Source organism: Collinsella sp. TF11-5AC, assembly GCF_003436775.1.
Lineage (GTDB): Bacteria > Actinomycetota > Coriobacteriia > Coriobacteriales > Coriobacteriaceae > Collinsella.
On sequence record NZ_QSQO01000002.1, the window covers coordinates 115,814 to 173,484 of the forward strand.

General features: G+C 57.9%; 45 protein-coding genes (2 of these 45 running past the window's edge). 34 read left to right on the forward strand and 11 right to left on the reverse strand.

Annotated features, from left to right (window positions below; all coding sequences use genetic code 11):
• On the reverse strand, positions 1–282 hold the start of the coding sequence (gene vsr, locus DXD16_RS10440) for a DNA mismatch endonuclease Vsr (protein ID WP_233502574.1). 705 nt of this gene lie to the left of the window's left edge; the window shows 282 of its 987 coding nt (coding positions 1–282); it begins with the start codon at positions 280–282; its stop codon lies beyond the left edge, outside the window.
• Between the two features lie 140 nt (positions 283–422).
• Between vsr and DXD16_RS01840 the strand changes: the two genes are divergently transcribed.
• From DXD16_RS01840 to DXD16_RS01855, 4 genes are all read left to right on the forward strand, one after another.
• On the forward strand, positions 423–1,208 hold the full coding sequence (locus DXD16_RS01840) for an ABC transporter ATP-binding protein (RefSeq protein ID WP_089572375.1): 786 nt from the start codon (positions 423–425) through the stop codon (positions 1,206–1,208).
• Positions 1,198–3,399 carry an ABC transporter permease gene (locus tag DXD16_RS01845; RefSeq protein WP_117654941.1) on the forward strand — a complete coding sequence of 734 codons (2,202 nt, stop codon included), beginning with the start codon at positions 1,198–1,200 and terminating at the stop codon, positions 3,397–3,399. The genes DXD16_RS01840 and DXD16_RS01845 overlap by 11 nt, the downstream gene beginning before the upstream one ends.
• A 462-nt stretch (positions 3,400–3,861) precedes the next feature.
• Entirely contained in the window at positions 3,862–5,595 is a 1,734-nt protein-coding gene (locus tag DXD16_RS01850) for a LuxR C-terminal-related transcriptional regulator (RefSeq protein ID WP_199408049.1), read from the forward strand.
• 124 nt (positions 5,596–5,719) lie between these two features.
• Entirely contained in the window at positions 5,720–7,633 is a 1,914-nt protein-coding gene (locus DXD16_RS01855) for an ATP-binding cassette domain-containing protein (RefSeq protein ID WP_117654942.1), read from the forward strand.
• A 675-nt stretch (positions 7,634–8,308) separates the two neighbouring features.
• Here DXD16_RS01855 and DXD16_RS01860 read toward each other — a convergent pair.
• On the reverse strand, positions 8,309–9,274 hold the full coding sequence (locus DXD16_RS01860; RefSeq protein WP_117654943.1) for a response regulator transcription factor: 966 nt from the start codon (positions 9,272–9,274) through the stop codon (positions 8,309–8,311).
• A gap of 329 nt (positions 9,275–9,603) precedes the next feature.
• On the opposite strand from DXD16_RS01860, the gene ptcA reads away from it, so the two are divergent.
• The 4 genes from ptcA to DXD16_RS01880 all read left to right on the forward strand — a co-directional run bounded on the left by ptcA (position 9,604) and on the right by DXD16_RS01880 (position 15,805).
• A complete protein-coding gene (gene ptcA, locus DXD16_RS01865) occupies positions 9,604–10,677 on the forward strand; it encodes a putrescine carbamoyltransferase (RefSeq protein WP_117654944.1) in 1,074 nt (357 codons plus the stop codon).
• 133 nt (positions 10,678–10,810) lie between these two features.
• Positions 10,811–12,250, forward strand: coding sequence for an APC family permease (locus DXD16_RS01870; protein ID WP_117654945.1), 1,440 nt, complete (start codon positions 10,811–10,813; stop codon positions 12,248–12,250).
• A gap of 368 nt (positions 12,251–12,618) precedes the next feature.
• Positions 12,619–13,824, forward strand: a complete 1,206-nt coding sequence (locus tag DXD16_RS01875) for an agmatine deiminase family protein (protein ID WP_022094159.1) — start codon at positions 12,619–12,621, stop codon at positions 13,822–13,824.
• Positions 13,825–14,395: 571 nt separating this feature from the next.
• Positions 14,396–15,805 carry an APC family permease gene (locus tag DXD16_RS01880; protein ID WP_117654946.1) on the forward strand — a complete coding sequence of 470 codons (1,410 nt, stop codon included), beginning with the start codon at positions 14,396–14,398 and terminating at the stop codon, positions 15,803–15,805.
• 36 nt (positions 15,806–15,841) lie between these two features.
• Here the strand turns inward: DXD16_RS01880 and DXD16_RS01885 are convergent, their stop codons facing one another.
• On the reverse strand, positions 15,842–16,033 hold the full coding sequence (locus DXD16_RS01885; protein WP_117640166.1) for a hypothetical protein: 192 nt from the start codon (positions 16,031–16,033) through the stop codon (positions 15,842–15,844).
• Between the two features lie 128 nt (positions 16,034–16,161).
• On the opposite strand from DXD16_RS01885, the gene DXD16_RS01890 reads away from it, so the two are divergent.
• The 4 genes from DXD16_RS01890 (at position 16,162) to DXD16_RS01905 (ending at position 21,992) form a co-directional block, all read left to right on the forward strand.
• Positions 16,162–17,154, forward strand: coding sequence for a helix-turn-helix transcriptional regulator (locus DXD16_RS01890; protein ID WP_117654947.1), 993 nt, complete (start codon positions 16,162–16,164; stop codon positions 17,152–17,154).
• A gap of 315 nt (positions 17,155–17,469) precedes the next feature.
• Positions 17,470–19,098 carry an amidohydrolase gene (locus DXD16_RS01895; RefSeq protein ID WP_158551498.1) on the forward strand — a complete coding sequence of 543 codons (1,629 nt, stop codon included), beginning with the start codon at positions 17,470–17,472 and terminating at the stop codon, positions 19,096–19,098.
• Between the two features lie 96 nt (positions 19,099–19,194).
• Positions 19,195–20,571 (forward strand): MATE family efflux transporter, encoded by a 1,377-nt coding sequence (locus DXD16_RS01900; protein WP_089572364.1) that lies wholly within the window; start codon positions 19,195–19,197, stop codon positions 20,569–20,571.
• Positions 20,572–20,822: 251 nt separating this feature from the next.
• A complete protein-coding gene (locus tag DXD16_RS01905; RefSeq protein WP_199408051.1) occupies positions 20,823–21,992 on the forward strand; it encodes an ATP-binding protein in 1,170 nt (389 codons plus the stop codon).
• A gap of 359 nt (positions 21,993–22,351) precedes the next feature.
• Here DXD16_RS01905 and DXD16_RS01910 read toward each other — a convergent pair whose 3' ends face one another.
• On the reverse strand, positions 22,352–23,002 hold the full coding sequence (locus DXD16_RS01910; protein WP_089572363.1) for a GNAT family N-acetyltransferase: 651 nt from the start codon (positions 23,000–23,002) through the stop codon (positions 22,352–22,354).
• A gap of 350 nt (positions 23,003–23,352) precedes the next feature.
• On the opposite strand from DXD16_RS01910, the gene DXD16_RS01915 reads away from it, so the two are divergent.
• Positions 23,353–24,384 carry a 3-deoxy-7-phosphoheptulonate synthase gene (locus tag DXD16_RS01915; protein WP_089572362.1) on the forward strand — a complete coding sequence of 344 codons (1,032 nt, stop codon included), beginning with the start codon at positions 23,353–23,355 and terminating at the stop codon, positions 24,382–24,384.
• Between the two features lie 555 nt (positions 24,385–24,939).
• Here the strand turns inward: DXD16_RS01915 and DXD16_RS01920 are convergent.
• Genes DXD16_RS01920 through DXD16_RS01930 form a run of 3 tightly spaced genes read right to left on the reverse strand, consistent with a single transcriptional unit; the run spans position 24,940 to position 29,608 of the window.
• A complete protein-coding gene (locus tag DXD16_RS01920) occupies positions 24,940–26,796 on the reverse strand; it encodes an ABC transporter ATP-binding protein (protein WP_117654949.1) in 1,857 nt (618 codons plus the stop codon).
• Positions 26,796–29,162, reverse strand: coding sequence for an ABC transporter ATP-binding protein (locus DXD16_RS01925; protein WP_117654950.1), 2,367 nt, complete (start codon positions 29,160–29,162; stop codon positions 26,796–26,798). Before DXD16_RS01925 ends, DXD16_RS01920 begins: the two co-directional genes overlap by 1 nt.
• Positions 29,159–29,608 carry a MarR family winged helix-turn-helix transcriptional regulator gene (locus DXD16_RS01930; RefSeq protein ID WP_089572358.1) on the reverse strand — a complete coding sequence of 150 codons (450 nt, stop codon included), beginning with the start codon at positions 29,606–29,608 and terminating at the stop codon, positions 29,159–29,161. The genes DXD16_RS01925 and DXD16_RS01930 overlap by 4 nt, the downstream gene beginning before the upstream one ends.
• 249 nt (positions 29,609–29,857) lie before the next feature.
• Between DXD16_RS01930 and DXD16_RS01935 the strand changes: the two genes are divergently transcribed.
• From DXD16_RS01935 to yihA, 13 genes are all read left to right on the forward strand, one after another.
• Positions 29,858–30,607 carry an SDR family NAD(P)-dependent oxidoreductase gene (locus tag DXD16_RS01935; protein WP_117654951.1) on the forward strand — a complete coding sequence of 250 codons (750 nt, stop codon included), beginning with the start codon at positions 29,858–29,860 and terminating at the stop codon, positions 30,605–30,607.
• A 108-nt stretch (positions 30,608–30,715) separates the two neighbouring features.
• Positions 30,716–31,735 carry a 2-keto-3-deoxygluconate permease gene (locus tag DXD16_RS01940; RefSeq protein ID WP_233502576.1) on the forward strand — a complete coding sequence of 340 codons (1,020 nt, stop codon included), beginning with the start codon at positions 30,716–30,718 and terminating at the stop codon, positions 31,733–31,735.
• 466 nt (positions 31,736–32,201) lie between these two features.
• Entirely contained in the window at positions 32,202–34,253 is a 2,052-nt protein-coding gene (gene pflB / locus DXD16_RS01945; RefSeq protein WP_117583522.1) for a formate C-acetyltransferase, read from the forward strand.
• A gap of 85 nt (positions 34,254–34,338) precedes the next feature.
• A complete protein-coding gene (gene grcA3 / locus DXD16_RS01950) occupies positions 34,339–34,590 on the forward strand; it encodes an autonomous glycyl radical cofactor GrcA3 (protein ID WP_117583521.1) in 252 nt (83 codons plus the stop codon).
• A gap of 301 nt (positions 34,591–34,891) precedes the next feature.
• Entirely contained in the window at positions 34,892–35,902 is a 1,011-nt protein-coding gene (locus DXD16_RS01955; protein WP_022094949.1) for a LacI family DNA-binding transcriptional regulator, read from the forward strand.
• 183 nt (positions 35,903–36,085) lie between these two features.
• Entirely contained in the window at positions 36,086–37,468 is a 1,383-nt protein-coding gene (locus DXD16_RS01960) for a family 43 glycosylhydrolase (protein WP_035137642.1), read from the forward strand.
• Between the two features lie 45 nt (positions 37,469–37,513).
• Positions 37,514–38,965: a PTS transporter subunit EIIC gene (locus tag DXD16_RS01965; protein WP_052044095.1), complete on the forward strand. Its 1,452-nt coding sequence runs from the start codon at positions 37,514–37,516 to the stop codon at positions 38,963–38,965.
• Between the two features lie 101 nt (positions 38,966–39,066).
• Positions 39,067–40,509: a glycoside hydrolase family 32 protein gene (locus DXD16_RS01970; RefSeq protein ID WP_117654953.1), complete on the forward strand. Its 1,443-nt coding sequence runs from the start codon at positions 39,067–39,069 to the stop codon at positions 40,507–40,509.
• A 276-nt stretch (positions 40,510–40,785) separates the two neighbouring features.
• Complete coding sequence (locus tag DXD16_RS01975; RefSeq protein ID WP_233502578.1) at positions 40,786–41,640, forward strand: DegV family protein; 855 nt, start codon at positions 40,786–40,788, stop codon at positions 41,638–41,640.
• 186 nt (positions 41,641–41,826) lie between these two features.
• The gene (pflA, locus tag DXD16_RS01980) at positions 41,827–42,645 is read left to right on the forward strand and encodes a pyruvate formate-lyase-activating protein (RefSeq protein ID WP_117654955.1); all 819 of its coding nucleotides are present in this window, start codon (positions 41,827–41,829) and stop codon (positions 42,643–42,645) included.
• A gap of 50 nt (positions 42,646–42,695) precedes the next feature.
• Positions 42,696–42,917 carry a hypothetical protein gene (locus tag DXD16_RS01985; RefSeq protein WP_117648281.1) on the forward strand — a complete coding sequence of 74 codons (222 nt, stop codon included), beginning with the start codon at positions 42,696–42,698 and terminating at the stop codon, positions 42,915–42,917.
• Positions 42,918–42,995: 78 nt separating this feature from the next.
• Positions 42,996–43,736 (forward strand): 5'-methylthioadenosine/S-adenosylhomocysteine nucleosidase, encoded by a 741-nt coding sequence (gene mtnN / locus DXD16_RS01990; RefSeq protein WP_117654956.1) that lies wholly within the window; start codon positions 42,996–42,998, stop codon positions 43,734–43,736.
• 38 nt (positions 43,737–43,774) lie between these two features.
• Positions 43,775–44,365 carry a ribosome biogenesis GTP-binding protein YihA/YsxC gene (gene yihA, locus DXD16_RS01995; protein ID WP_089572350.1) on the forward strand — a complete coding sequence of 197 codons (591 nt, stop codon included), beginning with the start codon at positions 43,775–43,777 and terminating at the stop codon, positions 44,363–44,365.
• A gap of 258 nt (positions 44,366–44,623) precedes the next feature.
• On the opposite strand, the gene thrB is transcribed toward yihA, so the two are convergent.
• Positions 44,624–45,505 (reverse strand): homoserine kinase, encoded by an 882-nt coding sequence (gene thrB / locus DXD16_RS02000; RefSeq protein WP_117654957.1) that lies wholly within the window; start codon positions 45,503–45,505, stop codon positions 44,624–44,626.
• A gap of 203 nt (positions 45,506–45,708) precedes the next feature.
• Positions 45,709–47,226 (reverse strand): threonine synthase, encoded by a 1,518-nt coding sequence (gene thrC, locus DXD16_RS02005; RefSeq protein WP_117654958.1) that lies wholly within the window; start codon positions 47,224–47,226, stop codon positions 45,709–45,711.
• A gap of 103 nt (positions 47,227–47,329) precedes the next feature.
• Here thrC and DXD16_RS02010 point away from each other — a divergent pair, with 103 nt between their 5' ends.
• The 6 genes from DXD16_RS02010 to DXD16_RS02035 all read left to right on the forward strand — a co-directional run bounded on the left by DXD16_RS02010 (position 47,330) and on the right by DXD16_RS02035 (position 54,309).
• Positions 47,330–48,718 carry an aspartate kinase gene (locus DXD16_RS02010; RefSeq protein ID WP_117654959.1) on the forward strand — a complete coding sequence of 463 codons (1,389 nt, stop codon included), beginning with the start codon at positions 47,330–47,332 and terminating at the stop codon, positions 48,716–48,718.
• Positions 48,719–48,892: 174 nt separating this feature from the next.
• Positions 48,893–49,918: an aspartate-semialdehyde dehydrogenase gene (locus tag DXD16_RS02015; protein ID WP_117640200.1), complete on the forward strand. Its 1,026-nt coding sequence runs from the start codon at positions 48,893–48,895 to the stop codon at positions 49,916–49,918.
• A gap of 696 nt (positions 49,919–50,614) precedes the next feature.
• Positions 50,615–51,193 carry a methylated-DNA--[protein]-cysteine S-methyltransferase gene (locus DXD16_RS02020; protein ID WP_231501615.1) on the forward strand — a complete coding sequence of 193 codons (579 nt, stop codon included), beginning with the start codon at positions 50,615–50,617 and terminating at the stop codon, positions 51,191–51,193.
• A gap of 228 nt (positions 51,194–51,421) precedes the next feature.
• Positions 51,422–52,105: a response regulator transcription factor gene (locus DXD16_RS02025; RefSeq protein WP_117648274.1), complete on the forward strand. Its 684-nt coding sequence runs from the start codon at positions 51,422–51,424 to the stop codon at positions 52,103–52,105.
• Between the two features lie 2 nt (positions 52,106–52,107).
• Positions 52,108–53,469, forward strand: coding sequence for a sensor histidine kinase KdpD (locus DXD16_RS02030; RefSeq protein ID WP_117654961.1), 1,362 nt, complete (start codon positions 52,108–52,110; stop codon positions 53,467–53,469).
• Positions 53,470–53,634: 165 nt separating this feature from the next.
• On the forward strand, positions 53,635–54,309 hold the full coding sequence (locus DXD16_RS02035; protein WP_117654962.1) for a TIGR00266 family protein: 675 nt from the start codon (positions 53,635–53,637) through the stop codon (positions 54,307–54,309).
• Positions 54,310–54,378: 69 nt separating this feature from the next.
• Here DXD16_RS02035 and DXD16_RS02040 read toward each other — a convergent pair whose 3' ends face one another.
• Positions 54,379–55,623 carry a chloride channel protein gene (locus tag DXD16_RS02040; RefSeq protein WP_117654963.1) on the reverse strand — a complete coding sequence of 415 codons (1,245 nt, stop codon included), beginning with the start codon at positions 55,621–55,623 and terminating at the stop codon, positions 54,379–54,381.
• 185 nt (positions 55,624–55,808) lie between these two features.
• On the reverse strand, positions 55,809–56,447 hold the full coding sequence (locus DXD16_RS02045) for a GyrI-like domain-containing protein (RefSeq protein ID WP_117654964.1): 639 nt from the start codon (positions 56,445–56,447) through the stop codon (positions 55,809–55,811).
• A 271-nt stretch (positions 56,448–56,718) separates the two neighbouring features.
• On the opposite strand from DXD16_RS02045, the gene DXD16_RS02050 reads away from it, so the two are divergent.
• Positions 56,719–57,420 carry an ABC transporter ATP-binding protein gene (locus tag DXD16_RS02050; RefSeq protein WP_117629924.1) on the forward strand — a complete coding sequence of 234 codons (702 nt, stop codon included), beginning with the start codon at positions 56,719–56,721 and terminating at the stop codon, positions 57,418–57,420.
• 5 nt (positions 57,421–57,425) lie between these two features.
• On the forward strand, positions 57,426–57,671 hold the 5' end (the start) of the coding sequence (locus tag DXD16_RS02055; protein WP_233502580.1) for an FtsX-like permease family protein. It continues 2,520 nt past the right edge of the window; the window shows 246 of its 2,766 coding nt (coding positions 1–246); the start codon lies at positions 57,426–57,428; its stop codon lies off the right edge, out of view.

Genomic DNA, 57,671 nt, shown 5'->3' on the forward strand with positions numbered 1-57,671 from the left:
ATCGGATTCATCGGCGAGCGAGCAGTAGTAACACTCCATGGAGAGATGAAAATCGGGGTAGTCATACTCAACGGTGTAGAAATCACGCAGGTTGGTGACTTTTACCTGTAGCTCTTCCATAAGCTCGCGGCGCACGGCGTCTTCGGGTGTCTCGCCGCGCAGAAGTTTGCCGCCCGGGAACTCCCATAGTCCCTGCATGTTGCCGTAGCCGCGCTGCACGGCAAGCAGCTCGTCAGATCCTTCCTTGCGAATGATCCCAGCGGCAACATGAACAGTCTTCAACAGGAGCCCTTCCTCAACATCAAAACGTTCCCTGCACTACCTTACACAACGGTAAGGCAAGCGTAAGCCATATCGATGGTAGCCGACTCGGCTCCTTGCGACTATAGATGCCGTAGACTAATCGCAAGAAAGGACTCGGTATGCAAACCACGCAAACGGCGACCCCGGTACTGGAGGTCGCGCATCTCGAAAAGGTATATGGAGCGCTGGGCAACGTGACCCGCGCGCTCAACGACGTCAGCTTTACCGTCAACCGCGGTGAGTTCGTTGGCATCATGGGCGCCTCGGGCTCGGGCAAGTCGACGCTGCTCAACTGCGTGTCGACCATCGATAGCGCCACGAGTGGCACCATCCGCATCAACGGCCAGGACGTGACGCGCATGAAGCAGGCCAAGCTTTCGCAGTTCCGCCGCGAGGAGCTCGGCTTTATCTTCCAGGACTCCAACCTGCTCGATACGCTCACGGCACGCGAGAACATCGCCCTGCCGCTCACCATTGCCCGCACAAACTCGGCAGAGATCTCGACCCGCGTGCAGGACGTGGCCGCGCGTCTGTCTATCAGTCAGGTGCTCGACAAGTATCCCTACCAGATGTCCGGCGGTCAGCAACAGCGCGTTGCCGCGGCTCGCGCACTCGTCACCGACCCCACCATGATCATGGCCGACGAGCCCACCGGCGCCCTCGATTCCAAGAGCGCTCGTCTGCTGCTCGAGAGCCTAGAGGCCCTCAACCGCCGCCTGCGCGCCACCGTGCTCATGGTTACGCACGACAGTTTTGCCGCCAGCTACACGAGCCGTGTGCTGTTTATTCGCGACGGCAAGATCTTCACCGAGCTGCGCCGCGGCGACACCGACCGCCGAGAGTTCTTCGACCGCATTATGGAGGTCGTTGCCATGATGGGCGGTGAGGGCTCCGATGCTCTGTAAACTCGCTTGGGGCAACGTCCGCCGCGCCGGGCGCGATTACCTCGTCTACTTGTTGACGCTCACCCTGGGTGTCACGGTCTTCTATGCCTTTAACACCATCTCGATGCAGGTCGACATCGCTGGCATCAAGGAGGAGGGACTGTCCGAGCTCATGGGCGGCATGCTCGGCTACCTCACGTACTTTTTGGCCGGCGTTATGGCCTTTTTGATGGTGTATGCCAACAACTTCATCATGAAGCGCCGCAAAAAGGAGTTTGGCCTGTACCAGGTGCTCGGCATGGGGCGCGGGCGCGTCGCCACGATCATGGCGCTCGAGACGGTGATCGTCTCGGTCGGCGCTTTTGTCGCCGGCATTGTGCTGGGTGTGGGACTCTCCCAGCTCATGACATTCTTTACGGCCTCGCTCTTTAAGACACAGATCGCCAATTTTCATTTCTTCTTCTCGGTGCATGCGTTCAACCTGACCCTTGCCTGCATGCTCGTGATGTTCGTACTCACGTTACTGCTGAACCTGCGCGCCGTGCGTCGTACCAAACTCATCGAGCTTATGGGTGCCGAGCGCCGCAACGAGAGCATCAAGACACGTAATCCCTGGATTGCGATTGCCATCTTTACCGCGGGCGTGCTACTTGTGGGCGTGGCCTATTACCGTCTGCTGCGCGACGGGTTCCCGCTCACCGCGTCGGGCGATAAGCTGCAGGGGGCCATGAATCAGTTCGGCATCACTACCGCTATGGTCACGGTGGGCACCTTTGCCCTGTTCTGGGGGCTTTCGGGCATGCTTATCAAGCTGCTGCAGAGCCTGCGCGGCGTGTACTGGCGCGGTCTCAATATGTTTACCGTGCGCCAGCTTGCGGCCAAGGTCAACACGGTGTGCTTTTCGATGGGCGTCATCGCGATGATTCTGTTTTTGGCCATTACCTCGGTGACCTGCGGTATGTCGATCGCCAACGTGATGAACGAGAATCTGGAGCGCTATAACCCTGTTGACGTGTCTCAGACGTATGTCTATTACACGCCCGAAACGCTCGACTACTACAAGGAGTATGTCAATCCGTCTGAGGCCGATCGCATGGTGCTGGCCGATGCAACGGTCGATTTGTACGCTGCATGGCATGGCGAGCGCAAGTCGGCGGACAACAACGATGAGACAGGCAAGAAGGTCAATATCGCCGATGTTGCCGGTGAGCATGTGCAGATCGATTCGTATCTGAGTTACCCGCTTGGCGGCTCGGGCCCCTCGGTGGTGGCGGGTGAGATGTGCAAGGCCATGGGAGAAAAGCTTCCCAAGGCGCTCGAGGGAAGCAACGCCGATGCGATGGGTCTGTATGTGACGCCGGCGAGCCAGTACAACAAACTGCGCCAGATGATGGGCGAGGAGCCGGTGAGCATTGGCCGCGACCAGTATCTGCTCACGTGTGATATGGGCGGTGAGCTGGGCGACCTGTACACCAAGTATATGGCTGGCGGCCATACCCTCACCTTGGACGGGCATGAGCTCAAGCCCGCAACCGATAAGTCGGACGAGGACACGGCGGCCATCGCCAACTCGGCGATGGGCAGCAATCCCGGTACCGTGGTCGTAGCCGATGAGCTGCTGTCCCAGCTTAATCTGCAGCCGTATTCCAGTAATCTGCTCGTTAATTACAAACAGGGTATGGATACGACCGAGGCAGACGAGAGCATTAAATACACCTTGCTCGATAATCTGCTCGTTGACGGCAAGGAGCCGGGGTCGTGGGGAGTCTTCATCACGCGTTCCGAGATGTACACGCAAGCAGCGCAGATGAACGGCATGATTAGCTATCTGGCCATCTACATTGGCTTTGTACTGGTCGTTGCGTGCGCGGCGATACTGTCGATCCAGCAGCTCTCCAATGTGGCCGACGGCAGCCGCAGCTATCGTGTGCTGGCACAGATTGGCTGTGACGACCGCCAGATTCGTCATTCGGTGATGGCGCAGCAAGCGGTATTCTTCCTGTTCCCGCTGGCAGTGGGCCTGGCGCACTCCTTTGTGGCGCTCAAGGTGATCATCGAGCTGGTGAGCATATTCGGAGATATGAGCATCGCCGGCACCGTGGGCCTCACCTGCGCGATTTTCCTGGCGGCCTATGGTGGCTACTTCCTGGTAACGTACCTCATGAGCGCCGGCATGGTACAAGCTGCCATCGCCACCCGCTACAGTGAGTAACAGACGGGCAAAACCGTCGCAAAATCAGAGCGAATAACCGCCGCGATGGGAGTCCAGCTCCCTTCGCGGCGGTATTTTGCGTATCTAGAGCATCTCAGATGCAAGTGAGTAGGCTTTTTTGGATCTGCCGAGCACATCGCGGCAAGTGCTCAATAAAATCGCAGGTCAGGGCTGTGGCGTTTTGAGGTGTGCTCGGCATCCCGCCAAAAGCCTACTCACTTGGTTTTTACCGCTAGAAGACCGCCGCGAGGGAAAGCAGCTCCCTCGCGGCGGTTGGCGTTTGCCCAGATAAAACCTGCCAAAACAAACCTGTCCCTTTTTAGCAGGTTATCGCTTCCAAAAGTGGAGGATCAGCGTGGTGCCTTTTGGTGGAGGGGGGATATTGATTAATTCGGGTAACATTTTTTTAACGCCGGGAACGATGTTAAAATACCCAAAATGCTATCTAGGAGCTTTGATTTTATGGCAACCGAGGCAGCTACCCTGCAAAACGTGACGCGCTCGTTCCTCTGGCATTCAATTATGTTGTTTATAGGGGCGGCTGGTCTGTATTGTGTGGCGCCAAGTATTTATACGGGCCTTTCTGGCACCGTTCTTATCGGTCTGCATCTGTTTTCGGGCTTCTGTGTGGGCCTCATCTCTCGCCCTGTGAGACCGGGTATTTCCAAAAGGCTTTTTGGACTTATGCTCGTAGACATTGCACTTCTTGTGATGTACACGATATCTCTTAATGTCTTTCATCAATTTCATGTTGTGGTTTCGGCGCTCGCGTTCATTTTGTTGTTACTAGCCCCCTTGCTTGTCGCTTGCTGTTCTTGGGTGCTTGGCGGTGAATTCGCAAACATACGTGCGGGATTAAAGGGGAAACATGTGGCCGATGGCTCTGCTCTCCACGGGTATCCTGAGCTCGCACTTTACAGCCCCGTTGTGCTCTTGATTGCTTTGCTTGTTGGCCTTCAGTTTCTTCTCGTCCCGTTGATGGACTCCATCGGTTCTTTCCTTTCCGTTAACGCCGAGATGGGGGTTGCTGCCTCGCTCGTCGAACCTCTTGCGTTTGGTAATGCCGCCGTTATTCTCGATACGGATTGTTTGTTTTCGCGCAATATAAACATCGGGGCTGTGCTCCTGAGCTTTGGTGGGCATCAAGAGATCGTATTGCTTCTGGTTACCGTTTTGGGCAGTATCCTTGCCAGGGCCATAACGCGATTTTTCCCCGACTTAACGAGCGCTTTTTCTGCGGCCGCCAAATTAGGAGGAAAACACTCTGCAGTTGCCGATATCCTTACGGCTTCGGGTTTTTCTCAAAGGGAGTCCGCGGTTTTCTCTATGAGGATAGAGGGAAAAACGTACGAGGAGATTGCTTCTGCCTTGGACATTTCCCCGTCTACTGCCCGTACCTATTTGTCGCGGGCCTTGACTAAAACCGGATATAAAAACATTTCAGAGGCGACGGCTGGACTTCTCTTGTCAAAGGATGCGTGGCATCTTGACGCAACAAAAGGCCATGATCACCGTTCAGAATCGCTGGGGTCCTCATCGTTCAATCAGAACTGCAGGATAGTCTTCGTCTGCTTCCTGTTTATGTATGCGTCTGGAATGGGCATCGAGGAAATCCTCGTATGCTTCGGCTTTGAGCATGATGCGATAATCCTATCGATAGCTATAGTGCTTGTGGCCCTGTGTTGCCGTGCGGCTATACGGTGGATGTCTAAAATGCACTTGTGCCTTTCGCCTGAACTCACCCTTTCTTCGGTGTCTGTGGGTGCTGGAGCAGCGTTCTGGGTTCACGATGTGGTAAGTCGACTGTACATTTTCTTTGAGTCCGTTGGGAGCGGTGAGGCCGTTGGCGGCCTTATGCCTGCCTTACGCGTGACTGCGTTCCTTGTCGTACTTATCCTTATGGCTAATTCGCTGCTATTCTTGCGTTCGAAAGATACGGTTCGGGTGGGTGATCGACGCGATACCGTGCGTGAGGCCTTCTTGAGGCTTGGTTTCACGCCGCTTTATGCCGATATCATGACATGCGTTTTTGATGGCAATAGAACCACCGAGATTTGCGCACATCTTAACGTTGCTCGGGGAACCGTCAAAGAGGCCAAGAGCAAGAGCTATGCCTTGCTTGGAGTTCACTCGGAGCGTGAACTTAGAGATAGGGTTTTTAGTCTTATGGCAGATGTTATAGAAAATAGCAGGTAGAAGCCTGTAGACAAATAAGATTATAAATCCATCCTACACGTCTACAGACAGTTCTGACGATGAAGGCGATACTTCCGGACAACGGGTCCGACGACTCGTGTGTTGCGAACCGGAGGTGCTTGCTGTGAAGACCTGTGATTGCCTCACATATGTACGGCTTAATTTAGAAGTTCTTGCGCGCAACCGGGGAATTATGTTGCTGACGGCGCTGCTCGCGCTCGTATTCTGCATCCCGGTATTTCTATCCGTTCCAACGGGAGCAGATTATCTATATGGTAGAGCTTCCATCGAAGACCAGAGAGCCCTTTTGGTCTCTCAAGTCTCTGACGGCGTTTATGACACTGCCCCACAGGAGCTCAACAGCATCATTGCCGACGAAAGGGCGTGCCTTGATCGGGCGCTTGAAAGCAAGGCGGACTCCAGAGAGTATTACGATGCGATTGCCGATTACGACAATCTATTGCTCAAGGAATACCGACTCGGTTATTTGAATGGTGTTGATTCGGAGTTATCGCTTGAAGCCCAAGAACGTCTTCCCCGAGCCATATCGATGCTGGCCCATCCGGAATCGTACGACTCAACAACAAAAATGCCCGGGATGATCCTTCTCGCATATTATTGCGGCGCTGTTCCTGCAATAGCGTGGCTTTTGGTCCCGGTCCTCGTCCTCTATATGTCGCTTGAGGGGGATGGAAAGCGGTTCTACGATCGAGCGTTGTTGTCAAAGTTAGAGATGAATGCATGCCGCGTTCTCGTCTCTGGTATTGCATCGATGCTGGTTTTGGTTCTGGCGTTGGCTCCCTGTTTTGTATTGGCAACGGTGTTTAACGGTGTAGGTCAGACAGAGTACCCAGTCGTATTCATTCAGTATGGTGACGTAGTCGAAAGAACTGTGTTAGTTCAGCTAGGGCTATTTGCCGTCTTTGAAGCTGTGCTGTCGATGATGTTTGCTTGCTTGGGCGTGTGCGTGCACGCCGGAAGCAGAAACAGGGCCATTTCGTCCATGGTGATCGCTCTTGTGGGGGGCATAAGCCAGCTTCCGTTTTATGCGAGCAAAGATGCTCCATGGCATGCGTTGCTGCCGTATATGGTGTCGAGCTATTCTGCCTCTTCGTTTGCGCTCGGCGGCGCATCTTACGCCAATGGAGCGGAGGTATCTCTCGTTCCTGAAGCCAGTGCATCGCACTGCCTCTTTGCCGTGATGGGCGCGTTTGCTGTTTGCGCGTTGGGGGTCATTTCGTTTTCGCGTCTAAAAAGCAAGAATCGCTGGGCCTGGAACCATATTCGCCCGGATAGTTTGGGCGAGAAAAGCTTGCTCTCTCTGTCGCTGGATGCGTTGACGGTTGGAAAAAACCAGCTGGTAAAGGGATTGCAGTTTGATATGCCCGCTGGCCAGATATGGGGTCTTGTCGCGCCAAATGGACATGGCAAGACTACGCTACTGAATACTCTTTGGGGAGATGCTGGGCCATCAGTGCGCGTGTCAGGTTCTCTCTGTTTTCATGCAAAAGTATGCGTCGACCGTGAGGAAATGAGAAAGGTATTCTTTTTGGTTCCGAATAGGCCGTCGCTATTGATTCCATACATGACCGTCGCTTTTCATCTCGACCGATGCAGGAGAATTTGGCATTCACCTCGCACTTTGGACCAAGTGCTTGATCGCTTTGACTTGACTGGGTTGAAGAATACGCCCGTATCTAGGCTGTCTGATGGAAATAGACAATTACTTAATGTCGCGATGGCGTATATGTCCTATTGCGAAGTCGTCCTTTTGGATGAGCCCATGAATGCACTTGATGTGAGACACGTTGCGATTGTTTCGAATGCTCTTAGAGATGAAGCGGGTAGAGGAGCACATGTCATTATCTCTTCTCATCTTATCGGAAACCTCGAATCGCTCTGCGATGCCTCCGTATTGCTCACAGGGGATGACTCGCGTGTCGTTACCAGAGAAATGGGAGGTGATTCGAAGTGGATCGGTAATGTATACGCGCAGCTTTTCAAGACGAACGACAGTAAAACTAGGAAAGGAAGATAACCATGAAACGCCATGTACGAAGAACTTTGTGAAGGCAATGTTCGCATGTTTTATGCTTACCCTGTCGATGGTCACAATTCCCGTTTGTGCGACGGCGAAACCAGATGCAGGTTCTGTCGCGCCTTGTCGTCTTGTGACAGCGGACGTCTTGGACACTTACAAGTCGTTCTCCACTGCGAACCACCCGAGCGAGAATGTTGATTGTTTCGACCAGACATACAAGAGGCTGTCTTTCAAAACTTCGTATTCTCGTACGGGGCAAACGATTCTCTATACGGGTGCCGCGTTAAGCCCACGCGGCAACGGGATGCCCGGGTTTGAGACAAAATATCAGTGCACATATCGTACCTGGTAGACAACTCTAGGATCGGATCTCTCCGAATAACTTTGTGGCGGACTTGTTTAACGCTACCGCTCCTTCGTTTATCTCAATCTGTAACATCTGACTGGCAAAAACGCTTCTACCTGTTACAGATTGAGATTATTCGACGCGCGTTCTGTAACTCGTCTCGATCTGTAACAGTAAGACGGCGATTTGGTCTCCATATGTTACAGATTGAGACGAAAGAAAGCGTGAGCTAGAAAACCGCCGCGAGGGAAAGTAGCTCCCTCGCGGCGGTTTTTGGCGTTTACCCAGATAAAACCTGCCAAAATAAACCTGTCCCTTTTGGCAGGTTATCGCTTCCAAAAGTGGAGGATGAGCGTCGTGCGGTTTTGCTGTTCGGTTTTGACCAGGATGTTGTGGATGTGGGTCTTGACGGTGCCCACGGCAAGGAAGAGCTCGTCAGCGATCTCTTGGTTCGATTTGCCCAGTACGACCAGACGCATAACTTCGGTCTCACGGTTGGAGAGCTTGTAGGCGTTGCGATAGAAGGGCATCTGCTCTTCGATGTGTCGATCAAGATCGCTGACGTTCTTTTCCTCGGGCGCCTCCTGCATGCGAATCGAAAGCACGTGATAGGCGTAGATAATGAGCAGGATCGCAAAGTAACACGCAAAGATGTTCTCGCTAAAGTTGCGCTCGGATAGGTACAGCTGCAGCCAGGAGGGCGCCAAGCTCATGGGGACCACCAGAATGTTGTAGAAATCCTCGGCAACGATGCAACCGACCAGAATAGCGCCGATAATCAGGTGCTTTTGTTGGTTGTTGACACGTGCCTTCAGCTCGACTTGTGTGCTCTTGCGTGCCGTCCAAAAGATATATAGCCCCACGAAAACAAGGAATACCTGACGCATCGTGTAGTAGAGCCATTGATGAATGGGGCCGTAGGGGACAGCGACGATAATCAGCAGCTCGCTCAGCAAGAACGTTGCGACGGGAATGACAAACTGCTTTTTTGAATGCTTGTCGAGCAAATCCATGGCAATGAGCCAAATAAAAGCCTGCGAAGCGGTCGCCACAAAGGTCCGCAACACAGGCATGGTAATTGAGTAATAGTCGCTGGCTGGAAAACTCTGGTTTTGCAGCGTGTATTCAAAAAAGAAAATCTCGGTCATCTCGATGGCATAGCAGATAAATACGCCGCTGCCATAGATAAAGAAGCGTCGACGGGACGAGGCATAGGCGGCAAGCGAGAGCACCGCCGTCACAATACAGATCACGAGTATCGCTAGGGTATAGAAGAACATCAGGGTGTTCATCTGTCACCGTCCCATCTCATTTATTCTATGGCCGAGTTCTGTATACCTTGTGGGATATAGACGTCTCAACCCTTCGTTTCATTGTGGATTAGGCGCCGAGATACAGCATAGCCGTATACCGTTCGCGGTTCTAGATAGTAAACCCCCTGCAAGCCCGCTACCTGCGGGTTTATATTGGTTTAGAGGGGGTGTAACTCCGTGAACGGTCTTTAATCCCGAATAAACTAGGTAAAAATTGCATACGGGTGAATGATGGTCTTGTCAACACGAGGCGTGATGTTCGAGCGCCTCATAGCAATAGTCGGCACGACCGGCGGAAAGGAATCGACATGGCGCTGCCTAAGGATTTCATCGACACCAACGACTTCACCAAAGAGCAGATCCTGGCTATCGAGGATCTTGGCCTGGCAATGAAGAAGGCCATCAAGGTTGACGGTTATTATCCGCACCTGCTCCGCAACCAGAGCCTTGGCATGATCTTCCAGCAGGTTTCCACCCGCACCCGTCTTTCCTTCGAGACCGCCATGTGCGACCTCGGCGGCCACGCTCAGTTCTATGGCCCTGGCACCATTCAGCTCGGTGGCCACGAGTCCCTGGGCGACACCGCTCGCGTCATGGGCGACCTGCTCGACATCATGATGGCTCGCGTTGACCGTCACAAGGACGTCGTCGGCCTCGCCAAGGGCTCCGCTGTGCCCGTCATCAACGGCATGTCCGAGTTCAACCATCCCACGCAGGAGATGGGCGACCTCATGACCATGCTCGAGAACCTCCCCGAGGGCAAGAAGATCGAGGACTGCACCCTGGCCTTCATCGGCGACGCCACCCAGGTCTGCGTCTCCCTCATGTTCATCGCCTCCAAGGTCGGCATGAAGTTTGTCCAGTTTGGACCTAAGGGCCACCAGATCCCCGACGGCGGCCTGCACGTTGGCACCGTCGAGGAGCGCGCCGAGTTCGGCAAGCAGATGATGGCCATCGCCGAGGAGAACTGCAAGGTCTCCGGCGGCTCTGTCGTCATCTCCGACGACATCGAGTGCATCAAGGGCGCCGACTTCATCTACACCGACGTGTGGTATGGCCTGTACGACGAGGAGGTCTCGGGCGAGAACTACATGGACGTGTTCTATCCCAAGTATCAGGTCACCATGGACATGATGAACTTTGCCGGCCCCAACTCCAAGTTCATGCACTGCCTGCCGGCCACCCGCAACGAGGAGGTCGTCGACGAAGTCATGGACGATCCCGAGCGCTCCCTGTGCTGGGTCGAGGCCGAGAACCGCAAGCACTCCATCCGTGCTCTCCTTGCCGCCCTGGGCAAGCGCACCCCGCTCAACGACGAGGGTGTCGAGTACTCCGCCAAGGCTGAGCTCCACGCCGCTCTCGAGGCTCTCGAGCAGCTCTAAGCCTCAAGGCTTCTAAAAGCACGTTTGCGGGCGGCGGATGCTCGTCTCCTGTCGCCCGCTCACCGAGGCCCAAGCAATTGCCTTAATACCTTAGGGCCTCGGATCTGTCCAAGACTGAGCGAAGGAGCTCATCATGAGCGACGGAAAGAAAAAGCTTTCCTTCTTGACGGTCATTTCGACCATCATCTGCGTCGTCTTCGTTTGCGAGGCCGCCGCTCCTGCTGCTGCCATTGGCAACCAGCAGTTCTTCTGGTGGATCTTCCTGATCCTGACCTTCCTGCTTCCCTACGGCATGGTTGTCGCCGAGCTCGGTACCACCTATGACGGCGAGGGCGGCATTTACGACTGGGTACGCGATGGCCTGGGCGACAAATGGGGCGCCCGCATCTCGTACTACTACTGGGTCAACTACCCGCTGTGGATCGCCTCGCTGGCTACCATGTTCCCCGACATTTTGGGCATGGTCTTTGGCGTCGAGTTCAACTTGATCGCCAAGATGGGTATCGATCTTGCCTTTGTGTGGATCGTCTACCTCATGGGCCGCTCCAAGGCGGCCGACTCCGAGTGGGTCCTTAACGGTGGCGCCATCATCAAGGTCGCCGTCGCCGTTATCGTTGGCGCTTTGGGCATTTGGTATGCCATGGAGAACGGTTTTGCGAACGACATGTCCGCTGCCACCTTCCTGCCCGAGCTCACCAACACCAACGCTCTCGGCTACCTGTCGATCATCATCTTTAACTTCATGGGCTTCGAGGTCATCTGCACCATGACCGACGACATGGCCGATCCCGCTCGCGATATCCCCAAGGCTATCATCGTCGGTGGCCTGTCCATCGCCGTGATCTACCTGTTCGCTGGCTTTGGCATCGGCGCCGCCGTGCCGGCCGACTCCATCGATCCCGACTACGGCATGATCGTCGCAGTCCAGACCATGGTGGGCGACTCCATGATCTTTAAGGTCATCTGCATCGCCTTCCTGATCACCCTGTTCGCCAACATGGCCGCTTGGTCCTTCGGCGTTAACTCCGTTGCTCGCTACGCTGCCGAGCACGGCAACATGCCCAAGGTCTTCGCCTCGATGATCTCGGATGACGACATGCCCAACGGCGCCAACCTGGTCAACGCTGTCGTTGCCTCCCTGGTGCTGTGCCTGCAGCTCGTTCCCATCGACGCCATCTCCAACGGTGTCTTCTGGATGCTCTTTGGCACCTCTGTCGTCTTCCTGCTGTTGACCTACATCCCGATGTTCCCGGCGTTCCTCAACCTTCGTAAGAACGACCCCAACCGTGAGCGCATCTTCACGTTCCCGTTTAAGGGCGCCATGATGAAGGTCATGCTGGCCATCCCCTGCATCGAGCTGGTTCTTGCCATCGTTGCCACGCTGATCCCGTTCTCCGCTGCTGAAATTGGCGACAAGGTCCCGATGATCGTTATCTTCATCGTGCTCGTGCTCATCGGCGAGGTCGTCCGCGTCGTCAGCGCTAAGGGCCGCGAGACCGAGTACAAGGGTCTGACCCCTGAGCTCGCAGCCCAGCGTCTCGCTGAGGGGGCCGCCGAGGCCGAGGAGAACTAGAGCACCCGGTTCTGGGGCTCCAACCCTCCTCGTGTACCAACGCGCGCTTCGTCGGGCTTGTCGCTCCCGACTCCGGGCACTCTAGCCTCTTCGGAGGCGTGTCCAAGCGACAGGTTTGCTAACCATTCCCCCGGGGTGGGTGTGAGCGATAGCTCCGGTAACCACCGCCCACCCCAATCTCTCTTCCGTATCCTTCGTGCGTTTTGTCTCCGCGCACTTGGTTACGTCGTCGCTTGCCGGTGCGATTCCGTGAAAACCGGCACCGGGCGCCCCGACCTTTGCCGGGGAACGGGCGCCTACCATCTCTTGGTTTTAGGCTGCGGGTAACCCGCCCGCAGCAAGCGATCGTTCGATTTGGAGGAAATCTTATGCGTACGATCACCGAGTCCGAGTCCACCCCCAAGGCCGACGGCTTCTTCATGCCCGCCGAGTTCGCCCCGCAGGATCGCGTGTGGATGGGCTGGCCCCACCGCACCGACACCTGGGCCCACGGCGCCAAGCCGGCCCAGAAGCAGTATGCCGCCATCGCCCGCGCCATCTCCGAGTTCACCCCGGTCTATATGTGCGCCAACCAGGTCGACTACGCCAACTGCAAGGCCGTCTTCGAGAACGACGAGAACGTCACCGTCATCGAGATGACCACCGACGACGCCTGGTTCCGCGACACTGCCGCCACCTACGTCATCAACGGCAAGGGCGAGAAGCGCGCCAACCACTGGCACTTCAACGCCTACGGCGGCCTCGTCGACGGCCTGTACTTCCCGTGGGACAAGGACGAGCAGATCGCCCTCAAGATGGCTGAGCTCTCCGGCTGCCGCCGCTATCGTCCCGACGACATGATCCTCGAGGGCGGCTCCATCACCGTCGACGGCGAGGGCACCCTTGTCGTGACCGACCAGTGCCTGCTTTCCCCGGGCCGCACCTGCTCTGCGGTTCTGGAGGAGGAAGAGGATCCCGAGTCCATCTGGCCCAAGTACCGCAAGAAGTTTGAGCCCTGGAGCGAGGAGCTTCGCGCCTACATGGACGAGCACCTCAAGGATTACCTGGGTGTCGAGAAGGTCATCTGGGTCAAGGAGGGCATCGACCCCGAGGAGACCAACGGCCACATCGACGACGTCGCCACGTTCATCGCGCCGGGCGTCATGGCCTGCATTTGGACCGACGATCCCGAGTATCCGTTCTACGAGCAGTGCCACGCTGCCTACGAGACCCTCTCCAACGCCGTCGACGCCAAGGGCCGCAAGATGAAGGTCTACAAGCTCTGCATGCCCGTGAACCCGCTGTTCATGGACCAGGCCTCCTGCGACACCATCGACGCCGACGAGAACGCCGAGCCTCGCGTCCCCGACGAGCCGCTGATCGCTTCCTACATGAACTACCTGGTCACCAATCACGGCGTTATCGTCCCGCAGTACGGCGACGAGAACGACCAGCTGGCCGTTGACACGCTCCAGAAGATCTATGACGAGGTCTGGGGCGAGGGCGTCTACAAGTGCGTCGGCGTTCAGTCCGAGCAGGTCGTCTTCGGTGGCGGCAACATCCACTGCATTACCCAGCAGGAGCCCTCGGCGTAACTCAGGCACGCCACCTTGGCGTTCACTCGTCGCTTACGTAGCGTCAGTACGCTACGCTCCTCGTTCGCGCCAATCTGGCGCACCTGAGCACGCCGAGTAAACGTCTGACTTTCCGAGCCGTGATGCTTCGGGAACCCAGCCGATCAATCGGACGGTCGGTGAATCGGACCATCTCGGGGCATTGATGGTCGGTTTATTCGATGTCTTGGTCGGTTGGGTTTTTCTTTGGGCACTCCGTTGCCTCCACTTCGGAGTGCCCTTTTCTTTGATTGAGTACGCGTCTGGCCTGGGATTTTTTGCGGGTTAGGCCAATTGTTCGCTTGAATTTCCCAGGTCAGACGCGTCTTCAATTGCCGAAAGTTATCGGTCGTGAACGCGGCCGTTTTGATCGGAGTATCTATGTACCGGCGTATCGTTATCTACACGCGCCTGTTCCGCGAGCGTTGGTCCAACAAATGCATCCTCTCCTCTCTCTGGGATGGCACCTGCACCGGTGACGCGGCCTGCAACCCTACCTTGGGCTGCGCCTTCGGTACAGATGCCATCCTTTTTGCTGTAGGGGGCGCGCGCCATGGCAGGTAAAAAGTTCTCCCTGATCGAGGTCATCCTTTCGGTTATCTGCGTCGTGTTTACCATCGAGGCGGCGGCTCCGGCATCTGCCATGGGTAACGTACAGTTCTTCTGGTGGATTTTCCTTATCATTACGTTTTTGCTTCCCTATGGTCTGGTGGTGGCCGAGCTGGGTACGGCGTTTGATTCCGAGGGCGGCCTGTACGATTGGGTTCGCTTGGGCCTGGGCGACCGTTGGGGCGCCCGTTGCTCTTGGTGCTACTGGGTTAACTTTCCGCTGTGGGTGGCAAGTATCGCCTGCATGTTCCCCAGTGTCATTAATGCGGTGTGGGGTATCGAGTTTTCACTCGGGATCCGAATCGCCATCGAGATTGTCTTTGTGTGGGGCGTCACGGTCATGGCAATGCAGCCGGTGGCCGAGGCAGATTGGGTCATGGACGGCGGCGCCGTCATCAAGGTGCTCATTACCGCTGTGGTGGGAATCGTCGGCATTTGGTTTGCCTGCAATAACGGCTTTGCCAACGATATGTCGTTTAAGACCTTCATTCCAGATCTGGGCGACACCAATTCGTTGACGTACCTATCGATTATCCTGTTCAACTTTATGGGCTTCGAAGTGGTCGCGACCTTTGCCAGCACGATGAAGAACCCGTCGCGTGATATCCCCAAGGCGGTTATTGCCGGTGGCGTGGCCATTGCGGCGATCTACATCATCTGTGGCATTGGCATTGGAGCCGCGGTTCCCACCGAGCAGCTTTCACTCGATTCGGGCATTGTGGACGCAGTCGCCGCTATGGTGGGGCGCACCCACCCGCTGACGATGGTCGTGGGCGTGGCCTTTTTGGTGACGTTGTTCGCCAATATGATCTGCTGGAGCTTTGGCGTCAACAACGTAGCGAGCTATGCCGCGCGCCATGGCAACATGCCGCGTCCCTTTGCGTTGGTGTCCAAAAAGACCGGCATGCCCAACGGCTCGGCGCTCATTAACGGCTGTTTTGCCAGCCTGGTGCTGCTGCTCCAGATTCCGCTGGGTGAGGGTTCCGACGTCTTTTGGGTCTTCTTCTCGATGAACGTCGTCTTTCTGCTCATGAGCTATATCCCCATGTTCCCAGCGTTTTGGCGTCTGCGCAAGCACGATAATCGCTCGCGTGTGTTCCGTGCGCCTTTCGAGGGCAAGGTGCTCGCGGTGGCGCTTGCGATTCCCGTGGTGGAGCTCGTGCTTTCGATTGTTGCTACGATTGTGCCGCTCAACAGCTCACCTGCCGAGATGGCAAAGTTGCCGATTCTCGCGGGCGTAGTGATTGGCCTGTTATTGGGCGAGGTTTCGCGCCTCATATCGCGCCGCGGCCGAAGCGTCGACAATCCCGGCGTTGGTGCACGGGGGTCAGGTTACTTTGCACCAAAACAGTAAGCGCCGCGAGTTGCGCAGCGCTTGGTGCATCTTGGATTACTGTTCGCGGTGCTCGGGATCGGAAACGAGCTTAGGCGCAAAGAAGGGGACGTGGCCCAGATAGGGGCAGCTGTCCGAACGCTCTTCGACGACACAGGGGACGTCATTGTAGGTAAGTGAGTCGCACAGGTGGACGATGGCCTTGGCGGCAGGGGCAACGAGTATTTTGAGCGGTGCGATAGGCGCCATGGCATCTCCTTTCATCGGTGAGACACAGCTTGTTTATCTAAACGATACAGTACGTTTAATCGGTGAGTCTAATCTTGCGGCAAAGAATCTGTCAACATCCTCACGGCATCTAGACAGGGGAGGCGGGCATGAGTTTCGCGTTCTATATCTACACCACGATTATCATGGGTGTGGCTCTGGTGACCAGTGCCGTGGCATTGGTGGTTTGGCTCATGACGCACCGTCGCGACAGCCTAGTGGCCGCGGCGGGCTTTTTGCTCTACATGCTCGATATGTCGGTCATCTTTTTTGACGAGTACACTCGGCTCAAATATGACTACGCCGTTACCTTTAGCGAGCCGCTGCAGCACCCCTTGCTGCGCTGCGTGCTCGGTATTGCCATCTATGCTTGCATTGTGCTGTGGATGTTTGCACGCTTGCGCAAAAGGCCGACGTCGCGCATGCTCGGGCTCGCTATCGTGCCGTTTTCAATCTTGCAATTGCTGCTGGTGCCTCGCAGCGGCGCTGCCGGAGAGATGCAGCAGTATCTCTTTTGGCTCACGCGTGACCTGGGCAATGTAGGATGTCTTGCCTATGCCGCCTGGCATTACCGGTGCAGAGCCACTCGTGTTGAGAAGCTGGACCTCGACCGCTCAAAGCTCTTTTGGAAGGTGGCACTCGTTCTTGCGTTTTGCGTAATCGCCGAGGACACCTACATGATCTTGTTCTGCCACCCCGACTTTCAAAACCCCGTCATCAGTCTCTTTTTGTGGTATCTGTCCGAGCGCAATATCTCCGAAAACGTGCTGCTCGTGGTATGCGCGGCTCAGCTTTTTTGCCAGTTTAGCCATATCCTGCGTGTGTATGCCCGTCATCCGCGTGCCGATGAGGACGTGGCGGCCGAGAGCGCAAGCTCTGAGGACGACCTCGCATCGCGTGTGGTGATTTATGCCGACGCCCATAAGCTGTCACGGCGCGAGCAGGAAGTGCTCACACTGGTGCTGAAGGGCAACGACGCCCAAAACATCGCCAGCGAGTTGGTCATCAGCCCTGGCACGGTCAAGGCACACTTGCATCGCATCTACGTTAAAAGCGGTGTCTCCAACCGAGATGACCTCATAGATACCTTTTGGCGTTCCTAGCCCTATTCTTCCTTGCATGCGGGTCTTGCCGTGTGGGCGGGCACGCCGTTGGGCGTAATGACGCGGTAATAATCTCAGACAATAAACCTGCAGGTAAAGCGTGTAAACCTGCTTAAACTGACCGTTTGCGGTCCCTGGCCTTGGCATGGATTTGCCCCTGTGTATCAATGGGTGTAGCGCGAAGCCGCGGACGTGGGACAGACGTCCGAGCACGGCTTGTAGGCACGCGCCGATGCGGGAGCGCTACGCTCCCAACCGAGTGCCCACGCGGGCGGTGCGTCCGCGTTGCAACCAAAGATGCCTGAGGAGGCTCACATGGACAAGGCTGATGTAGTTATCAAGAGCAACGCCGTTTTTACCGGCGATGGGCTCGAGCCGTTTAAGGGCGGCGTTGCCGTGCGGGGCGATAAAATCGTTGCCTGCGGTGACGATGCCCACCTGGCACCGTTTATCGGTCCCGATACCGAGGTGCGCGACTTTGGCGACCAGCTCGTCATGCCCGGCCTGATTGACTCGCACACGCATTTTGCCCAGGGCGCGTTCATGACCGACCCCGATTTTGCCGTCAACCTCATCGACTGCACCAGTTTTGAGATGGCGATGGAACGTGTCGTGGCGTTTGCGGCCGACCATCCCGATAACGAGTGGATCCTGGGCTGCCAGATTATCCAGTTCCAGTGGGATGTCCCCGAGATGCCCACAGCCGCGATGATCGATGAGTACATCTCGGACCGCCCGGTCTTTCTGCAGCAGGTTGACCTGCATACCTTTAGTGCCAATACCTGCGCCATCAACAAGGTGGGAGTAACTTCGCAGACGCCCGATCCCGCAGGCGGCAAGATCCTTAAGGATGCCGAGGGCAATCTGACGGGCGTGTTTTCCAACACCGCCGGCGTCTTCTTTATGGACGAGGTCTACGACCCAGCGCCCGAGGTTGTTGACGCGTCGTTTGCAAAAACCGCCCGGCGCGCCAATGCCCTGGGAATCACTACGGTCGGCATGGTCAATCCTACGTTTGTGAGCATGGAAAACCCGTATGCGGTGTTGGCAGGTCTTAATGCCAAGGGCGACTTGCCACTGCGCGTGTTCCTGTACACCGATCTGTTCGAAAACGAGTCCTTAACGCTCGAGCAGATCAAGGAGAAATACGCCTTCTCGGGTACGCAGGTCGAGTGGCACGGCTTTAAGCAGTTTCTTGATGGCGTGTGCTCCGACCACACCGCTTGGATGCTTGAACCCTATTCCAACGCGCCCGATACCTGCGGTGAGCCCGCGGAGGATCCAGAGCGCATCCGTGCCGCCATTGTCAGGGCGCAGGAATGGGGCGTTGACACGCGCGTCCATACGATCGGCGATCGCTCGGTGCGTTTTGTGCTTGATTGCTTTGAGGAGGGCGAGCGCTTGCATGGTAAGCGGGGTTGCCGCCACTCCATGGAGCACAACGAGACGGTTGAGCCCGAGGATCTGCCGCGCTATGCCGAGCTGGGTATATGCCCTGGTATGCAGCCGTGGCACATGCTGCTCGATATGGCTGACCTTGCCAAGGACGATGCCGTGGGCCCCGAGCGTGCTGCGCTTTCGTGGCCCCTGCATAGCCTGCTTGCCAGCGGTGCCGTGGTGCACCTGGGCAGTGACTTCCCCGTTGTGGGCTTGGAGCCCATGGAGGAGGTGTACGGCGCGGTCTTCCGCATGCTCGAGGACGGCTCCAACCCAGAAGGGTGGTTCCCGCAGGAGCGCATCACCATGGCCGAGGCCCTGCGCGCCTACACCTACGGCAGCGCCTACGCCATGCATGCCGAGGATCGCATCGGTACGCTCGCATGCGGCAAACAGGCTGATATCTGTGTGCTCGACCGTAACCTCTTTGACTGCGAACCGGCTGAGGTCCTCGAGGCCACGGCGTCTCTCACGATGATTGCCGGCAAGGTGGTCTACGAGGCCTAGCGGGGCTGCTGCATCGCTGGGCGGTGCCGCAGCCTGTGCGTGCCGCCCATCCATTCATGCATCCATTCATCAATCTCTCATGGAAAGGGGAGAACAATGGCAGAAGAAACGACCGCCGCTGTTGAGGAGGAGCGTGAGCTTGCCTCGCAGCCGATTCCCGGCCTGGTGCGCAAGTACACCATCATCACCGGCCAGGGTATGCTCGCCCAGATTATCATGGTGGTCCTTGAGGGCCTCGTGATGGGTTGGGGCCTGGGTGCACACGGCCTGGCCTGTGTTTCGATCATCATGTCGGTCGAGTACATTAACCTGGCCTTTGGCAACCTGTTTGGCACCGGCGTGCCCGCCGTGGTGGGCAACCTTTTGGGTGCCGGCGACATTAAGGGCGCCAGCAAGGCGTTTAGCCAGGGTTTTTGGCTTACCACGATTGTGAGTGTGCTGCTTGCTGTGGTGATGGCTGTGTTTACCGAGCCCATCTGCGCATTCTTCGGCGCCACGCCCGACATCATGGCCGATACCGTTGCCGGCGTGCGCACCTTCTCCGTGCTGCTGCCGCTCACGGTCATTGGTCAGATGGTCACCGCCGTCATGCGTGTGGACGAGAAGGTTCAGATCCAGGCCAACCTCATGACCGTGTCTGCCATCGTCGCTATCTGCTGGCTTGCGCTTTCCACGTTTGTGCTCAAGCTTGGCGTTATGGGAGCTGGTGTGTACTACGGTCTTTCCATCGGTATCTGGGCCATCGGTATCTTCTGGTTCATCGGCGGTAAGAAGTCGCAGCTCCAGATCAGCGCCGCCGACCTCAAACTCGACATGGCCATCTGCGGCCAGATCATCAAGATTGGTTTCCCGTTCTTTTTGGTGCAAGCTGCCACGTTCATCTTCAACACCGTTGCCAACTCGTTGCTTGGCCAGCTCGGCGGCGACATGGGTTCGCTCTACATCGCGGCCTTTGGTGTGATCAACGGCTACATCCTCTACATTACCATGATGGTCGCCCAGTGCTTCTCGTACGGCCTGCAGCCCATTGCCGCCTTCAACGCCGGCGCCAAGGCGTGGGCGCGCCTCAAGGAAACGCTCTCCTGCACGCTTAAGTACCAGGTCGTGACGCTTGCTGCGGTGTCTGCTGTGCTATGGGTGGCCGCAACGCCGGTCTGCGCCTTTTTTGCTGGTAGCGATCCGGCGCTCGTCGAGGTTGCCGCCAACGCCACGCGCATCGTTATCCTGGCCGTGGCCCTGGGCTATCTTGCCATGACCATGTCGATGTACTTCCAGGCGGTTGAGAAGGTGGGTATCGCCACGTTCACCGGTCTGCTCCGCTACGTGATCTGCTCCGTGCCGCTTATGTACCTGCTTGGCAACATGATGGGCGTTCAGGGTGTCTGGTTTGCCTTGGTGGCGGCTGACGCCATCACTGGTCTTATCTCCATCGCCCTCGCCGTCCGCGAATCCAAGCGACTTGCCACGCTCTAGACTCGGACACGGCCGGCCCGCGATAGTCGAATAAGTCAACTCGCCTGCAAGCCACCACAATGGGGACAGTTCCCATTGTGGTGGCTATTGTTATTTAGGGTCTGAGATTTCGGCTCTATAAATAACGTTTTTGAACTGGGCTACTAAAAGATTGTGGAAAACACTACTACAAGATTATGGAAAACGCTACTGCAAGATTATGGCAAATGATACTATACGATTATGGTAACAGCGTTATAAGGGGCGTTGATATGGCCGAGTACATTAACAGGGATTTGCATGAGTTGCTCATTCGCATGGCGGGTTGGTTTCCTGTTGTGTCGTTGACGGGGCCTAGGCAGAGCGGTAAGTCTACGCTGGTTAGGCATGCCTTTCCCGACTATTCCTATGTCACGCTTGAGGACCCCCAAACGAGGCGCGCGGCCTTGGAGGATCCGGTGAGTTTTATCCGCAACCGAAAGGGCGGACTCATCATCGATGAGGCGCAATACGCCCCGGATTTGTTCTCGATGATTCAGGTTGTTTCGGATGAGCGGGGAGACGCCGGTCAATACATCCTTACGGGATCGCAAAACTTTTTGATGATGAAAAGCATCGGCCAGTCTCTTGCCGGGCGAGTCGGGATCTTAAAATTGCTGCCATTTTCGTTTCGAGAAGCGGAGAGGGGCCAGCAGGGGCAGTTGGAAGTGGATTTGTTTGCGCTCGAAGGGGGATACCCTCGCCTGCGTTCCGCCGGAATGCCGTCCTCGGTTTATTTCCCCAGCTATATTGATACCTATGTTGAGCGCGATGTTGTGGGCTTGCTTGACGTGCGCAATAAAGCAGAGTTTCATAAGTTTCTGTCCATAATTGCCCAGAGCGCCGGTGCTCTCATTAATATATCTTCGCTTTCTCGAGATACGGGTGTGAACGTATCGACCATTAAAAGCTGGTTGTCTATCCTGGAGCAGAGCTACCTGACGTTTTCACTGCAGCCCTATTATGCAAATGCCAGGAAACGTTTGACTAAAACGCCCAAGCTTTATTTTTACGACACGGGGCTGCTCTGCTACTTGCTCAAAATTGGATCACTGGAGCAACTTTTGGAGAGCCCTTATCTGGGGGCAGTTTTCGAAAACCTCATCGTTTCCGAAACGGCGAAGAGCCATCTCAACGTGGGCGAGAATCCCGAGTTGTATTTCTATAGGGACGACGGCAAGCGAGAAATCGATTTGCTCGACTGCACAAACTCAGGGAGGCCCAAGGCTATCGAAATAAAATCATCCAGAACGTATCACGATAAGTACGCCCGCCATTTACAGGCTGTATGCGATGAGATCGACATTGCAAAAGATGCGCGCTATGTTGTGGCCCGCGTGGATTCAACGTATGAGTCGAAAGACTGTAGCGTGGTCTCGGCGCGTGATTGGCTTTTGCGATAACAAGTTCGGCGTATTAACAACTGCCGCGAAGAGGATCGGACCCCTTTCGCGGCGGTTTTTTGCCGATCCGGTGCGCCTCAGATGCAAGTGAGTAGGCTTTTTTGGATCTGTCGAGCACACCGCGACAAACGCTAAATAAAACCGCAGGTCAGAGCTGTGGCGTTTTGGAGTGTGCTCGGCCTCCTGCAAAAGGTCTACTCACTTGGTTTTTCGGCGAGAAGGCCGCCGCAAGGGCAAGCAGCTCTCCTCACGGCGGTTGGCGTTTGCCCAGATAAAACCTGCCAAAATAAACCTGTCCCTTTTGGCGTGGCTGATTGGTTTGGGCTGTTTTGGAGAAAGCCCATGAGGCGGCACTCAGGCTAATCCTGCGTGTCGCCTCCGTACATGTAGACGATAAAGCCGTCGCCGGTGTCTTGGCTGTGATCCTCCAGGATGCGTTTCATGTTGAGGTGCTCGTAGAACTGCCAGTCAGAGTTGCAGTCGCTCATCAGGAAGAACTTGGTGCACCCGGCTTTGGCGAGTTCGGCGCGCGCAAGGTCGATGAGCTCGCGGCCGAGTCCCTTGCCCTGCCACTCGGGCACAATGATGATCAGGTTGAGCTGGCCCTGGGCATACTCGTCGCCCGTGGCGGCAAAGCGATCGGCCGTGGCCTTTTCGCGACTGTCGCCAAAGAGCGAGCCCTCGAGTTTGGCATCGGCGGTCTTTGCCATCTCGGTTGCCTGGGCGAACATCTCGTCGTAGCAGGGTACCCACGTGGGGTTGGTACGCGGCTTGCCGTCCTCGAAGATACCGATGCAGCAGGCGGCGATAATGCGGCCCTCTGCCTCGGCGACGAGCGCGATGGGGGAGCGCTGCAGCTGCATGGCAATGTTGAAGCGCGCGCAGAAATCGGCAGCTTCGACGTCGCCGCGGTTGCGCAGCGTGTTGCACCACAGCTGGTTGTAGATGGCGGCGATGCCAGCCAGGTCGTCGAGCGTGGCGGCGCGCAGGGTTACGTTGTCAAGGCTCATGGAGGCTCCTTCCAAGGTGGGTCAGGCCACCTCTGAGTGTGACATGGGCGCACCGCTGCCGCATCAACCATTCGGTAGACGAGCTTCGATCTCTCGGGGACGGAGGAAAAGGGGCCACGAGCGAGGATTTTCGGACGCTTGCTCGACGAGAGTGGATAATCTCCCGCTTTTAGCGCGAACATAGGTCAAAAACGGGAGATTATCCACTCTCGTTGGAAGCGCCCGAAAATCCTCGCTCGTTATCCATTCCCTTTTTGGCTGGTTGTGCTTGCACTTTAGCGTGCGACAGCGGATAATGCCGAGCATTCGACAATGTTCTCGTTGCCATCAATTGATTGAGGAGGCCCCGCATGGCCATGGAATTTAAACGCAGGCTGCCGATCCCCATGGAGATCCGCGAGGAAATGCCGCTTTCCGCCGAGCTTACCGCTAAGAAGCAGGCATTCGACGCCGAGGTCGCCAAGGTCTTTACCGGCGAGGACGCGCGCAAGGTGCTCATCATCGGACCGTGCTCTGCCGACCGCGAGGACTCGGTCCTCGAGTACATGAACCGCCTGGCCAAAACCGCCGAGGAGGTCAAGGACAAGCTCATCATCATTCCGCGCGTCTACACCAACAAGCCGCGTACTAAGGGCACTGGCTACAAGGGCCTGCTGCACAACCCCGACCCCGAGGCGCCCGATGACCTGCTCGAGGGCGTTAAGGCCATCCGCCACATGCACCTGCGCGTCATCGAGGAGACTGGCTTCTTCACTGCCGACGAGATGCTCTACCCGTCCAACTACCAGTACCTCGTCGACCTGTTGAGCTACGTCGCCGTGGGTGCGCGCTCGGTCGAAAACCAGGAGCATCGCCTGGTGTCGAGTGGCATTTCGGTGCCGGTGGGTATGAAGAACCCCACTGCCGGTTCCACCACCGTCATGCTCAATTCCATCTACGCCGCCCAGGCGCATCAGAGCTTTATCTTCCGCAACTGGGAGGTCGAGTGCGACGGCAACCCGCTCGCGCATGCCGTCATGCGCGGCTACATCGGCCTCGACGGTCGTACCTACCCCAATTACCACTACGAGCACCTGGAGCGTCTGGCCGAGCGCTACACCGAGCACGCCGGCTATGCCAATCCGGCAGCGGTCATCGACTGCAACCACGACAACTCGGGCAAGCGTCCGCTGGAGCAGTATCGCATTTGCAAGGAGGTGCTCGACAGCTGCCGCCGCAACGAAGCCATTTCAAGGCTGGTCAAGGGCTTTATGATCGAGTCCTACCTTGAGGACGGCAACCAGCCGGTCGACGGCGGTGTCTTTGGCAAGTCGATCACCGATCCGTGCCTGGGCTGGGAAAAGACCGACTACCTCATTCACGAGATCGCGGAGCGGGTTTAGTTACGCGGGTTTTCGCTGACTCTGCCAAGACATCGGCGGTCCCGTTGCTGCCGGGCACTCATTGGGGACAGACTTAAATGAGTGCTCGCAGAATGAGAGTGGATAATCTCCCGTTTTTAAGTAGTCGTTGGGGACGTTCTTGTTTGACTGGTCGTTTAAGAACGTCCCCAATGACTACCCTGTTGGCCTTTTCCAGGCCCTGTGGGCAAAAAATGGCAAATATGAGTACTGTTGCTATCGTAGTGTCATATTGCCGGCATAAGATAATAGACATAACAGAAAATATGTTCATTAATACAAACACATATAAGTCCGCTATAGAGCTATTTGAGTAATTTAGGAGCGCGTGCAAGCCGTGTGAGCAGCATTTGGTGCTGTTTTGGCTGTTACTAAAAAGGTGACAGTACTCATATTTGCCATTTTTTGCCCACGGGGCTTGGAGTGGGCTGTCAATCAGGTCCTAGGGGAGGCAGTTCGAGGCCCAAAGGACACAAAACGGGGGCGCAGTTCATTCTGCGCCCCCGTTTTGTGTATTGCGGTTGTTTGCCGCCGGTTTTACGCCGCTTCGTCGAACTGCGAGTTGTACAGGTCGGCGTAGAAGCCGCCTTGGGCGAGCAGTTCGTCGTGCGTGCCCTTCTCGACGATGTCGCCGTCGCGGATCACCAAGATCACGTCGGCGTTTCGAATCGTGGACAGGCGATGTGCGATGACAAAGCTGGTGCGGCCCTGCATCAGCGCATCCATGGCGCGCTGAATGAGCTCCTCGGTGCGGGTGTCCACGTTGGAAGTTGCCTCGTCCAGAATCAGCGCCGGACGGTCGGCCAAAATGGCGCGGGCAATGGTCACGAGCTGGCGCTGGCCCTGCGACAGGTTCGTGCCTTCCTCGTTGATCATGAAGTCGTAGCCGCCTGCGAGCGTATGGATAAAGTGATCGCAGCGTGCGGCGCGTGCAGCGGCCTCGACCTCGGCATCGCTTGCATCGGGGCGTCCGTAGCGGATGTTCTCGCGGATGGTGCCGTTAAACAGCCAGGTATCCTGCAGCACCATGGCAAACTCGCCGCGCAATGCCGCGCGGTCCCAGTCGCGTACATCGATACCCTCGACGCGCAGCGAACCGCCGTCCACATCGTAGAAGCGCTGAAGCAGCTTGATGAGCGTGGTCTTGCCGGCGCCGGTGGGTCCGACGATGGCGATGGTCTGACCGGGCTCGGCCTCGCAGCTAAAGTCGTGGATGATGGTCTTGTCGGGCGTGTAGCCAAACTTCACATGGTCAAACTCCACATGACCGGGGCGCTTCTCGGGAATCTGCGCGTCGGCCTTCTGCTCCTCCTCGGGCGCGGCCAGGAACTCAAACACGCGCTCGGTGGCGGCGGCCATCGACTGCATCGTGTTGCTCACGTTGCCCAGCTGCTGCACGGGTTGCGTAAAGTTGCGCACGTACTGAATGAAGCTCTGGATGTCGCCGGGCGTGGCGTTACCAGTCAGCGCGAGCTGCGCGCCCACCACGACGACGCCCACGTAGCCCATATTGCCCACTAGGCTCATGAGCGGCATCATCAGGCCCGACAGGAACTGCGAGCGCCAACCGCTAATAAAGAGGCGGTCGTTCTCCTTATCGAACTCCTCGATCGAGGCCTCGGCGCGGTCGAACACCTGAATGACGTTCTGGCCGGCAAAATCCTCCTCGATAATGCCGTTGACGGTGCCCAGAACCTGCTGCTGCTCGCGGAAGTACGGCTGTGAGAAGCGAATCATCACCATCAAGATAATCGCGGCTGCCGGCAGCGTGAGCACGGTGACGCCGGTAAGTGGCAGGCTGATCGACAGCATCATGACGAGCACGCCGATAATCTGCGTCACTGACGTGATGAGCTGCGTCACGCTCTGGTTGAGTGACTGACCCAGCGTATCGACGTCGTTGGTGATGCGGCTGAGCACGTCGCCCTTGCTGTGGCCGTTGAAGTAGCTCATCGGCACGACGGCAATCTTGGCGGCGATCTCCTTGCGCATGCGGTAGCAAATCTTTTGCGTGACGCCGGTCATAAGCCAGCCTTGGATGAGGCTGCAGACAGAGCTTGCCAGATACAGGCAGAGCAAAAAGCCGAGCGTCTTGGCGATCCAGGCAAAGTCGACATCGCCGGTACCGTTGACCTTGGAGACCAGGCCTTCGAACAGTTTGGTCGTAACCTGGCCGAGCACCTTGGGTCCCACAATGTTAAAGATGACCGAGCACACGGCAAAGGCGACGGCGGCAAACACGGCAATCTTGTGCTGACCGATATAGCCGAGTAGCTGCCTCATGGTGCCCTTAAAGTCCTTGGCCTTTTCGCCGCGGCCCATGCCACCCATACGGCCCATGGGACCGCGCCGGCGGGTGGGCTTGGGAATCTGAGTCTTGGTCTTGTCTGCCATTAGCGCTCGCCTCCTTCCATGACGGCTTCAATTTCTTCTTGGGTGAGCCCCAGCTCCTCGGCGGAAAGCTGCGACTGTGCGATCTCCAGGTACGCTGGGCAGCTGTGCAGCAGCTCCTCGTGCGTACCGGTGCCCACCACGTGGCCGTCGTCGAGCACGATGATCTGGTCGGCGTGCATGATGGTCGCGATGCGCTGGGCCACGACCACGAGCGCGGCGTCGGTAACGTTTTTGGCAAGCTCCTCGCGCAGGCGCGCGTCGGTCTTGTAGTCGAGGGCGCTAAACGAGTCATCGAACACCACGACCTCGGGCTTTTTGGCCAACGCGCGGGCGATGGCCAGGCGCTGGCGCTGACCGCCCGAGACATTGGAGCCGCCCTGGCTGATGGGGGAGTCGTAGCCGCCCTCGCGCTCGGCGATAAAGTCCTCGGCCTGTGCGATGCGTGCCGCCTGGCGCATGTCATCATCGCTCACCATGTCGCCGGCAAACTTGAGGTTGCTCTCAACGGTGCCCGAGAACAGACGACCCTGCTGCGGGATATAGCCAATGCGGCGGCGAAGCTCGGAAAGGGTCATATCGCGCACGTCGATGCCGTCGAGCGAAATGCTGCCGCCGGTGACGTCGTACAGGCGCGGGATGAGCTGCACAAGCGTGGACTTGCCCGAACCCGTGGAGCCGATGATGCCGAGCATCTGGCCGGCGTGCGTGGTGAAGTTCACACCGCTGATGACATCGGCGCGGGCATCGGGATACTGGAAGCTCACGTCGTGGAAGGCGAGCTCACCGCGCGGCGCGTTGGTCGCGGGCAGTTTGGGCGAGGCGGGGTCGTTGATGCTCGTGGGGCAAGTGATGACCTCTTCAACGCGCTCGGCTGCGACCTCGGCGCGGGGCAGGATGACCGAAACCATGGTGAGGATCATAAACGCCATGACGATCTGCATGGTGTAGGAGATAAACGCCATCATGTTGCCGACCTGCATCACGCCGTCAGACACGCCCTGCGCGCCAAACCAGACGATAAGCACGGTGATGCAGTTCATGACGAGCATCATGAGCGGCATCATAAAGCTCATGGCGCGGTTGGTGTAGAGCTGCGTGGTCATCAGGTCGAGCGAAGCCTTGTCAAAACGCTCGAGCTCATGCTCCTCGCGGTTGAACGAGCGGATGGGCATAAGGCCGTCGAGCAGCTCGCGGGCGGTAAGGTTCACGCGGTCCACAAAGCTCTGCATCTTTTTGAACTTGGGCATGGTGAGGCCCATAAGCACGCCGACGACGGCCGAGACCGCGATGATGGCCACGGCGATGGTCCACTCCAGACCGGTGTGGTTGGCCAGGACACGCATGACAGCGACGACGCCCATGACGGGGGCCATCAGGCACATGCGGATAAACAGGGTTGCGGCCATCTGGATCTGCTGAATGTCGTTGGTGCAGCGGGTGATGAGCGAAGCCTGGCTAAACTTGCCCACCTCGGCCGGCGAGAAGTGCATAACCTTGTTGAAGGTCTCGCGGCGCAGGTCGCGGGCGATGGAGCAGGCGGTGCGCGAAGCCACGGCGCCGGTCAGGATGGTGGCGACAAGCGACACCAGGCACAGGCCAAACATCGTGGTCGCCATGCGGCCCAGGTAGGCGTTCTGCACGTCGGCGGGGTCGATACCCTGTGCCTTGTACTCGTCCTGCACGTAGCTCACGGCGCGTTGGGTCACGATGGAGCCCGACATGGAGCCCATTTTGTCCGCCATACCGTTGGCGCCCTCGACGAGCTTGCCCTGGTCGATTAGGCCGCCTTCAACGCCTAGACGCAGGCTCTTCATGGTGATCTTGCCGCCGTCGGCATCAATCTGCTTTTGCATATTCTGCGCCGCTGCGGCCTTTTGCTGCATCTCGGCGAGCTGGTCGGGCGTCATCGCTGCCATTTGCTCGGGCGTGGGCATGGCTTGGGCGTCGCTGTTGCCTTTCTCGCTGGACGCGCCCATCATGTCGCCCATGGAGCTGGCGTCGATGCCTTGGTTGAGCGAAAGGACGACGGTCTCGGGCAGGCTCATGATATCGGCAATCTTGCCGCCGTCGGCGCGCTCATCCTCGGTTCCCCTGTACGTGCGAATGCCGTTTTTGTCTGCCTTGCCAAACGCAGCTTCTACTGTCTTGGCGTCCTTGGCGCTCATAAAGAGTTCGAGGTCGTCGAGCGATTCGGCACGAATGGTGTCGGGCACGGGCGAGGCGATGCCGCCTTGCTGCACGCCCACGTCGACGATGTCGCTCATATAGGTAGGCAGTGCCAGATCGGCGTTACAGCTGATTACGATAAGTACGATAGCTGCGAACAGTGATGGGACATGCTTTTTAAAAAGCTTGAGAATCCTCACTTGGCATTTCTCCTTTCTTGATTGCAGTCGATAATTTCGTTGAGACGCCTTAGAAGGCGCACCATCTCTTGGGTATCTGTTTCGCCGAGCTGCTCGAGGAAGGCCGCGGTGCGCTCCTCGAATTCCCGACGTTTGATTTCGAGATTCTGGAATCCCTTGTCGGTCATCGTGACGTGTACACGACGACGGTCGGTCTTTGAGTGCTCGCGCTCGACCCAGCCCTTGGCTTCGAGAGTGCGTAAGATATTGGCGATGCGGGCACTCGAGACCCAGGCGCGATTTGCGAGTTCGCTCGGCGTGAGCGAACCGCCAGCGAGCATGAGGGCGCGCATGACAGCCATCTCGCCGCCGAGAGCTTTGTCCGCAGAGCGTGAAATGCGATGATGCATGCTGCCAAACTCAGTTAAGAGCTGACGTCCAAGCTCATGGAAATCGGTATCTTCCACCGAAAACCCCTAACACTAGAAACTATTTTCGGTGAAAGATGATACCCGCATATTCGGGCCTCATGCAGTGGGCAATATAAAGAGCGCATAAAGAGTTAAAAAATTCAATTGCTGAAGCGTTTCAAAGAACTACTATGCCCGCGGTTAGGCGAGGGGTTGTCACCACCATGACGACTGGGACTCATTTATCGCCACGTGCGATGCTCCAACTTCCCGCAAGGAGACACCTGAATCAAGGGGGTTGGAGTCATGGCATTTGACTTCACGGGTAAAACCGCGATCGTTACCGGTGGCACTCAGGGCATTGGCCTCGAGATCGCCAAGGGTATCGTTGCGGGCGGCGGACACGTCGCGCTCATCGCAAGGAACGCTGCTAAGGGCGAGGCCGCTGTGGCCGAGCTTGGCGAGGGCAACAAGTTCTATCAGCTCGATGTTGCCGATGCGCCCAAGGCGCGCGAGACCGTCGAGCAGATTTTTACGGACCTGCCGCAAACCAACATCTTGATCAACTGCGCTGGCGTCATCAGCACCAAGAAGTTCGACGAGATCGATGACACCGAGTGGCGTCGTACCATCGACATCAACCTCAACGGCACCTTTACCATGATGAATGCTGTGTACCCGCACTTTAAGGCGGCCCATGCCGGCTCTATCGTCAACGTGAGCTCTGTTGCTGGCAAGATCGGCGGTGGCCTGCTCGGTACCGCTGCCTACGCCAGCTCCAAAGCAGGTGTTAACGGTCTAACCAAGGCAGTCGCCAAGGAAGGCGGCAAGTTCGGCGTCCGCTGCAACGCTGTGTGCCCGTCGCTCACGTTGACCGATATGACCTCGATTCTCTCTGACGAGAACTCCCAGCGCATCATCAACGGTATCCCCTTGGGCCGCGCTGCTCAGGCAAGCGAGCCTGCGCAGATGGTGCTCTTCTTTGCCTCCGACCTCGCCAGCTTCGTGAACGGCGAGATCGGTGACTGCGACGGCGGCATCGTCCTGGACGGGTAATACCCCGCGGTGATCGTTTGGCGGCGACCCTGGCGACTCGGGGTTGTCGCCTTCTTTCTGACATAGGCGCGTGCGGCTACGATTCGCATGCATCCAAAGGAGATATATATGAGTGAATCGACTGCGGTGGAGGCGCCGGCGGCAAAGGAGCCGTTCTTTAAGATGTCCTCCATCCCGGGTGCCAATATTTTGGTGCCGCTTTTGCTGGGCTGCCTGCTCAACACGCTATTCCCCGACCTATTCAAAACGCTCGGCAGCTTTACGCTTGGCATGACCCAGCAGGGTGCAGGCCCGCTCGTGGGCGCTTTTTTGCTTATCGTCGGTACGACGATTTCGTTTAAGAGTGCTCCTGCCGCCGCTGCCCGCGGTGCCATCATCATCTCCGTCAAGCAAATCGTGGTCGTCGCCGTGTCGCTGCTCATCCTTTATGTGTTCAACGACAACCTGTTTGGCATCTCTGCCATGGTGATGCTGGCGGCTTGCACCGGCGCCAACAACGCTATGTACGCTGGTCTGATGGGCACCATGGGCAATGAGGCCGAGCGCGGCGCTGTCGCAATCACCACGCTCGTTGTCGGCCCTCCGGTCACGATGATCGTGCTCGGCGCTGCCGGCCAGGCTCCGATCGGCTGGTCGCTCGTGGGTGCCATCCTGCCGATCGTCGTCGGCATTATTCTGGGTAACCTCTTCCCGAGCTTTAAGAAGATGATGGCACCGGCACTTTCCGCCATCATCGTGCTCGTCTTCTTTGCCATGGGCTCGACCATGACCTTTGGCCAGCTCATTAATGGCGGTCTTCCCGGTATTCTGCTTGGCGTGATCTGCTCGGTGGTCTTTGCAATTCCCGTCATCGCGGTCGATAAGCTCACGGGCGGTACAGGTGTCGCAGGTGCGGCCATTTCGAGCTGCGCCGGAGCCAATGTGGCCACGCCTGCTGCCATGGCAAGCGTCAACGGGGCCATGTACGGCGGTGCGGTGCTCGCGACGGCCACGGCACAGGTTGCTGCCTGCGCAATCGTTACGGCTATTTTGACCCCGCTGGTCACCAGCTGGTGCTACAAGCATATTGAGGGCCAGGGCAACGGCGATAGCAAGGCAACGACCGACAAGGCCGCCGCAGCCGCCTAATGCCAAGCGGCAATCAAAGCTAAAAACTAGTCACGCCACAGGGCGGCCACGGGGGATCCCGTGGCCGCCCTGCAGTTTCTGTAGGGTCTCTGGAACACTTTACCCTGCTAAAGCTGGCATAACAGCTAGAGTGAACGTTGTACAAAGGCAAGGAAAAATACCAAACAAATCGGTGAACGGTAGTTGTTCGCGATCGCATTTCCTGCGGATTTGTTAAAAACGCCCTAATGGTATAAAAAAAGAAACATATAACAGCCCTGATGAAGGGGGTGGCTATGTTATCCTTCTCAAACGGGTGAAATCTTGGGTTTGGGTTGCAGTTCCAAGGTGGACAAACGTTTTTCCCTGCACCAACGTGTGGTGAAGAACGGAAGAAGCCGGTAGTGCAAGCCGAAAATTCAAGAATTCAATAAGCAGCGGTGTGAGAGAGCGCCGCATTACACGTAACTAGGAGCGTGGTTACACAATGCAGGAGGCATGGGAAGGCTTCAAGGAAGGCATCTGGACGGGAGAGGTTGACGTCCGAGACTTCATCCAGAAGAACTACACCCCCTACGAGGGCGACGAGTCGTTCCTCGCCGGTCCGACCGAGCGTACCAAGGAGCTGTGGGGCGAAGTTCTCGACCTGCTGCTCAAGGAGCGCGAGCAGGGCGGCGTCCTCGATATGGACACCAAGACCGTCACGGGTATCGTGAGCCACCCCGCTGGCTACATCGATAACGCCCATCGCGACAAGGAGACCATCGTCGGCCTCCAGACCGACAAGCCGCTCAAGCGCGCGCTGCACGTCAACGGCGGTATCCGCATCGCTTGCCAGGCTGCCAGCCAGCACGGCTACAAGATCGACGAGAACGTTGTCGAGCGCTACACCTTCGAGCGCAAGACCCACAACGCCGGCGTCTTCGATGTTTACACCCCCGAGATGCGTGCTTGCCGCTCGGCTCACATCATCACCGGTCTGCCCGATGGCTATGGCCGCGGCCGCATCATCGGCGACTACCGTCGTGTCGCCCTGTACGGTGTCGACTACCTGATCAAGGACAAGGAGGCCCAGAAGGCTTCCACCCCGACGGTCATGACCGCCGACAACATCCGCGATCGCGAGGAGCTGCAGGAGCAGATCCGCGCCCTCGGCGAGCTCAAGATGATGGCCGAGACCTATGGTTTCGACATTTCCAACCCTGCTACCAACACGCAGGAGGCCATCCAGTGGATGTACTTCGCCTACCTCGCTGCCGTTAAGGAGCAGAACGGCGCCGCTATGTCCATCGGCCGTACCTCTACGTTCATCGACATCTACGCTGAGCGCGACCTTGCCAACGGTACCTTCACCGAGGAGCAGATCCAGGAGTTCGTGGATCACTTCATCATGAAGCTCCGCATGGTCAAGTTTGCCCGTACCCCCGAGTACCAGGCCCTGTTCACCGGCGACCCGCAGTGGGTCACCGAGTCCATCGGCGGCATGGGTGTTGACGGCCGTACGCTCGTTACCAAGATGAGCTACCGCTACCTGCACACGCTCGAGAACATGGGCACCAGCCCCGAGCCCAACATGACCGTTCTGTGGTCGACTCGTCTGCCCGAGAACTTCAAGAAGTTCTGCGCCAAGACTTCCGTCGCCAGCTCCTCGATCCAGTACGAGAACGACGACCTCATGCGCGTTTACCACGGCGACGACTACGGCATCGCCTGCTGCGTGTCCTCCATGCGCATCGGCAAGGAGATGCAGTTCTTCGGCGCCCGCGCCAACCTGGCCAAGTGCCTGCTCTACGCGCTCAACGGCGGTGTTGACGAGGTCTCCAAGAAGCAGGTCGGCCCCAAGTACCGCGCCGTCGAGGGCGATACGCTCGATTACGACGACGTTGTGGCAAAGTACAACGACATGATGAAGTGGCTCGCTGGCGTGTACGTCAACTCGCTGAACATCATTCACTACATGCACGACAAGTATTGCTACGAGCGCATCCAGATGGCTCTGCACGACAAGCACGTGCATCGCTGGTTCGCTACGGGCATCGCTGGCCTTTCCGTCGTGGCTGACTCCCTGTCCGCCATCAAGTACGCCAAGGTCCACCCCGTCCGTGACGAGAACGGCATCATCGTCGACTTCGAGACCGAGGGCGAGTTCCCCAAGTACGGTAACGACGACGACCGCGTCGACCAGATCGCTCACGACGTTGTGCACCAGTTCATGGAGTACATCCGCATGAACGACACCTACCGCAACTCCGTGCCCACGACCTCGGTTCTGACCATCACCTCCAACGTCGTGTACGGTAAGAAGACCGGTTCTACGCCTGATGGCCGCAAGGCTGGCCAGCCCTTCGCCCCGGGTGCTAACCCCATGCACAAGCGCGATAGCCACGGCGCCATCGCTTCGCTGTCTTCGGTTTCCAAGCTCCCGTTCCGCGATGCTCAGGACGGCATCTCCAACACCTTCTCCATCATCCCGGGCGCGCTCGGCAAGGAGGACCAGGTGTTCTTTGGCGATATCGACCTTGATCAGCTGGGCGAGTAACTATTGTTAGTGCTATACTAACAATAACGATTACTGATTAGCGCGCCGGTTTCGGCCGGCGCCTATCGATCGAAGGAGACACATTATGAAGGTTTCTGAAGTTTCCGAGACTCAGGCCGATAACCTGGTCCACATGCTCGACGCTTACGCCGAGAAGGGTGGCCACCACCTGAACATCAACGTCTTCAACCGTGAGACGCTGCTTGACGCTCAGGCTCACCCCGAGAAGTACCCGCAGCTGACCATCCGCGTTTCCGGCTATGCCGTGAACTTCCACACGCTCACCAAGGAGCAGCAGGACGAGGTCATTTCGCGTACCTTCCATGACAAGTTCTAAAGGGGTTTAACTCCCGCAGGATCGCCGGGCCGCTTTGGGTTACTTTCCAAAACGTCCTCGGACATGCAAAGGGCTCCGCTGCGCGCTTCGCGCGGCGGAGCCCTTTGCGTCCTGCGGAAATGTTTTGGAAAGTAACCCAAAGCGGCCCGGCGGGGGTCCTGTGTAGTCACCCTTTAGGCGGAACTCTCCTAATTATTTGGATGAGTCGTTTACTTACTTGTGCTGTTACCGTCTTCCCGCTGTTGTTGGGGTATGCTTTGTTCGTATGTAAACGTTTGACATGTTGATGGGGGAGGGTGCTATGGCTCGCGAGGGCGCTCGTTCTAAGGATTCTGCTAAGCCTGGCATCAAGGAAGTTGCAGCGGTGGCGGGGGTTTCGCCTACTACGGTATCTCGCGTGCTTAATAATCGCGGCTATATTAGCCAAGAGACCCGCGATAAGGTCCATGCCGCGATGGAGCGCATCAACTATACGCCCAACGATATCGCCCGTGCCATGCTCAACGGTCGCCTGAATCTTATCGGTATGATCGTTCCCTTTGTGAGCAGCCCGTTCCATGCTCAGGTTGTGCAGGCGGTCGAGCGCACGTTAGCGGAAAACGGCTTTAAGATGTTGCTGTGCAACAGCGCCAATCGACCCGATCTTGAGCGTTCCTATATTGACATGCTCCGCCGCAATATGGTCGACGGCGTCATCGTCAACTCCCTCAATATCGGTGCCGAGGCATATGCCGAGATGGGCTTGAGCCTGGTTGGCATCGACTGCGATCTTGGCGAGGGCTCTGTCCAGATTGCAAGTGACAGCTATGGCATTGGCGAGCTCGCCACGCGCCGTCTGATTGATGACGGCTGCAGGCGTATCCTGTGCCTGCGCAGCAATAGCCGCATGCGCATGCCTGCCAATAAGCGTACCGATGCCTACCTCGATGTTGTTGAGCAGGCCGGTTTGTCCGCGCTTGTCCGTGAGGTTGAGTTCGTTAAGCCCGACGACGAAAAGGGCGCGGTCGTTGCGAAGATCCTCGATGAGAACCCCGATATTGACGGCATCTTTGCGGGAGACGATACGATGGCGGCCATCTGTCTCAACGTGATGAAGCAGCGCGGCTTGAGCGCTCCAGACGATATTAAGGTCGTGGGCGCGGATGGTGCCCGCCGAACTATGACGTTTATGCCTGACTTAACAACCGTACGTCAAGATATCGATCGCATCGGAGAGCTCGCGGCGCAATCCATCATCGCTCTTATTAACGGCGATAATCCCGAATCGAATATCAAGCTCCCCGTTGAACTCATTGAGGGCAAAACCGCGTAGTTCATCCCGTGCCAAAAGAATTCCTCAAACGCCTCTGATGACCGTTCGCCGGCATATGTCAACCGTTTACCGACGACTGGAACTGCGAAAAGACGTATTGGTATGAAAACGTTTGACATATGAAAACGATTGACATATCTTGCCATTGTACCGAGTTAGTATGTCGTGGAAAGGAAGTCTCGGATGCACAAGGTGTATTACCAGCCTGAGGGAATTTGGGTAGGCGACATCATGCCGTACGGCGAGGACGGCACGTTCTATCTCTATCATCAGCGTGACACGCGTAACCCCGAACCTTTCGGAGAGCCGTTTGGCTGGGCACTCGCTACGACCAAGGATTTCGTCAACTACAAGGACTTTGGCGAGAGCCTTGAGCGCGGCGGCGACGAGGAAGTCGACCAGTACATTTATGCCGGCACGGTGTTTAAGGTGGGCGACAAGTACCATGCGCTCTACACTGGTTGCAATCGCGATAAGGTCCGCGCACGTTTGATGAAGCAGGTTCTTCTTCACGCAACGAGCGACGACGCCGTCAAGTGGGAGAAGAACATCGCCGAGACGCTGCTTCCGCCCCAGGAGGGTTACGATGACCGCAACTGGCGCGATCCCTTTGTGCTTTGGGATGAGGAGAACGAAGAGTACATGCTCATCCTCGGCACGCGTGTGGGCGAGGACAAGCGTCTGATGACCGGCCGCCTGGTCAAGTTCACCTCCAAGGATCTGACCAACTGGGAGTTCCAGGGCGACTGGTGGAACCCGGGCCTGTACACCATGTTTGAGATGCCTGATCTCTTTAAGATGGGCGACTGGTGGTACCTCGTCTTTTCCGAGTACAGCGACGGCAACAAGACCCGTTACCGCATGTCCAAGTCCATCAACGGTCCTTGGATTACCCCCGCTGACGACTCCTTCGACGGCCGCGCGTACTACGCCGCTCGCACCGCATTCGATGGCGAGCGTCGCGTTCTCTTTGGTTGGGTTCCTACGCGTGACGAGGGCGGCGACCCCAGCTCTTACCTATGGGGTGGCACCTTTATGCCCCTCGAGATCGTTCAGCGTGCCGACGGAACGCTCGGCACCAAGCTCCCCGACAGCATGCTTGGCGCCTTTGGCGAGGCTAAGGCAGTCGAGACCTTTGAGCTTTCCTGCGAGTCGGGCAAGGTCGAGCAGGTGCTCGCCGCAGATGCCGGCTCCACCTACTTGCTCGATGCCGACATTGAGCTCGGCGGTAACGCTGCCGGCTTCTCGGTCAAGTTCGCCGAGGACGCCGAGACCGGTCTTGCCTATGAGTTCCGCGCCAACCTGCGCGAGGGCAAGCTCGAGTTCACGCCGGCTCCCCAGTACCCGTGGTTCCAGGTCAACAACATGGGCCTCGAGCGTCCGTTGTTCTTTAAGGGCGAGGGCACTCACCATGTGCGTCTGGTCGTCGACGACGACATCGCGACCATCTTTGTCGATGACGTTGCGCTCAACGCTCGCTTCTGCAACAAGCAGGGCCAGGGTGTGGCGCTTACCGTCACCGACGGTGCGCTCAAGTGCGCAAACGCAACGATCGCGTCTCTGTAGCGGCAACGAACCGTTTTATGATTTAGAAAAGGAATGGAGAGGAACATGGACTACAAGGCAGTGTCCCAGCAAGTCGTCGACAACGTCGGCGGACTGGAGAACATCGAGGGCGCCACGCATTGCGTGACCCGTCTGCGTCTGGTGCTCAAGGATACGAGCAAATACAACAAGGCCGAGCTCGAGAACATCGATGGCGTCAAGGGCGTGCTGTACAACAGCGGCCAGCTCATGATCATCTTCGGCACCGGTACCGTCAACAAGGTTTACGATGAGTTTATGGCTCTGACGGGCGTTAAGGAGATCAGCGCTTCCGAGGTCAAGGGCGCCGAGGCGGACAAGAAGGGCAAGTTCTTCTCGGTCCTCAAGGTATTCTCGGACATCTTTATCCCCATCATTCCCGCCTTCGTCGGCGCTGCAATCATCATCGGCCTTAAGTCGCTGATCGTTGCCAACGGCCTCTTTGGCATGGAGGGCAGCCTCGCCGATCACAGCGAGTTCCTCAAGAACCTCGCAAGCTTCTTTGCCATTATCGCCACCACGTTCGACTACCTGCCTGTCCTGGTTATGTACAGCGCAGTCAAGCGTTTTGGCGGTAACCCGATCCTGGGCATCCTCGTCGGTATCGTCATGGTTCACCCGAGCCTTATGAACCGCAACACGTTCGTTATGGACCCGACGGGTGCTGAGTACTGGAACTTTGGTCCGCTCTCCATTCCCATGGTTGCTTTCCAGGGCGGCGTGTTCCCTGCAATTCTGACCGCCTGGTTTATGGCCAAGGTCGAAAAGATTGCCCAGAAGTACATCCCCGAGGTCGTTTCGTTCGTCTTTGTCCCGACCGTTACCCTGATTCTTGCTAACGTCGCCCTGTTCACCGTGTTCGGCCCGCTCGGTAACCTGATCGGTGACGTCCTCGCCGGCGTAATCGATATCCTGTACAACAGGATGGGCGTCTTTGGTGCCTTTGTCTTCGCCGCGTTCCTGCAGCCGCTCGTCGTTACCGGTACGCATCAGTTCATCCAGGGTATCGAGGCAAACCTTGTTGCCACGACTGGCTTCAACTACATCCAGGCCATCTGGTCGGTTTCCATCATCGCCCAGGGCGGCGGCGCCATCGGTATGTACCTCATTCACAAGAAGCACTCCAAAGAGCGCAACATCTGCATGTCGTCCTTTATCCCGACGCTGGTCGGAATCTCCGAGCCCGCTATCTTTGCTGCAAACATGCGCTATTCGATCATTCCGTTCATCTGCGCATGCATCGGTGCAGGCTGCGGTGGTGCCTTCGTCAAGCTCTTTGAGGTGCGCGCTATCGGTCAGGGTCTGACCGGCGTGCTTGGCCTGCTCATCGTCACGCCCGAGACCCTCGTGTGGTATGTGGCTGGCAATCTCATCGCCTTTATCGTGCCAATCGTCTTGATCTTTGCCTACAACAAGGCAAAGGGCGTGCCGACCACCGATGAAGAGGGCGCTGGCGCTGGCTTCGACGTTAGCTTCTAGTTGAGCCGTTCAGTGTAATCTGAGGATAAGTCCATTTGAGGAAGGGCGTTCGACTCGTGTGAGTCGAGCGTCCTTCCCCATAGACGAGAAAGTCAACGGCGATGTTTAATCAAAAAAATAAGGTGACACGCGCGGACTATGAGCAGTGGCGTGCCGGACAGGATGAGACGGCGGGTCGCATCGCGTCCGACCCCGATAGGCTCCTGTTCCATGTGGAGCCTGAGCTTGGCTGGCTCAACGACCCCAACGGTTTGATTCAGATTGGTGATACGTATCACATCTATCATCAATACGATCCGTTCGATGCTGCGCATGGCGGTCCAGTGCTTTGGAACCATCTGACGACAAAGGATTTTGTGACGTACGAGAATCGCGGCCCCGCGCTGTTCCCCGATTCCGATTTGGATTCGAACGGAGCGTATTCTGGTTCTGCCTTTGTACGTGATGGCAAGATTCACTACTTCTATACCGGCAACGTCAAGCATTTTGATCGCGATGATTACGACTACGTGTTGACGGGTCGTGAGCAAAACCAGATTCATATGGTTGCGGAGAACCCCGACGAATTGGGCGAGAAGCGCATAGCTGTTGGACCGGTCGATTACCCCGACGATATCGGTACGCACGTGCGCGACCCCAAGATCCTTGAGCACGATGGTATCTACTACATGGTTCTGGGCGCTCGTACGAAAGACGACCGTGGCTGCGTGCTTGTCTATACCTCGCGCAATCTTGAGGACTGGAGCTATGCGACGCGCATTGAGTTGGGCGAGAAGTTTGGCTTTATGTGGGAGTGCCCCGATCTGTTTGAGCTCGATGGCGAGCTTATTCTCGTTTGCTGTCCGCAGGGTGTGCCTGCCGATGGTTGGCGTTACCGCAATCCGCATCAGTGCGTGTGGTTTCCCATCGAGGCCGATTGGGAGGCGCCGAGCTTTAAAATCGTCGGGCAGGGCATGCCCCCGATGGTCGATGCCGGTTTTGATTTCTATGCTCCGCAGTCCTTTGAGGATGCTGCAGGCCGGCGATTGATGATCGGATGGTCGGGTTGCCCCGATGCGACGGCGGAAAACCCGACGGTGGCGCGCGGGTGGCAGTGCGCGTTGACGGTGCCGCGAGAGCTGAGCATGCGCGATGGTAAGCTCTGCCAGCAGCCGGCGCACGAGATTGAGAGGATGCGCGGCGGCTGCGTTCGTGCTGTAGGCGGAGAGACAGTCGAGGAGCCGGGCCGCCTGTTTGATCTTGTGGTTTCCTGTGAGGGCGCCAAGATGGTCGAGCTCGAAATCCGCAAGGGTGTCTTTGTGCGTTATGCGGAGGGGATGCTTACCCTCGATATGGGTAATGAAGGCTATGGGCGAGACCGGAGGTCGATTGAGCTCAGCGAGCTTCGCGACCTGCGCGTGCTTTCGGACACTACGATGGTCGAGATTTTTGCCAACGGCGGCGAGGCAGCACTTACGAGCCGTACCTATTCGCCGGCGGTTTCGGCGATGGGGTTGCATGCCGAGGGTGCGGCGTCGATGGATTTCTACCGCCTCGCGCATTAACCGTGCGTGGAGCACGATTGGACTTGCCGGGCGGAATGTGTCGCAGTTGCCGCAGCGAACTACCGTTTATCGTGTATAGCTACCGTTTGCGGAGTAAGTAACACATTGTTGCAAACCGTGTAGAATCCTAAATAAGCACGGAGTTTTCCAGGGAGACGCTGTCCTTTGTTGTGTGCAAGGGGCGGCGTCTCTTTGGCGCTCTGCCGCCGTTGTGCAACAGTGCGGCGGCGCGTGCCATGTATTGAAAAGCCAATGTCGAGATGGGTCGTGATAATAATGGGCAAGTACGTAATCGTGGTTGAGTCTGGGTCGGATGTGACGCCGGAGCTCTGCGAGCGCTACGGCATCGTGCGCGTGCCCATGCACGTCACAGTTGGTGACGAGACCGTTGAAGATGGTTCAATCGATCCGCTCGAGATTTACTCGCGCTGCAACGAGCTCGGTGTTATGCCTAAGACGAGTGGCTGCGCGCCTGCGGATTTTGCTCACGTGTATGACCGTATCCATGCCGAGCAGCCCGACGCGACTATTCTGCATCTCGCGTATTCCGAGGCCACGACCTGCTCACATCAGTCCTCCAAGATTGCGGCTAAGGGCCGCGACTACGTATTCTCCATGGATACGCGTTTTGTCTCGGTGGGCCAGTCGCTCGTTGCCGTCGAGACCGCCAAATATATCGAGGCTCACCCCGATGCCACCGTCGACGAGATCTTTGCATTTACGAACTCCGTCATGGACCGCGTGCTGCTGGGCTTTGTTCCCACCGATCTGGCCTTTCTTAAGGCGGGCGGTCGTCTGTCCAACGTGGCATTCCTTGGCGCCCACCTGCTCAAGATTAAGCCCTGCATTGAGGTAACGGGCGGTAAGTTCGTGGCAACCAAGAAGTTCCGCGGCTCTATGCTCAAGTGCGCCCGCGCCTTTATCGACCACATGGTTGCGAAGGGCGAGATTGACTACTCGCACATTGGCCTGGCGTATTCGGTAGGCCTTTCCGAGGAGCTGCGCGACGACATGGAAGTCTATGCGCACGACCTGGGCTTTAAGGACGTTACCTGGACTCAGGTCGGCGGCGTCATCTCGAGCCATTGCGGCCCGACCGCCTTTGGCGCGGTGCTCACGCTCAAGGCGTAACGCCTGGCGTCTATCGATTTCTATTGCCTCGGCGGCGGGCGGGTTGCGACAACCTTCCTGCCGCTTTTGCATGGGGCCAAATAGGACAATCCAATTGACCGCTAAACCGTTTCGCCATCAAGCATATAGGCTAGAATGACTCTGGCATTTATGTAGCTAAAACCAATGAGAGGCAAGGTAGCGGGAATGGCTGAGATGACGCTCGAGGGTGTGGACGCTCGTCCTGAGGACTCCGCGTTTGCCCTGGGCCGCGTGCATTCGATTGAGACGATGGGAACGGTCGATGGACCCGGCATCCGCTTTGTGGTGTTTGTTCAGGGCTGCCCCATGCGCTGTGCGTATTGCCACAACCCCGATACCTGGTCGGTTAACGGCGGCACCATGGTGACCGTCGAGCACCTGATGGACGAGTTCCAGAGCAACCATGAGTTTTACCGCAGCGGTGGTATTACAGTGTCCGGCGGTGAGCCGCTCCTGCAGCCCGAGTTTTTGGCCGACCTATTCCGCGCCATGCACAACAACCCCGATGGTCGCGTGCATACCTGCCTTGACAGCTGCGGATATGCGTTTGACCCCAACCACCCCGAGAAGTTCGATGCTGTGCTCAACGAGACCGATATGGTGCTGCTCGACATTAAGCACGCCGATCCCGTCGAGCATAAGAAGCTGACCGGTTGCGATCCCGCACGCATTCTGGCGTTTGGTGATGAGCTCGCGCGTCGCAAGATCAAGGTCGTTATCCGTCACGTGGTGGTGCCGGGCATTACCGACACGGTGGAGGAGTGCGAGGCGCTCGGTCGTCTGATCGCCCCGTGGCATAACGTGGTCGGCCTGGAGATGCTGCCGTATCACACGATGGGCATCGTCAAGTATGAGCAGCTGGGGATTCCCTATAAGCTTGAGGGCGTGCCTCAGATGGATACCGCGCGCATGCCCGAGCTGCGCAACGCAGTCATGACGGGCATGAAAAAGCGCCGTGCGGAACTCAAAAACGCCATCGGCTAGCGAGCCATTTTCGCTCCCCAAGGGCACTCATTGGGGACAGACATAAATGAGTGCGCGATGGCATTGCGGACGACCAAGCTTTGGTGCGCAACAAGGCCGGCTGGATCAGCGAGGCAGGTTGCAATGCGACGTGCGATGCTGGCCTCATTGATGTTGACGGCGACACCTACATTATGAGCATCATGACATCGATGCCATGGAGCGACCATTCGAGTGAGGTTGTGACTGCCATCGCCAAGGCGCTCTATGATACCCGCGCTACGCTGGCTTAGCGTGTTCGTTTGGCGAGGTCAAACAAAATGCTGGTACCATACCGTGGTTGAGTATTTCGTATAGGTTTGGGGAATGGCATGGCTACCATCGCGATTATCGGTGCGCTCGAAAAAGAGATCATGCAGATTAAGGAAGAGTTGAGTAACGTTTGCATGGTACAGGAGGCGGGCTTGAACGTTGTGGCCGGCGGGCTCGACGGACTGACAGTTGTCGCCACAACGGCGGGCATGGGTACCGTGAACGCTGCCGCCGCAACACAGCACCTCATTAGCAAGTATGCTCCGCAGGCTGTTGTGTTTTCGGGCATTGCAGGCGGTTTGAACCCCAAGCTCCATATCGACGACGTAGTCATTGGCAAACGCCTGCGCTATCTGGATACCGATACCGCGCTTATCGCCGAGTCTGCACCGGGGCTCGAGGAGTTTGGCTCGACGCCTGCGCTGGTCGATATTGCTGCCGATGTGCTTGCTGAGCGTGGCTTTGTCAATGCTTCGACAAATGCAGCCGCTTCGAACGAGGGCACCAAGCAGTTCCTGGTCGGCACGATTGCCACGGGCAACCGTTTTGTGACGGGTGCCGCCATGCGCAACGACGCTATCGAGGCGACGCATGCCGATTGTGTTGGCATGGAGGGCGCGGCGATTGCCCATGTCGCAACTAAAAATGGTGTCGATTGCCTGGTGTTGCGCGCTATCAGCGATAATTGTGACGAGGCGTACGATGCGATTTGCGACCGTGAGTTCGACCTGTTCGAGTATGCCCGTACCGCGAGTGGCATTACGCTCGATATCGTCCGCCGCATTGCCGCTGCGCAATAGCGCGTCTATTTGTAAGAACCTACGACCAAGGAGTGTCCATGGCCGATTCCATTAACTACCAGCTTGCCAAGTTCGTCGCCAGCTACGGCAAGGTTTCGCAGATTCCCGAGTCCACCTGCCCCGAGGTGAGCTTTGTCGGCCGCTCCAACGTGGGCAAGTCGTCGATTATGAACAAGCTCTTTGGCCGCAAGAACCTGGTCAAGGTTTCCAGCACGCCGGGCAAGACGAGCAACATCAACTTCTTTGAGGCCGACGACGTGCATTTCGTGGACCTGCCGGGTTACGGTTTCGCCCGTCGCTCCAAGGCCGAGCGCGACCGTTGGGCCGAGCTCATCGGCGACTTCTTCGACTCCGAGCGCAGCTTTAACTTGGTCGTCTCGCTGGTGGACATTCGTCACGACCCCAGCAAGCTCGACCACGACATGATTGACTACCTACAGGGCAACGAGTTCAACTTTATCGTCTGCCTCACCAAAGCCGACAAGCTCAGCCGCACCCAGCAGGCCCGCCAGGCAGCAGCCATCAAAAAGCAGCTCAACGTCCCGGCCGAGAATGTAATCATCACGAGCTCCCAGACCGGTGTGGGCATCGACGAGCTCAAGCGCCGCATTGCCGAGGCGTGCCTCTAATAAGTGCTTCAGTCTAGCAAGAGCCCCTACCAATAAAAAGCCAAACTATCAGCCCGGCGCCCCTTCAAAGCGTGGGTCCCTGTAGACATCCTCAGCAAGGTAGGCGCAGGGACGGTCGGGATGTTCCCTCAAAATCATTCCGCAGCGCGAAGGCCCCTTGTCCGTCGCTCCGTAGGAGCAGGACAAGGGGCCTTCATGCGCGAGGACGATTTTGAGGGAACATCCCGACCGTCCCGGACAGGTATATGAGGAGGATGTCTACAGGTACTCGATTTGAGCGCCTTCCGTGTCGCACGTCAGAATATGCGTGTCACATTTGGGGAACTGCTCACGCAGCTTGACCTGCAGGAACTTGGCTACGATAGTGTCATCGGTTACAGCCATGAGGGTCGAGCCCGAACCGCTGATCCAGATGGTCTTGGCGCCGCCATTAAGGCAGGTGTCGCGCACAGCGTTGTAATCGGGAATCAGGCGGCGGCGATAGGGCTCCTGGATGCGGTCGTCGTTGGCGGCGGCAATCAGGTCAAGGTCGCCGGTCTCCAGGCCGCGCGTCATGCCGGCGATGCGGCCCATTTGCCATACGGCGGTGGAGAGTGGAATCTCCTGCGGCACAACCTTGCGCGCCTCGCTCGTATGCACCTCGTAGGGCGGAATCACGGTAATAAAACGCAAGCGATCGCTCACCTCGTAGCGCAGGCACTGGGGGAGCGAATCAGTCGGCGTAAAGGAGCAAACGGCACCGCCCAGGATGGCAGGGGCGACGTTATCGGGATGGCCCTCGACCTCGGTGGCAATGCGGACGAGCTCGGCACGGTCGACGGTGTGGCCCGTCAGCGCGGCGGCCGCCATGATGCCAGCGACGACGCAGGTGGAGCTGGAACCCAGGCCGCGAGCGACGGGCACGTCGGTCTGGATGTCGATGGCAACGGGGAAGGCCTGCTCGCCCCAGGCGGCCAGAGCATCGACAAAGCTCACATAGACCAGGTTGTTCTCGTTTTGGAACTGCTCGGGGCAGCCCGTGATGGTGAGCTTGTCGGTACGCTCGAAGGTGAAGTGCGAGTAGAGGCTGACGGCCATGCCGAGGGTGTCGTAGCCGATGCCTAGGTTGGCGCTGGTTGCTGGGACGGTGATTTTGATCATGTGGGTCCTCCTGGGCGGGTCTGGCCGTTTAGTTCGCTGCTCGGGCAGTCCTGGCTCGCTCGGAAAGCACATTAAGTGCTTTCCGGCTCGTGCGGAACTCGCGACGAACTAAACAGGCAGACCCGCATGTCAGTTCGTCATCATCCCAAGGGTTATCTGATGAAAGAAGGTGCGCCGGCTTTCGCCGGCGCTTAATAAGGGGTTTAGTTAGTAGCCATCTTTTTTGCTGCAGACTCGACGTAGCTTGCCATCTCATCGACGTCGCAGACGTCTTCGAAGCGGACGGGTTTGGATTCGAGTTCGGCGAGCTGAGTCGGGGCGACCGTATTGGTGGCTTGCTCGAGCACACGCATGGCCTCAAAGTCGTCCTCGGGAACGTCGAGCCCCAGGGCGTCGCAGCAGGCGCGCGGGAACTTGTAGGGGCTGGCGGTCGAAAGCAGCACGCGGGCCTTGGCGCCCTCGACGGGAGTGACCTTTTCAAAGACGTGATAGCCGCAAGCGGTGTGCGGGTCGATCATATAGCCGTTTGCATCCCAACAGCTCTTGATGGCGGCGCGAACCTCGTTCTCGCTGGCCCAGCCGCAGCCAAAGACGCCCTGAATCTTGGCCAGCAGCTCGGCGGGCACCTCGTAGCGGCCGGTCTGGGCAAGCTGCTCCATAAGGCCGGCAACGAGCTCGCAGTCGCCGTCGGACAGGAAGTACAGCATGCGCTCCAGGTTGGAGCTGATGAGGATGTCCATCGACGGCGAGATGGTCGTGAAGAACGGACGGTTGCGGTCGTAGACGCCGGTGGTCAGGAAATCGGCAAGCACATTGTTCTTGTCGCTTGCGACGACGAGCTTGGCGACGGGCAGACCCATGCGCTTGGCATAGTAGCCGGCGAGGATATCGCCGAAGTTGCCGGTCGGTACGCAGAACTCCACGGCGTCGCCGGCCTCCAGGCGTCCGGCGCGCAGCAGCTGCGCATAGGCGGCAAAGTAGTAGACGACCTGCGGCACCAGACGACCGACGTTGATGGAGTTGGCGCTCGAAAGTACCGTGCCGGCGGCCTCCAGGCGCTCGGCAAGCTCCTTATCGGCAAAGATGCGCTTGACGGCACTCTGGGCATCGTCGAAGTTGCCGCGGATGCCGCAGACGGCGACGTTATCGCCCTCCTGCGTGGACATCTGCAGATTCTGCACGCGGCTGACTTTGCCTTCGGGATAAAAGACGGTGATGCCCGTGCCCGGAGCATCGGCAAAGCCGGCGAGTGCAGCCTTGCCGGTGTCGCCCGACGTGGCGGTGACGATCATGATGCGCTCGGCGCCGCCGTCCTTGGCGGAGGTGCGGGCCATGAGGCGGGGGAGCATTTGCAGGGCGACGTCCTTGAAGGCGCTCGTGGGGCCGCCAAAGAGCTCCATTACATAGGTTTGAGGGGCGTCGGCGCCCGGTGCGGCGTCGAGTTTGACGAGCGGCGTGACCTCTTCGCTTGCAAACGTGCCGCGGTATGCCTCATTCACACAGGCCGAAATTTCTTCGGGCGTGTAATCATTCAGTAACATTCCCAACACATCTTGAGCGATTTCAAAGTACGATTTATCGGCAAGTGTGCTGATATCGAGCTGCTGGGTGCCAAGCTCGTCCGAGACGAACAAACCCCCGTCGGGAGCGATGCCGGTGCGGATTGCCACCTTACTTGAGCACGATAAAGTGCGTCCTCGTGTACTATGATAAGTTCCCATATAACACTGCTCCTCGGATGCCTTGGTCCCAATCGGTGAACCCATGGTATCAGAGCGCGCAAAACAGGTTTGCAGAGGCTTTTAGAAAGGTAACCTCCACGCCATGATAAAGATTGCCAAGTTTGGCGGCTCGTCGGTCGCCGACGCCGAACACTTCAAGAAGATCAAGGCCATTGTCGATGCCGACCCGGCCCGCCGTTTTGTGGTGGTTTCCGCCTGCGGTCGCCGCTTTAAGGGTGACACCAAGGTGACTGACCTGCTCTATCTGGTTAACGCACACGTTAAGTATCACGTGTCGTGCGAGGAACTGCTCGAGGACATCGGCCAGCGCTATTTTGATATCGCTGACGAGCTGGAGCTCACCTATCCCATCCGCGAGGAGTTTGCGGCCTTTGCCGAGCGCGCCCGCTCGGGCGGCTACTCCACCGAGGAGCTCGTGAGCCGCGGCGAGTACTTTACCGCCCGCCTGATGGCCGAGTACCTGGGCCTGCCGTTCCTGGACGCCGCGACGGTCGTGGCGTTCCATCACGACGGTACGCTCAGCATGAACCGCACTTCCGAGCTGGTGCAGGAGTATGGCCAGCAGGGCGGCTTTGTCATGCCCGGTTTCTACGGCGCGACGCGCGAGGGGCAGATCAAGCTGCTCGACCGCGGCGGTGGCGATATCTCGGGCTCGATCCTGGCCAAGTGCCTGGGTGCCGACCTGTACGAGAACTGGACTGACGTCTCGGGCTTCTATTCTGCCGATCCGCGTATTGTTCCCGAGGCTCAGCCCATCGCGCGCGTTACCTACGAGGAGCTGCGCGAGCTTTCGTACATGGGCGCGAGCGTTCTGCACGAGGAGGCCGTGTTCCCCGTGCGCGAGGCGGGCATTCCGCTGGTCATCAAGAACACCAACGCCCCGCGGGATCCCGGCACCATCATTAGCGAGACCGCAGACGAGGGCGAGGCGGAGCCCATCATTACCGGCGTGACCGGCAAGCGCGGCTTTGTCGCCATCAACGTGGCCCGCGACCGTACCAAGCCCCGCGTCGGCTTTATGCGCCGCGCGCTTTCGGTTTTCGAGCGCTATGACGTTTCCGTTGAGCATATGCCCACCGGCGTCGATCGCTTTGGCGCCGTGGTGCAGGAGCAGGATGTGCGCGATTCGCTGTACTCGCTCGTGGGCGACATTCAGCAGGAGGTCGAGCCGCTCGAGATCGAGGTTGTTGAGGGCCTGGCGCTCATCGCGACCGTCGGCCGCAACCTGCGCGGCCGCGCCGGTATTTCCGGCCACCTGTTTGGTATGCTCGGCCAGGCCGGCGTGAGCGTGCGCATGATTTCGCAGAGCTGCGACGAGATCAACATCATTATCGGCGTCGAGGAGAAGGACTTCGACCTGGCGATTCGGACCATTTACCGCGCCTTCTCCGACGAGAACGGCATTGTAAAGGTCTCCGACCTGGAGGCTTCCGCGCCGGTCGATCCCGCCCTGGCCGCCTTCCGCAAGTAACGACCATCCCGGTAGATTTTTGGGACATGCCTAAAAATCTACCGTAGGGCGTTTCGTTTCGGTTTCGTTTCGACGGGGCGGGTTTCATGCCCGTCCCGTTTTTGTATAAACTGGGCAAGAAAAACCAGCCTGCTCGGCGTGCGGGCAAAAGCCACAACCTTTAAAGGGGGAAGCATGAAACAGTACACGGTTGCTATTTTGGGCGCGACGGGAGCCGTGGGCACCCAGATGCTCGAGTGCCTCAACGAGCAGGAGTTTCCGGTTGGCAAGCTCAAGCTGCTAGCGAGCGCGCGCTCTGCGGGCAAGACCGTTGAGTTCCGCGGCGAGCAGATCGTGATTGAGGAAGCTTGCCCCGAGGCCTTTGAGGGCTGCGACATCGTGCTCGGCGCCGCCGGCGACGATATTGCGAAGGAGCTACTGCCCGAGGCCGTCAAGCGCGGCGCCGTCGTGGTCGACAACAGCCACGCCTTCCGCATGGATCCCGAGGTGCCGCTGGTTGTGCCTGAGATCAATGCCGACGACATCAAGTGGCATCACGGCCTTATCGCCAATCCCAACTGCGCGACCATCATCGGCCTGGTTCCTACGTGGCCGCTGCATCAGCTCGCCGGCGTGAAGCGCATGATCGTCTCGACGTATCAGGCGGCTTCGGGTGCCGGCGCTCCCGGTATGGCCGAGCTCGAGGCTCAGCTGGCCGCCCTGGGTCGCGGCGAGGAGATTCCCGAGCCGCGTGCATTTGCCGCCCAGCTGGCGAGCAACCTGATTCCGCAGATTGGCGGCGTCAAGGAGGAGGGCTTTACCTCCGAGGAGATGAAGCTGCAAAACGAGGGTCGCAAGATTATGCATCTGCCCGAGCTGCGCGTGAACTGCACCTGCGTGCGCGTGCCCGTGCTGCGCTCGCACTCCGAGAGCATTACGCTTGAGTTTGAGCGCGACATTACGGTTGAGGAGGCCCGTGCTGCGCTGGCTGCCGCTCCCGGCGTCAAGCTGGTTGACGACATGAGCGCCGAGGATGCACACGACCGCTTCCCCATGCCGATGGATACGTCCGACCAGGACCTGATTTGGGTCGGCCGCGTGCGTCGCGACATCTCGAACCCCGAGGCCGCGCGCGGTATCACCTTCTGGTGCTGCGGCGACCAAATCCGTAAGGGCGCGGCAACCAACGCCGTCCAGATCGCTAAGCTGCTCTGCGAGTAGTTTGACCTGTCCGGCGGGGGCCGGGCTTGGTTTTCAGAACGTCCTCGACCATGTGTGGCGCCTTGTCCTGCTCCTTCGGAGCCGCGGACAAGGCGCCACACTGGTCTGCGGAATGTTCTGAAAACCAAGCCCGGCCCCCGCCTGCGGTGACGCTGTTGCGAGCGCTCTGCGATGGGGACGTTGTTGGTTGGGGCCGCTGGGCTGATGTGGGGGCGCGTGGTTGTTGCGGGCTCTGGTCCCGGCGGCGGCCTCGGCGCTTCGCGCCTGCCGCCTGGGTCTACTGCGGGGCCGTGGCGGCAGCGGCGGCGCTTCGCGCCTGCTGCCTGGGGTGACTTTGGGCTTGGTGCGAATTGAGGTCTAATACTTTTCCCGTGAAGTGAACGACCTTATTTGGACCCCCGAAGCATTGGCATATTTTGACCGCTATTTCCTGCGGTTTTGCAGCGCGAATCCTGCGGTTTTTTGGTCTAAAGGTGTGGATGCTCCGGGGCTTCGTTTTTACTCGTTCACTTCTCGGGAAAGTATTAGAGCTCAGCTGGCGGGGGTACCGCCCTGGCGTCGAAGCCCCGCGTCTTCTTCGCTTGATTGGGAAAAACAGCCTCGCTGAAGTAATTGCGAGCCCGCCCGGACGTATCTGCGGGGGTTGTCTGCACAGTTCGCGGTATTATGTTTGCTGAGTTTTGAAAGGAGCCGCTGGTGGTCACGACGACATTTGCCTCGCCTTTGGGCGAAATCCTGCTTGCCGCTGATGGCCGCGGTTTGACGGGGCTTTGGTTTGAGGGGCAGGAGCACTTTGGCTCTACGCTGCTCAAAGAGGATGCGGAGTATGTCGTAGGTACCGATGCGGTTTCTGGTACCGGTGGGATGTCTTCGGTGAGTCCGGCAAATGGTGTGGCCTCTTCGGTGCTTGAGCGTTCATGGGCTTGGCTGAATGCTTATTTTGCGGGGCAGGAGCCTCGGTTTACGCCGCCGTTGCATTTGATTGGCACGGCGTTTCAGCGCGAGGTTTGGTTTGAGCTGCTTTCTATCCCGCGTGGCGAGGTCGCTACGTATGGCGAGATCGCCCAGCGTGTTGCGGCTCGACATCATGTGCCGGGAAACGAGGCACCCGTTGTATCTCCTCGCGCGGTGGGGGCTGCGGTTGCGCGTAACCCCATTTCGATTATCGTGCCATGCCATCGCGTAGTTGCCGCCGATGGTTCGCTCAACGGATATGCCGGCGGGCTCGATCGCAAGGAGTGGCTGCTTCGGCTTGAGGGCGCGTACGAGGAGTAACGCTCGAGCACTTTGCATAACTAGGGCGCCGTGAAAGGACGAGTCACTGTCCCTTCGCGCCCGGCATGCGTCAAAGCGCTCGACACGTGCGCCTTAAGTTTGGCTAAGCCACATCCTGCGTATTTAAAAACGCGCAGGCTGAGCAGCTAAGGCTGCGCTAAGGCGGTTGACGGTACGCTATCATCGGCAGTATCGAAACCTGTGGAGCCATGCGCCAATGGAGCAACTATGAAGCTGATGCTTGCCGAGGACGAACCTGGTCTCTCCCGCGCCCTCACCGCGATTCTTCAACATAGCGACTACGAGGTCGACACCGCCCTCGACGGCTTGACGGCGCTCGAGAATCTACTCACCAACGATTACGACGCCGCAATCCTGGACATCATGATGCCCGGCATGGACGGCATCGAGGTGCTCAAGCGTACACGCGCCGCCGGAAAGCGACTGCCCATCATCATGCTCACGGCAAAAAGCGAGGTGTCCGATAAGGTCGAGGGCCTGGATGCCGGTGCCAACGATTACCTGACCAAGCCGTTTGCCGCCAAGGAACTGCTTGCGCGTATTCGTGCCATGACGCGTGCCGCGACGGCAATTGACGCCACGACGCTCAGCGTGGGTAACGTGCGCCTCGACACGGCGGCTTGCACGCTTGTGGGACCCTTGGGCGAGGAGCACCTGGCCAATCGCGAGTTTCAGCTTATGGAACTCTTTATGCGCAACGCCGGCACGCGCATGCCCACTGAACGTCTGATGCTCGAGGTTTGGGGTGAGGACGCGCCCGAAGGCGCCAACGTGGTGTGGGTCTATATCTCGTACCTGCGCAAAAAGCTGACGGCGCTTGGTGCCAACGTTGCCATTCGCGCGTCGCGTAACCAGGGCTATTCGCTCGAGGTTGTCGAGGAAGGCGAATAAGCGTGAGCGCGAGCGCGTGGTGCAAGCGCATGACGGAGTGGTTTCACGCCGCCTCGAGTAGTAAGGGGCGGGCTAATTCTGTTGACGCATTGGGCCGCCGTCTGCGTCGCAAGTTTATCCTCGTTGCCATGGGCGCCGTGACCGTGGTGCTCACGCTCATCATCGCCGGCATCAACATCGTCAATTATTCGCATGTCTGCAAGATGGCCGACGCTCGCCTGGACTATATTCTGGCGGGCAAGGACGGTATCGATTGGGGGGACGAGTCTAAAGCCGAGCCCGCTAATGGCAAAGATGCCGGCGATAGCCAAGCGGGCGTTCGCATCAGACACTTCGAAGGCATGACGGCGGAGTCTCCCTTCGACACGCGCTACTTTACGGTGACGATTGACGCCGGACAGGTTGCCGATGTCAATACGGCCCGCATTGCCGCGGTTGGTGCCAAGCGCGCCGCCAGTATTGCCGCAAGGCTGCATGCCAAGGGCTGGACCTCGGGCTTCTCTGGCAATTATCGTTATACGACCGACGTCCAGGACGACGAGATCACCTATGTGTTCGTGGACTGCTCGCGCGAGCTTGCAAGCTTTCATTCGTTTTTGAGCGCGAGTGTGGCGATCAGTTGCATTGGCTGGCTGGCGGTGCTGGCAATTGTAACGGTCGCGTCGGGTGCCGTGATTCGACCGATGGTCGAGAGCTACAGCAAGCAAAAGCGATTTATTACCGATGCAAGCCACGAGATCAAGACGCCGCTCGCTGTGATCGATGCCGCCAACGAGGTACAGGAGATTGAGAGCGGCGAGAGTGAGTGGACGCAGAGCATTCACGAGCAGGTGGCGCGACTGACGGCACTTACGGAGCGTCTGGTATTTTTGGCGCGCATGGACGAGGGCTCGGCGGGCTTTACCATGGCGTCGATCGATCTCTCGGAGGCAGTTGACAAGGCAGCCGCGCCGTTTGAATCGGTGGCGGTCTCGCGCGGCAAGCGCCTGTCGATGTCGGTCGCGACCGGCGTGCGCGCTCATGCCGATGCTGCGGCGGTGACGCAGGTGGTTGAGTTGCTGCTGGACAATGCCACGCGCTATGCGAGCGAGGGCAGCGTGATTGAGTTGAGTCTGCGCGCCGTTTCGCGCGGTGCGGGCAAAGGCTCGGCAGAGCTTGTCGTATCGAACGCTGTAGACGAGCTGCCCGAAGGCGACCTGGACCGATTGTTCGACCGCTTCTATCGTGCGGACGTGTCGCGCAGCTCCAAGACAGGCGGCTCGGGTGTGGGCCTATCCGTGGTGCGTGCCATCGCCGAAGCCCATGGCGGCTCCGCTACCGTATCTGGCCACGACCATCAGATCACCTTCACCGTCCGTCTCTAAAACCTGCAAAAAGGGACAGGTTTGTTTTGGCAGGTTTTATCTGTGCAGATGGCAGCGGAGGCTGGCGGTGATCGGCGCCATGAACGCCACCGACCCAAATAAACGCACCTCTAACTGCTAAAATATGGACATCGTTGTTCGGCTCCCGAAGGAAAGGAGACGGTCATGCAGTACGAGATCGGCGGAGGGGCTTTCCCGGTTGTTACGTGCAACCTTAGCGACGGCGAATCCATGATCACCGAAAGCGGTGCCATGGTCTGGATGACCCCCAACATGGAGATGTCCACCTCGGGCGGTGGTATAGGCAAGATGTTCTCTAAGGCTTTTTCGGGTGAGGCGTTGTTCCAAAACATTTGGACCGCGCACGGCGATGGCATGATTGCGTTTGGCTCTTGCTTCCCCGGCCGCATTATACCGATCGAGATTGGCCCTGGTAAGAGCTGGATTTTGCAGAAGCGTTCGTTCCTTGCCGCGGAAAGTGGTGTTGAGCTGAGCATCCACTTTAACAAGAAGGCAAAGACCGGCGTCTTTGGCGGCGAGGGTTTTATCATGCAAAAGCTCACGGGCTCGGGTATTGCCTTTGCCGAGATCGACGGCGACCTAGTTGAGTACGAGCTTGCTGCTGACCAGCAAATGATTGTAGATACCGGCAACGTGGCCGGCTTTGAGGAGACGGTGAGCATCGACGCGCATATGGTCAAGGGCGTCAAAAACATCATGTTTGGCGGTGAAGGCGTGTTCAACACTGTGCTCACCGGTCCGGGGCGCATCTGGCTGCAGACAATGCCCATTTCCAATCTTGCGGCAGCAGTGGCTTCGATGACCAACAACAATAACTAATCGTGTATAGGATGACGCGCGCGGCGGGCCCGGCCTGTCGTGCGCGTTTTTTGGTGGCAAACGCCCTGTTTATCGGGTGCGGCTGTGCTCCTGCAGCGCATAGATCGACTTATCCATGTTGAACAGGTAGGCCACGACGCAGACAATAAAGAACGTCGGCAGACTGCTAAAGCCAAAGACCTCGCAGCCAATAAAGATGGGCGCGAGCAGCGTATTGGTGGCGCTGCCAAAGACGGCGGCGTATCCCAGCGCGGCGCAGAGCTCGACGGGCATGCCGAGAATCCCGGCGAGTACGACACCCAGGCTGGCTCCGATGGAGAACAGCGGCGTCACCTCGCCACCCTGATATCCTGCGGCAAGCGTGGCGATGGTGAGTACGAATTTGAGCGCCCAGTCCCAAGGCATGATCGACGCCTCACCGTTGTCACCCAGTGCCGCGGATATCAGGTTGGTGCCAAGGCCGCAGTATCGCCCCTGCCACAGCGCGAACAGAATCGCCGACAGCGCAAGGCCCATAACGGCAACGCGTATGTAAGGGCTGGGGAGCAGCCGCGCTGCAAGGGTCTTGGCATGGGCAAGGCACCAGGCAAAAGCTCCACCTACCATACCAAACGCGATACCCAACAACGCCAGTCGTCCAAGACCGGGGAGGTCGAGCGCATACGAGGCGGTAACGGCGACCTCAAACTTCTCGAGCCCCAGAGCGCCGGAGGTCATGCTTGCGGCGAGCGAGGCTGTAAGCGCGGGAAACAGCGCGCGGTATTCCATGCGTCCTGCGACCAGTACTTCGATCGCAAAGACCGTGGCGGCGAGGGGCGTTCGGAAGAGTCCGGCAAAGCCGGCGGCCATTCCGATAAGCAAAAACGTGTTGCCGGGTTCTCGGAAAGGTAGACGTCGGCCGATCCAATGCGAGACGGTTGCGCCGATCTGCACGGCTACGCCTTCGCGTCCCGCGCTGCCGCCAAAGAGATGCGTGGCCCACGTGCTCAGCATAATGAGCGGCACCAGACGCGGGGAGATGGCGTCCTCGCGTCCGTGACCTACGTCGAATACTAAGCTCATGCCCCGATCGGTGCCTTTGCCCCAGGTGAGGTAGGCAAATACGATGGCCAAGCCCATGAGGGCGAGGAAGGGAAGGAGCAGTACGATGTGCTCGTCACGGAAGGCGCCGATTGCCAGGAGCACACGACCAAAAAGGGCACTGATGGCGCCAACGATAACGCCGATAGGGATTCCGACGGCGCCCATAAGCACGAGACCGCTATAGGTGTTGACCAGGCGTTTGATTCTGCTCGAAGCGCTGCTTTCTGACATTTTGCTTTTCGACACTTGCTCTCTTGATAGAAAAAGAGCTGGAGTTGCGCATCGTTGAGAGGCTTTCCAGCTTTAGCAAAACAAACTTATAAGATGCGACGGGCCGCGTCAAGATAATTACCGGACGGCCTAGGAGGCGGCTGGTTGGCCGGCTTAAAACCTAGCGCGTGAAATGACGCCCCACGCTATTCAGCGCGCTTGATAGGATGACGAACCACGGTCTTAAGTTTCTCCGGTGCGCATTTGCGTGGATCGGAGAGATAGATTTCGTGATGTAAACGGGTGTCTGAGAAGTCGGGAACATAGCCCAGCTCGGTCGTGTATTCATGCATAGCGTCTACGGTCGCCGGTTCGTTGTCGTAGGGCCCGGTGTGCATGCATTGAACGCAGAGACCCTCGTCAACTTTAAGCAGTTCGACGGCGGAAAAGTCCAGTTTCTTTTTGGTCGTGGCTTCCGCGACTGCCCAGTCAAAGTCATCTCGGGTGACGAAATCGGGCAGGCGGATGCACGAGATAAAGTTGAAATTGTCCTTGCGTACATAATCGATGCCGCCGCTCGGGGACTCTTGCCACCAGAAACCCTCGAGCGGCGGTACCACAAAGTCGAAATAGCCCTCGATACTCCTTGAGCCTTTCTTCGACATCTTGACGGTATAGGCGATGCCGTAAAGTAGCGGCAGGGCGTTTTGATACTCGCCACCTTCGGTATTTGGGTCGCCCTTTCCGCGAACGGCAACGTAGCTCATAGGCGGGACTGTTACGATGCTCGGCTTGCTTGCAGGTTTGTAGAGCTCCTTGCATTCCTTCTTAAAGTCGAACGCCATGTTGGCCGCCTTTCTGCGTATTGGCCTGCTTAGATAGTTGAATCATATCATAGAAACGAACAGCTGTTCGAATTATTTGGCTGACAGATTGAGATGCGTGCGTTGTGTTTGGCGGTCGGCCTGACCCCGTCGATGATTTCTCGGCCTCCCCGGCGCCTCATCTATAGCTGCCGTTTCCCCATATAAAACATGCCAAAATAAACCTGTCCCTTTTTGGTCGGTGCGAAATGGGTAATACTAAAGAGTTATCCGACCAGATGGGAATTAATCGATGGCCTATATCGAATTCAAAGACGTCATCAAGGCATACGGCGAGGGCGACGCCCGCATCCACGCGCTCGACGGCGCGAGCTTTACGGTCGAGCGCGGCGAGCTCGCCATCATTCTGGGTGCTTCGGGCGCCGGCAAGACCACGGCCCTCAACATTCTGGGCGGCATGGACACGGCAACTTCTGGCACCGTGACGGTGGACGGGCGTGACGTGAGCTCTGCCAACGAGGCTCAGCTTGTGGAATACCGTCGCGCTGACGTCGGCTTTGTCTTTCAGTTCTACAATCTGGTCCCTAACCTGACGGCGCTTGAGAACGTCGAACTCGCGGCGCAGATCTGCCCCGATTCGCTCGATGCCGAGCAAACGCTTCGCCAGGTTGGCCTGGGCGACCGCCTCGCTAACTTTCCGGCGCAGCTTTCGGGCGGCGAGCAGCAGCGCGTATCCATCGCCCGCGCGCTGGCTAAGAACCCCAAGCTGCTTTTGTGCGACGAGCCTACGGGTGCACTCGACTACAAAACCGGCAAGCAGATCTTGCAGCTGCTACAGGACACTTGCCGCAAGCAAGGCATTACGGTCATCATCATCACCCACAACTCTGCGCTGGCGCCCATGGCCGATCGCCTGATCCGCTTTAAGAGCGGCCGCGTGGAGAGCGAGACGATCCAGCAAAATCCTGTGCCTATCGAGACGATCGAGTGGTAGCGCCCATGAATCAGGACCGCCAAAACAGTCAACGCCGCGACGCGCAGAACACGGAGCGCGAGCAGGATTTTACGACCTACCGTACCGCCCAAAGCTCAAACGATATGGTGCCGACGGTTTTTCGCCGTGGCATCTACCGCACGATTCGCGGCAGCCTCAAACGCTTCTTGTCTATCGTCGTGATCACCGCGCTTGGCGTGAGCGTCATGTGCGGCCTTAAGGCGGGCTGCGAGGACCTGTGTGATTCGGTC

Coding starts and splice junctions, on each gene's coding strand:
- grcA3 (WP_117583521.1), top strand. CDS start 34,339: ATGAAGGTTTCTGAAGTTTCCGAGACTCAGGCCGATAACCTGGTCCAC.
- DXD16_RS01910 (WP_089572363.1), bottom strand. CDS start 23,002: ATGAGCCTTGACAACGTAACCCTGCGCGCCGCCACGCTCGACGACCTG.
- DXD16_RS01850 (WP_199408049.1), top strand. CDS start 3,862: ATGGCAACCGAGGCAGCTACCCTGCAAAACGTGACGCGCTCGTTCCTC.
- DXD16_RS02035 (WP_117654962.1), top strand. CDS start 53,635: ATGCAGTACGAGATCGGCGGAGGGGCTTTCCCGGTTGTTACGTGCAAC.
- DXD16_RS01870 (WP_117654945.1), top strand. CDS start 10,811: ATGAGCGACGGAAAGAAAAAGCTTTCCTTCTTGACGGTCATTTCGACC.
- DXD16_RS02010 (WP_117654959.1), top strand. CDS start 47,330: ATGATAAAGATTGCCAAGTTTGGCGGCTCGTCGGTCGCCGACGCCGAA.
- pflA (WP_117654955.1), top strand. CDS start 41,827: ATGGCTGAGATGACGCTCGAGGGTGTGGACGCTCGTCCTGAGGACTCC.
- DXD16_RS01915 (WP_089572362.1), top strand. CDS start 23,353: ATGGCCATGGAATTTAAACGCAGGCTGCCGATCCCCATGGAGATCCGC.
- DXD16_RS01955 (WP_022094949.1), top strand. CDS start 34,892: ATGGCTCGCGAGGGCGCTCGTTCTAAGGATTCTGCTAAGCCTGGCATC.
- DXD16_RS02015 (WP_117640200.1), top strand. CDS start 48,893: ATGAAACAGTACACGGTTGCTATTTTGGGCGCGACGGGAGCCGTGGGC.
- yihA (WP_089572350.1), top strand. CDS start 43,775: ATGGCCGATTCCATTAACTACCAGCTTGCCAAGTTCGTCGCCAGCTAC.
- DXD16_RS01935 (WP_117654951.1), top strand. CDS start 29,858: ATGGCATTTGACTTCACGGGTAAAACCGCGATCGTTACCGGTGGCACT.
- DXD16_RS02040 (WP_117654963.1), bottom strand. CDS start 55,623: ATGTCAGAAAGCAGCGCTTCGAGCAGAATCAAACGCCTGGTCAACACC.
- ptcA (WP_117654944.1), top strand. CDS start 9,604: ATGGCGCTGCCTAAGGATTTCATCGACACCAACGACTTCACCAAAGAG.
- DXD16_RS01900 (WP_089572364.1), top strand. CDS start 19,195: ATGGCAGAAGAAACGACCGCCGCTGTTGAGGAGGAGCGTGAGCTTGCC.
- DXD16_RS01940 (WP_233502576.1), top strand. CDS start 30,716: ATGAGTGAATCGACTGCGGTGGAGGCGCCGGCGGCAAAGGAGCCGTTC.
- DXD16_RS02045 (WP_117654964.1), bottom strand. CDS start 56,447: ATGGCGTTCGACTTTAAGAAGGAATGCAAGGAGCTCTACAAACCTGCA.
- DXD16_RS01965 (WP_052044095.1), top strand. CDS start 37,514: ATGGACTACAAGGCAGTGTCCCAGCAAGTCGTCGACAACGTCGGCGGA.
- DXD16_RS01970 (WP_117654953.1), top strand. CDS start 39,067: ATGTTTAATCAAAAAAATAAGGTGACACGCGCGGACTATGAGCAGTGG.
- DXD16_RS01920 (WP_117654949.1), bottom strand. CDS start 26,796: ATGGCAGACAAGACCAAGACTCAGATTCCCAAGCCCACCCGCCGGCGC.
- DXD16_RS01880 (WP_117654946.1), top strand. CDS start 14,396: ATGGCAGGTAAAAAGTTCTCCCTGATCGAGGTCATCCTTTCGGTTATC.
- DXD16_RS01885 (WP_117640166.1), bottom strand. CDS start 16,033: ATGGCGCCTATCGCACCGCTCAAAATACTCGTTGCCCCTGCCGCCAAG.
- DXD16_RS01875 (WP_022094159.1), top strand. CDS start 12,619: ATGCGTACGATCACCGAGTCCGAGTCCACCCCCAAGGCCGACGGCTTC.
- DXD16_RS01905 (WP_199408051.1), top strand. CDS start 20,823: ATGGCCGAGTACATTAACAGGGATTTGCATGAGTTGCTCATTCGCATG.
- pflB (WP_117583522.1), top strand. CDS start 32,202: ATGCAGGAGGCATGGGAAGGCTTCAAGGAAGGCATCTGGACGGGAGAG.
- DXD16_RS01860 (WP_117654943.1), bottom strand. CDS start 9,274: ATGAACACCCTGATGTTCTTCTATACCCTAGCGATACTCGTGATCTGT.
- mtnN (WP_117654956.1), top strand. CDS start 42,996: ATGGCTACCATCGCGATTATCGGTGCGCTCGAAAAAGAGATCATGCAG.
- thrC (WP_117654958.1), bottom strand. CDS start 47,226: ATGGGAACTTATCATAGTACACGAGGACGCACTTTATCGTGCTCAAGT.
- DXD16_RS01840 (WP_089572375.1), top strand. CDS start 423: ATGCAAACCACGCAAACGGCGACCCCGGTACTGGAGGTCGCGCATCTC.
- DXD16_RS01890 (WP_117654947.1), top strand. CDS start 16,162: ATGAGTTTCGCGTTCTATATCTACACCACGATTATCATGGGTGTGGCT.
- thrB (WP_117654957.1), bottom strand. CDS start 45,505: ATGATCAAAATCACCGTCCCAGCAACCAGCGCCAACCTAGGCATCGGC.
- DXD16_RS01845 (WP_117654941.1), top strand. CDS start 1,198: ATGCTCTGTAAACTCGCTTGGGGCAACGTCCGCCGCGCCGGGCGCGAT.
- DXD16_RS02050 (WP_117629924.1), top strand. CDS start 56,719: ATGGCCTATATCGAATTCAAAGACGTCATCAAGGCATACGGCGAGGGC.
- DXD16_RS02025 (WP_117648274.1), top strand. CDS start 51,422: ATGAAGCTGATGCTTGCCGAGGACGAACCTGGTCTCTCCCGCGCCCTC.
- DXD16_RS01960 (WP_035137642.1), top strand. CDS start 36,086: ATGCACAAGGTGTATTACCAGCCTGAGGGAATTTGGGTAGGCGACATC.
- DXD16_RS01975 (WP_233502578.1), top strand. CDS start 40,786: ATGGGCAAGTACGTAATCGTGGTTGAGTCTGGGTCGGATGTGACGCCG.
- DXD16_RS01895 (WP_158551498.1), top strand. CDS start 17,470: ATGGACAAGGCTGATGTAGTTATCAAGAGCAACGCCGTTTTTACCGGC.